This is a genomic window from Mangrovibacterium diazotrophicum (assembly GCF_003610535.1).
GTDB classification, from domain to species: domain Bacteria; phylum Bacteroidota; class Bacteroidia; order Bacteroidales; family Prolixibacteraceae; genus Mangrovibacterium; species Mangrovibacterium diazotrophicum.
Genome location: NZ_RAPN01000001.1, coordinates 865,073 through 922,743 on the forward strand (window position 1 = coordinate 865,073; position 57,671 = coordinate 922,743).

Consider the following 57,671-nt stretch of genomic DNA (forward strand, 5'->3'; position numbering starts at 1 on the left):
AACCCGACAATCGCCATAAAACCAAAGACACTATTGGTAATGAACAGTCCAAATGCTACACCAATAAGCTGCAACGGAATGACTAGGATGACGATAATGCTCTGACGGATATTATTGAACAGCATAACAATGATCAAAACGATCAGCAACATGGCAAGCGGGAAGTAGGTTCCGGTTGCTTCGTTGGCTTCCTGCGAAGGTTTGTATTCGCCAGCCCACATCATTTTGTAGCCTGCCGGCAATTTAACTGCTTCAATGTCATTCTTCACATACGAAAGCAATGTTGCCCCCGACATGAACGGATCAACCGGGTTGCATTGCACCGTAATCGCCCGCTCCTGGTTATACTTTTGGATGACGCTGTTTTGCCAGGAAACATCGATTTTATCAACCACTTCTTTCAAAGGGACAGATGTGCGTCCGGCTCTGGACCAAACACCGGTATTACTGATGCTCTCCAAACTGTTTTGTGCCTGGTTGTCTACTTTGAGTACCAACGGAAGTTTGTCTTCGTTTTCGCGATACTCACCAATCACCAAGCCCGAGCTGGTTAACCGTTGAATGGCTGCACCCAAATCGCTACGCGTAATACCCACCCGGTTGGCTTTCAATTCCGAGAACTGCGGATCCCAGGTGAGCACCTGGTTACGCCAGTCATCCTTAATATCGCTGCACTCGGGATGTTCGTGCATGATTGCTTTGGCCTTTTCGGACAACTCCCGCAACACGTCCGGGTCGGGCCCGATGAAACGAGCTTCAACTTTGTATGGAATTGGTGGCCCGGCAATGTACCCCTTAATTTGTGCACTTGCGTCGGGGCAATGTTCCGACAAGTAGCTGCGCAAACGCGGCTTGATGGCCTCGGCCTCATCGGCATCGTGCGTTTCAATTAACAACTGCCCGAAGCTGCTGTGTGGTTTTACAACCTGAACCGGCAACATATAGCGCGGGGGCGTTTCACCCAAGCTGGTTGTGACATTGACAATCTCCGGAAACTCTTCTTTCAAATCCGCCACAACTTGTTCCAGGTCGCTGCCAACTTTATTAATCGTGGTTCCTTCCGGCAGCCAATAGTCGACCAGCGTGTATGATTTTTCCAGGGGAGCAAAGAAGGCTTTCTTCACACTACCAAACAAGACAACTCCGAAGAACAAAGCAGCCACCATCACACCCAACGAGATCCACTTGTACCGGATAACACTGGTCAAAAATCCCTGGAATAGCCTATAAAATTTATTGTCGTACGGATCTTTGATGGTCTTGGGTGTTTTCAGGAATTGCTCGTTGGTGATAGCTGTCTGAGTCATGGCAAAAACCCAACTCAAGCTCAACGAAATTGCCAACACCAGGAACAAGTCGTGGTTAATTTCACCGGCGGAATTCGGTGCCAAAAAGACCGGAAGAAAAGCAAGGATCGCGATCAGGGTTGCCCCCAAAAGCGGCATAGCTGTTAGTTTTGAAACACTGATAATGGCTTTTTTGCGATTCAGCCCGCGCTGAATATCCACCAGGGCACCATCGGTTACCACGATTGCATTGTCCACCAGCATCCCCATGGCAATAATGATTGCCGCAAGCGAGCTTCGGTGCATACTAATATGCATGCCGTTCATGATTATAATCGTTCCCAGTATCGAGAAAATAAGCCCGCTACCGATGAGTAAGCCGGAACGCAATCCCATAAACAGCAGCAGCACTACCACAACAATGACCACCGACTCGATGAGGTTTACAACAAACTGGTTGTTGGCATTGTCCACCTCTTTGGCTTCGCTGTAAATCGGTGTAATTTCAATACCAACAGGAAGATTGGGCATGAGCTCTTCCAACCGTTGTTTCAGGTTCTCCGACAAATCCAGCACATTCCCTCCTGTAGCAGTGGAAATTCCCAAACCAATCGCTTCATTATTATTGAATAACATGCGGTTTCGCTCCGGTTGCAGGTACGATTTTTTAATCTCGGCAATATCACTGAGGTAAATCTGCTCGTCTCCGATCTGAATCAGGGTTTTTCCGATTTCATCGATGTTTTGATAAGCTAAGTTTCCCGTTACACGAATGTTGTTTTCACCCAATTCCAGGTTTCCGGACGGTGCAATTCCTGCCTGGTTATTTAAGGCCTGGATAATCACGCCCGGATTGACACCCAGCTCCGATATTTTCGCATCGTTGATCACAATATCCACGCACTCGTTCTGACTGCCGAACAGAGTCACCTTGCCCACCAAACTCACAGTCTGCATGTTCCGCTTGATATACTCGGCATAATCATTCAACTCTTCATTGGTAAAACCGTCGCCGGTAATGGCATAGAACATGCCGTACACATCGCCAAAGTCGTCGATAACCTGCGGCGGGTAAGCTCCAGCAGGTAATTCGGAGTAAGCATCGTTTATTTTCTTGCGTAAAATATCCCAGGTTTGGGGCATCTCGTCCGAGCGCATACTCTCTTCCAGATTGATTTCCACGATGGACAAGCCGGCCCAGGAACTCGAAAACACTTCTTTTACATTGCTCATTTCCTGCACGGCGCGCTCGATCACTTCCGAAACTTCCTGCTCAACTTCGTGTGGTGTTGCCCCTGGGTAGGAAGTAACCACCAATGCTGTTTTAATGGTGAAAACGGCATCTTCAAGCTTGCCCATTTTAAAATAGGAGGAGATTCCTCCCAGCAGCACCAACAACAAAATAAAATAGACGACTACTTTATTTTTAAATGCGTATTCTGTTAATGACTTCATGCTACAACTTGTTTCCTACATTTGACTTTGAAAAAGCTTGTAGTTTTTTGACTTTTTGCCCCTCAAACAGATAGTTCGCTCCGGCTGTCACAATGCTCTCATTGCCCGCCAAGCCTTTTTTAATTTCGATAACTCCGTTGTCCTTCAACTCCCCGGTAGTTACTTCTTTGGACGAAACGGTGTTGCTCGCCTCATCATAAACCCAGACCCGAGTTTGATTATCTTTGGTGAAAACAGCCGACACCGACACGTATATATCATTGGCCGGTTCAGCGCTTCGGCTGCCAATTTCGAGGTAAGTCGCCATCCCCGCATGCAGGCCGATGTCTTTTTTTGCATTGATCACGACAGTGATTGGCAAGGCTTGTTTCGAAACACTGGTTTTGTTACCAATTTCCTTCAAACGTCCCGGGATTCGGTACTCTTTACCGCCTTTGGTGACCACACAATAAAATTCGGTTTCCGGGTTGATCAACGCTGCATCTTTCAACGAAATCCACGCATTTACTTCATACTTCGACATATCCAGCAAGGAGATAATCGGAGCTCCGGGAACAACTTCTTCGAAATTGTTGGCAAACACACCGTTGATGTAGCCCGAAAACGGCGCTTTCAATTCGGTATCTTCCAAAGCATTCTTTGCCGATTCGTAGTTATTCTTCGCCAGTTTATAGCTCGTCTCGGTCTGATCGAAAACACTTTTCGAAACACTTCCCTGTTCAGCCAGACTTTTGTAGCGTTCAAACTCAGCTTTCGCCAGCTTATAGCGTGACTCCGTCGCGTCAAAAGCAATTTTAAAGTCACGGGGATCGATTTGGGCAATCACCTCTCCCGCCTGCACATAGCTTCCGATGACATCGTTCAGTTTAATCAGAGGCCCTCCTACCCGAAACGATAGTTTCGTTTCCTGAAACTCGTTTACACTTGCGGGCAAAACCAGTTTTTCACCATCAACCGCCTTCGATTCAATCTTCTCTACTTTAACAGGTCTAACCGGAGCTACGCTCTTTTCTGTATTCTGACATGCCATTGTAATTACTACAAGCCCCGAATACAGAGCAAGCCTGAATGCAATTCGTTTCATTTGCTATCTATTATTTTTTACGATTAAAATTCAGCACATTGGAAAGCTAGAGCCAGTCTACTGATGGCACACAAACGGGTAATTCATCCGCGAATGACAGAGACGGAGCCAACTTTCGGATGCAAAATTAGCCTTCGACCACATAGTTTATGAGGAAAAATATTGGTAAAAAAGGTAACTATTTCGGTTTTTGCACCTCAATTAAGGCTACATTTGATGAAATGAATTTACGGTACGAGAGGATTTACACATGAAGATATTTGCCAACATCAGAGAATACTTTCAGAATATTGATGATAATGCTGACTCATTTTCGGAGTACTTTTACATCACGCGCTTTTCCGACTTCGTGAAAAACCGGGATAGCCGGGAGATTCAGCGGGAATTTTCGCAGCCACACAAACGAGGCTTTTTTGAAATTGCGTTGATTACGCAAAATTCGGATGTGATGAATATTGGCGAATATACCTTTGGCAATGTGAAATACAGCCTGTTCACGGTTTCTCCCTTCCAGGTGGTGTCTTTCAACAACAGCAATTCGTTGCCTGCCGGTGATCTCCCCAAGAAAGATATCGACGGAATTTTGATTCTGTTTAAACCCTCCTTTTTTACGACGATCAGGCAGGCTTATGAGATTCAGCAGGAGTTTCCCTTCTTCAAGATTCACACTTCACCCATGTACAACCTGTCTCAGGAAAATTTTGCAGATGTGATGCAGTTGGCCGACCAAATGTATGCGGAGGTTAAAAATCCGGCATTGAACAGCACCGAGGTGGTTCGTTCGTTTTTGCTGATTCTGTTGTATAAAATTAAACGCCTGTCGCGCGATAATACCATCGTGGCCACCTCGGATCGTTTTATGGCCATCACAGCAAAATTCGAGCACCTGATCTCTATTAACAATGGCGATTTTCTATCGGTGAAAGAATACGCCTCGCAAATGAATATTAGCCCGGTGTATTTGTCGGAATGCGTTAAAAAGGCTACAGGGAAAACAGCTCAAAGCATCATTATCGACCACCGGGTTTTGTTTGCCCAATCCCTCCTCCATCAAAGTGAAAAACCCATTTCGGAGATTGCCCTGGAAATGGGTTTTATTGATTTGTCGAATTTTACGAAGTTCTTCAAACGCAATACCGGACTTACGCCCAAGCAATTCAGGAGCGAAAAAACGGGAAAAACGACTTAAAAGGAAAGTTAAAAACCAGCATAGAGAAAATTTGGCTGCTAAGCAAAACGCGGGTGTTTAACATCGAAGCAATCGCAACTTTTCTCCAACGCTCTTTATGAGTTTTCGTTCATGTCCTATGATACCTGGATCCAAAGAATACAAAGAGCTATTTTAATGGGATTCTGTTCCTCTATTGGAAGGGAGTATCGTTCCCTAAAGCTAAATTATATTTCTAAAAGCTTCTATTTTTATTCCCGAACAGACACAAACGAAGCCGGATATTTGCACTCGTACACTTTCTTGCCGTTAACATCCCGAATCCAGGTGTCGAAGGCGCGCTGTCCTTCTTTCAAAACGATCATTCGCCCACCAGGGATAGGTTGTTTTCGTTTTTCACGGGGCTTTGTTACCCTACCGTATGCTAAAGCAATATTATACTGGACTCCAATGTAATCGTTATAATGATCGTGACCGACGAAAGTTCCCATCACATCGCCACTCTCAACCATAGCAGCAAACATACCGGTATTGATTTCCGGCCCGCACTCGGATTCAATACGCCTACCGACAGCCTTAGCATCTTTGTTTGTCCAGGCCGCATAATACTCGGGCAGCGGAATATGAAAAAAAGCCAACGCCGGAAAAGGTTTTCCATTGTTCTGTGCTGTAAATTGGGCACTTTGAGCCCGATACCATTCAACCTGGTTATGCGAAAACCAGCCCCAGCCGCCAACCAACGGCTCAAGCGTGCTGTAGGCTTGCGAATCCATGAAGTACAACAGGGCTTCTTTTTCGTTATCCGAGCTGTAAACGGGCAACACAAAGTTGCTTCCGCCATCTGTGTCGGCCCGATCTGCGTTTAAGCAGTTCTTCAGCCCCTGCACGTAAGTTGCTACTTGTTGCCGGTTCCAATCGGCCTGTGAATCGTGATTTCCCAAAACCAAAGCCCATGGAAGATTTTCCTCTTCAAACAGTTTTTCAAATGCATCGTATGTCCTTGCCGGATTGCCGTCGGTGGCAATATCGCCTGTTAACACAACCAGATCCGGCTTTTCTAACTCGACAATTTTCCGGATATACTCAAACACTTCCACCCGTTTATTTTTTTCAATGTTGGTGTGTGTATCCGTAAACTGAAGGATTTTCAACTCTCGGTTATTGTTAAACTTCAGTGTCTGTTTTTCCTGTCCGTTTACACTTACCACAATAAAAAATGCAAACAAAACTACCCCTACCAATCTCTTCATAGTCTAATCTTTTTTATTTGAATTTTAGATTTACAATATTTTTTGCGGCTAAAGCGTTAAGCCGCCCTAAAAATTATTCTTTCAGTTTCTCACCAAAATAACCTGCTAAATCAACCTCATAGATCCTACCGTCATTGTCAGAAGCCAGGACAATCCATGGAGCTCCTTTGGGCAATGCCCTTTTTGAGCCTGTTACATTATTAATTTGATTTTTACCCAGCCAATCGGTGGTGTCCGGTACCATTACTGGCGTTACCTGACTAATAATCTCGGTTTTTGTTGTGTCGACGATTCCGAAATCAATCACCCCAAGATAGCGGCTTTTCGAGTTATAAATCGTGTAGCCGTTTAAAATTAACGAAGGATTATCTTCGACGGTCAAAATAATTGGTCGACTGGGTTGCTCTACATTTCCCAGGTTACAATAGGGATAATTACTCCATTTCCCTTCGGGAGTACGAACTCGCAAAACAAATTGAGGTTTGCCAACCACATCAACGCTGTTTTTCGTTGTCATCCAAAGCGTGCCGTCAGCAGACAGTGCTGTATTCAGATGGTCGTCGGCTGTTTTATTGCCCTGCTCGATAATTGTTTCCTTCTCCCATTTATGTGCGGGCTCACCGGTTAAATGGCTTCGAAACTTCACAGCTTCCCGAAGCTGATCCGACCAAATTACAGCGACTCCTCCGGGTACCTCTGTAATGGTGCAGATATCATCTTTCCCAATCCCGCGAGCCAACACAAGTGGTTTACTCCACTTCCGGCCTCCATCCTCAGAATTCCAAACACAGACCTCACTCCCGGCAATTGCTGAAACCCACCATTTTCCTCTCAGATCTTTGACTATCGTCGCTGTTTCAATGGTGCTGCCTGCATCGCTGGGGAACAAGCTTGCTAATTTTTGCGCCTTCCACGTTTGCCCTTCCCGTTCCAACCGGAATATACCCAAGTAACTTGTGTCAACACCAACAGCGGTAACCTGGTTCCCGTCCAGATAAACATCAGCACGCCCCGGAACGCCTTCCAAGGTCTCATTTACATTCGTATTTTCAATCCAGCCACTGCTGGTGCGCTCCCACAATGAAGGGCCGTTTGATTTCGGAATAATTGCCCACCAGCATTGATCCAGATACCAGAGTTTCGACTGAGGTTTATCCGCAGTAGGATTGGCGTAATCGACCTGAAATACCGGATAACTTGTTTTATCCAAGTCCTTGATAACTGCTTCCTGACCAAACAACATCTGTCCAGCCAAAAGCAAGCCCACCATAACGCAAAATATTCTCATCTCGATTTTATTTTGAAACAGATGAAGTTGCCCAAAAACTGAGCAACTCCGTCATCACTATGTTACTGAAAAATAATTACCTGATTGTTTAATTATACTCCCTTCACTGGAGCTATTTAGACAGGATTAAATCACCTTGAACCTAAGATTCAGCTACAACAACTTGAGGTTTTCCACTCCTGTATTCTTTTCCTTGAGAACAGCAAGTATAGATTTAAACTCTTACGCCCGGATTACAAAACAGATAAATATGAATGACATTGAAAAAGTGGCATTCTGAAACCCATTTTTGCTCAATTGGCTATTAATTCAAAAGTGTGGGTATAAAAATCCCTTTGGAGAAATATAGTAGTCAATATTTAATGCAAAATGCACAAGATTCAGCAAGCATCATGACAGTCAGTACTTTTACTTTGTATCTATCATCAACTAAGCTCCCCCTGACAAATTATCCCGATCCGGTAAAAAGTAAACCATATGAATGTAAAAGAAATCTCTTTCATCCGACGGCAAAAAGCTTTTCAAACCAAGAACTCACTGTTTTCATTCGGTCAGTTCGGCCTTTTCATACTAATGCTTTTAAATGCTGTAAATGGGCTTTCGGCCTCGAAACCACAACAGAAAGACTCGATTCAGTCTGATTTTATTTTTCCGCTTCAGGGCAAACATGTTCACAGCAGTTGCCTGACCGAACTACCGAACGGCGACTTGCTGGCCTGCTGGTTCGAAGGATCCGGCGAGCGACATGCCAACGATGTCGTCATTAACGGCGCCCGGCTGAAAAAAGGAGAAACTGCCTGGAGCAAACCTTTCCTTTTGGCCGATACGCCGGGAAATCCGGATTGTAACCCAATTTTGTTTGTAGACCATCAAAATCGTCTGCACTTGATTTGGCTGGTAGTTGTCGCCAACAGATGGGAAACATCCATTTTGAAAACCAGAATCTCAACGGATTATTTGAAAGACGGAGCACCCAATTGGAGCTGGCAGGATATCATTCTTTTACAACCTGGAAATGAGTTTGCAACAACCGTCGAAGCCAAGTTCAAGGAACTGAAAAGCCCTGAACTGGCCTGGGCTGAATATGCGCCACAGTATGAAAAGATGATTGTCGAGGCAGCTCAAGATCCGATAAAACGCCAACTCGGATGGATGGGACGAATAAAACCGCTGTTGCTGGACAATGATCGAATATTGCTGCCACTGTATTCGGATGGTTTTAACCTTTCGCTGGTTGCCATTTCTGATGATAGCGGTGACAATTGGAAAGCCAGTTTACCGATTGTTGGTCGGGGCAACATTCAACCCACGCTCTTGCAAAAGCAAAATGGTGAAATCGTTGCGTACATGCGGGACAACGGCGATGCGCCGGGCCAAATTTTCACAGCTACCTCCAACGATAACGGAAACAGCTGGACAGCAGCTTCAAAAACCGATATCCCCAATCCCGGATCGAGCGTTGATGCATTGGCATTGACCGACGGCAGCTGGCTGATGATTTGCAATGATCTCGAACAAGGACGCAATCGGCTCAGTCTTTACCGATCGGCTAACGAGGGCGAAAATTGGACCAAGGTTTACACCCTGGAAAATCTGCAGGACAAAAAAGGGGGATTCTCCTACCCGTCCATCATTCAAACGAAAGACGGCTCAGTCCAAATCAGTTACTCCTACTCCGTCGAAGGTTCTAACACAATCAAACATGTTTGTATTCCTCCGAATTTGTTAACCAACAATAAAAAATAGATCATCGAATGAAAACTTCATTTTCTCTTCTCTCTCTTCTAATTCTCTTCGTTGCGGTTTCGTGCAAACCAGGCAATAAGGTCGACCAAATTGTAAAAGAAGTACGCGATGCCCATTCAAACACGGTGATTGTTGCAGCTCACCGTGCAGCACACAACGGCCACCCGGAGAATTCGCTATCGGCCGCGCAGCATGCAATCGATCTTGGTCTCGACATCATCGAAGTTGATTTAAAAGTGTCGAGCGACGGCGTACCTTTTTTGATGCACGACCGAACAATCGATCGAACCACAACAGGGACTGGCGATCCGGAAAGTTTTACCTGGGCCGAGTTGCAGCAATTTCATCTGAAGATGCGCGATGGAACGGTAACAGACGAAAAAATTCCTGCTTTTGAAGACATCCTGAACCTGGTTCACGGGAAAGTCATGGTTGACATTGACATTAAAACCAGCCGACTGAAACCAATTGCAGATGTGGTAGCCAAAACCGACTGTCAGAAGCAAGTCATTTATTTCGACGACGATTACGAATCACTGAAGCAAGTATTGAGTTACGATCCCAACGCCATGGTTATGCCACGAGCTTATTCTTACGAAATGGCCGATTCGGCACTCCAGATTTTTAAACCGGTGGCCATTCACATTGACAGCAAATTCTATTCGCCCGAACTCACAAAACTGATCCGCGATCACGACGCCCGAGTCTGGATCAACGCCCTGGGAGATGGCGATGCGCTGATTGTTGACGGCAAAACCGATGTAGCCATCAAAGAACTGACGAAATATCAAGCCAATATGATCCAAACAGACCAACCTAAAAAAGTGCTCGAATACCTTAAATCAAACGGACTACACCAGTAAATAAATCATAGAGTTCTGATAGTGTAAGTGCGCCTTTGAAAGGCGTTTTGTTAGTAATTTAACCACAAGCCGTTTAGCAATTTGCTGGACGGCTTTTTCATTTTGCCCAATCGTATTGCACTAAAAACGCGTTGTGTATTTCAGATGAAAACGCAACTGCATTGATGCGAAGAACAGATCATTCTTCCACTAAAAAACCCAGCCAGAGTATACATTCTTGATTCGAAGCAGGGTTACCAGGACGAAAAAAAAACCCAGCTAACAAGTAGCTGGGCTGTCTTCAAAAAATACCGCTGTTTAATCTCTATTTCCGAGATTTTGTTATTGAAAAAGAATCTATTGCTTTACCCTCTAGATTAACGGATTCGTAAGTCAGATTGTCTCCGTCTATTTTGATATATTGATATAGTCCATTCGTAAATTCACGTTTTTCAGCATAAGGCTCGACCGTAGCTTTTTCAGGATCAGTCTGTCCCATAATTGCCAGCGAAATGATATAAGCAGTCCCGTCATTGTACGACTTGACCACCTTACCGCCATTCATTGGTTTTGATCGCATGTAGTAGTGAATATGTCCACTAAAGACCATATCAACGTGATACTTATCAAACAATGGCACCCAGGCTTGTTGCATGTCCAGATAAGGTTCTTCCCAGTTGTAAGGAGGAAAATGGAACATCGCGAACTTCCATTTGGCATCGCTGTTCTTCAGCTGATCTTCGATCCATTTTGTATTCAGATCGGTGGAGTAAACACCGTCAATCATTAAAAACAGAGCATTGTTGTACGTGAAAGCGTAAGTTTGTTCGCTTGGCACGCTATCGGGGCCATTTTTCGGATAAGAAAACATATTCCGGTACATCTCAGCACCCAACCCATAACGTTCGTCGTGGTTTCCCGGAACCGACATGAGCGGAATGCGCTTGATTACATTTCCTGTAAATTGCCACAAATCATCCCACTGATTCCGGTCTGTTCCGTCGCTAACCAGGTCACCAGCAAACGAGATAAATTTGGCGTCCGGGTGTGCTTCAAAGGCTTTATTCGCAACTTCACCTGCTACAGGGGAATGATGCGTGTCGCCCGTCCAGATAAACGAAAGCTTTTCCGATTGATCTGCTGTTTCGAAGGTGTCAGCCTTGGCCCAATCCGTTTCCGGAGCAATCAAGTATTGGTATTTCTGACCAGGTGTTAGCGCTGTCAAGTGTGCTGTAAAACGATAGATAAAACGATCGTTTACCAGGTTGCGATCTTCCATTTCAAACTTCTCAGCACCAACTTCTTGTTCTTCTGTCGCTCCCAATTCACGATACTTCACTGAGCCATTTTCAACGGTTGTGTTTGTTCGCCATTGAATATCGATTGTTGTTGCAGGATCATCGCTCCAGGTCAGCATCAACTGATCCGGTTTGTTAGACGATGGGAAAGCTGTTTCGCGAAAAGCACCTACAATGTTCGACTCGGAACTCCGCCCCCTGATTGTCGTCAGCAAACCCGCGCCGAGCAGACTTTCGGGTACATTCTCTGTAACCAGCTCAGTCCAGTCGTTGTAAGTTGTTACACTGTCCTGCAATACCGTCACAGGCTGATCTGCCGGAACAACATGGCTAATTTGAAGATCATCTTCTTCATTTTGAGGTTTTACGGCAACAAAATAAGGCAGTCGAAAATTGTCGAACCCATTTATCCCAAGCTGCACCGTTCCTGCCTCAAAATTCTTCTGCCAGATTTCATAAGACGATATTTCATTATTCAGCGTGAGATCTGTCTTTTGAAAACCCGATGTTGACAACCAAAACGGAACGACCTCCTGCTTGGTACTTCGGATTACAGAAACCGTTACGGGCACATTGACATCAAAAATCCAGTAGCGTGATGCAAGCACATTCAGCTCTTCTTCAGAAAACAGGGCCATAGCATCGTCCTCTGTCAGGTTTTCGAGCTCCTTCGTCGACTTGGTTTCATAAAGTCTGGAAATTGCGTCATCAATCACCTGCTTAACCGTGTGCTCATTCGCCTGTTTTTGAGGGGCACATGCAGACAGAACCGCGACGCTGATACATATTTGTAAAACCGATTTAAATTTCAACATGATAAAAAGTTATTTTTAAAAGAAGGCTGCCACTAGGACTCCTGATAACGAGAAAAGGGCAGCCTGGTTAGACCCAAAAGTTCAGTTTTATTTTTTCGTAGTTGTTGTCTCCTTAATAATTCCAAGGTAGCGTCCCATCCAGTACGGCAGCAACCAAATATCTCCGGCGCTAAACTCAGCCCTTCCCCGACCGCCGTCGTCCAGCATAAACCGGTTTCGGTTATGGCGTCCAATCGGCAATTCATCCGGCGGCAAAACCGATTCAATTGTTTGTCCCCGGAAATTTTCCGGAATAAAATCAATGTCTTTGCGATCGCTGTTTTTTACACTCCAATCGATCAGATCCAAGGGGTATTTTTCAAGAAACCACAAGGCTTCCTCGTAATCGTAATCGGCTCCGCCGACCAAACCGGTCATCATATTCCACAACGCATCCTTCTCCGGACGTTCAGCTTCCCAATGATCAACAATTGCTTCTTTAAAGCTGGCTTTCAAGGTATCATTTAAGGCATAGCGATAAAGTCCCCAATAGCCACAGAAGTACATTTCATCATCGGAATGGTTCCATCCCTCCGATAACATTTTGGCCCAATCACTGGCATCTTCTGACGCATAACCGATTTCTTTCATCGGTCGCATCAGGTTTTCGTAATAACCATGGTTTTGCATCAGGTTGAATGCAGCCTCTTTATACTTTTCCTTCCTGGTGAAGTGATAAGCAGTTTGCAGCATCCCAATAATATTGGATGAGTTGATCTTGCGGTCGCCCACGTTGATCGGGAAATTATTGACATACTCCGGGTTCCAGCGTCCCCAGAGAGTTGGCTCCCCGTTCCAGTCAACCAAATAATAATCGTTTTTCAGCACGTGGCTCATTAACGTATCGATCAATGCAATGGCTTGATTTTTAACTTCAGGCACATCAACCAACTCCGCAATAACACCATAGACAAAAAAGTGCCCGATCGCTTCGTCGCTACTGGTTGTTGACTTCCAGTCCCACTCCGGATCGTCTGCGCGACGCCAAGGCTCGCTGTCGTATTTGTATCCCCGCCGTTCGAACGAACGCGAAGGAAATCCCGGTACCGGGTTAATCGTGAACAAGCGATCCATCGCATCCAGCGACTCCCGAACATTTTGCAAAGCATCATCCGAATGCGTGACGGAGTAGCGCAGCGCTTCCGCCGCCAGGTACATGGAAGTCCACAATCCGTCGTTATCCGAATCAACCAGGTTTCCGCTGGTCACATCACCGTCTGTCATCCGACCAAGTGTGGCATTGAATCCATTGCGAATATGGCGTTCACGCACCTGCTTTTCAAAAAAATCGGCTTTTTCGGCCAAAGTCATTTCTTCGCGACACAACTTTGTCAATCCCCCGGACGTCAGAATTAAGATCGAATTTTCAGGGCCTTTCGAAATCGATAAAACCTGATCGGATGGTAACCAACGCTTTGAGGCGTAATATTTGAATCCACAATCTTCTTCCAGGCGAAAAGCCCCGCCTGCAGCCCCGAACCAAATGGTCCCATCAATTTCTGCAATAGTGGTAATATGGGTCGAGGGCAGGTTTTGTTGAATTAGCCCTTCTTGTTTATTTGTCGCCGTATTTAATTTGAAATACCCATTTTGTGTTCCAACCAAAAGCATTGTTTCTACCGGAGCAATGCAGGTCATTTCGTCAGCTTTGAAAACCGGTTTAATTTTCGGACTGGTCACCGATAAGCTGAAGATTTGCTTGTCGCTCAGCAAATAGAATGTTTCGTTTGCTTCAGAAAAAACGATCTGCTTCACCGGCTCTTTCGAAGTTCCCGACCAGCTAATTTTACTATCAGCCAACAGACGAAGCTCCTTGCCGTCCGAAACAAGAAAGGTAAAATCCGAACCAGGGCAAAGTAATTTTGCCGTTGGAAGTTCGTGTTTGACAAACAATCTTCCGGCCCATGCATTACTGAACACCGCCTGATCATCCAGGTAAATCAATTGATTGTCGTAGGTTGAAAGCGCCGAAATCTTCTTATCCGATGTCGGTTTATAATGATTGTCCGGTACCAATGAGCCGGGAAACAACAACTGGCCAGCTTTGGGCATCATCAGTCCTTCTGAAGAAAATAATTGGATGTATCCATTCCGGTCGGCAACCGCATTTGTTAGAAGAATCGTTGAATCCTCCAGGTTATACTTAATGCTGTATTCCTGCGTGAAGGGAACATCATTAAAGCTCTGCTTAGCTCCGGCAAAAACTTTTAACCCCGTACACATCAATAAAACAAACAAACAGATTCTTCGGGCCATCAACATATATTTCATAGACTTATATACTTTAAGATTGTCAGTATTTCAATTATTTACATTCGTTCTTCCAGCCTTATCCAACACTATTCCGCCAACGGAAAAGCACATTTCGTTATATCAATTTTGTATAAGTAAAAGAGGACGAGACAAACGTTCGCTCGTCCTCTTTCTGTATCCAAATCAATATTTTACCAGGGTTCGTCAGTACCCTGCAGTAACCACATTTTAGACCAAGCACTATCGTTGTCGTCAGAAGAACTGTAACTTGTTGTTTCCAGATTTTCAATGGCAGCCAAATAATTTGTGGCATTGTTTTCCTTTTCGTCGCTTCCGTAGTAGAATCGAAGTGGAATAGCATCGCGCAATGGAGATGGCCCGGTCTGAAGATCCGGAAGGCCTGTTCTTCTCCAGTCGAACCAAGCTTCTGATGCATTCGTAAAGCTGGCAATCCACTTTTGTTCCATAATTTGATCGAGTGTACCGTCGAAAGCAACACCATCATTCGCGATGTAGCTTGAAAAATCATCGTCCACGCCCCATTCTTCCAACGAGGCTTCGACACCGGCATCGTAGCTGTCTTCTGCAACACCTCCCCAACCATAATAAGCTGCTTCGGCTTTCAGGAAACAAACTTCGGAATACGGGAAAATTCGAGCCAGCAAATATTCATTCTCTGCATCTTTAAACAGATCACTCAGGTAGGAAACGTGAACATTCCCCCCACCCTGCGTTGGATTCGGATTTAAGTTGTAATCGTATGGTTCATATGACGAAACGCTAGGTGGCAAACCAACATAAACGCTATTTGTATCCACAAGCGTATAACCGTCTTCAACCGCTTGTTTAAAAGTCGATTCGTCAAAAATCATCATGCTATTGGCGGCCAAATATTCCGGAGTAATGTACCGTACATCATCAACCACGGTATCCTCAGTAGGTGCATACAATGAAGATACTACAATCGGAATTTCCACCGGATTAAACCAAGTTCCCAAACGGGGGTCATTCAGTTCATTCAAACGATACAACAAAGTAGTACAAGGCTTGTAACGTTTGAAATTGCTGGATGAAGAATCATACTCTGTATTTGACGGCCAGGAATCATCGTCGCTCGAGCCGATGTAGCTCATCATACAACCTTCATCAACACTGCTGATCAAAGATTCGGCTAACATTTTTTTGACACCTGCTTCAGCATAGTCCGGTAATTTGGCGGACAATCGCATGTAGAAACGCAAAGCCAGAGAATTGGCAAGCTTCATCCATTTGGTTGCATCACCACCGTAAAAAACGTCCGCTTCGGCACTAACATTCGAGTATTCTGTAGATTCTTTCGACAACAAACTGGCGGCAGTGGCCAACTCATCGATAATACCTTTGTAGATGGTTTCCTGAGAATCAAATGGAGGCAATATATCATCGGTACCACCATCTTCTGCATTTAACGCATAAGTGTAAGGCGCGTCACCCCAGAAATCGGTAATTCGTCCAAAAATCATGGCGCGCATCACCAAACAAACTCCCTGGTGAAACTCCATACCTTCCTCAACGGCCCTTTCGTAAGCCAGCTTATTTGTTCGCAGCATCGAATAGTAGCCGCTCCATTCTTCTTCTTCCCAATCGTAGTTGTTAAATGCTGAAGACCAGGAATCTTTCTCCAGGTGCTGCATCACACCGGCCACATTCCCAAATCCATTGTCAACAACCGATTGACCATATTCCGTTAAAACGGTACTGATTAGCAGATTGGGATCAACTGTCGACGGCTCGACTCCATTCGGATTTTCGTTTAATTCTGTCAAATCCTGGCAAGACTGAAAAACCAGAACCGACATCACAAACATGAGATAATATGTTATTCTAATTAATTTCATAACTCAACCGTTTAATAATAAATCAATTAAAAATTTAAATTAAGCTTGAGACCTACCGGAATTACCCATGGATTCACGTTGTATCGTTCGATACCTTGCTTAAACTGAATACCGCTGGCCTGCGTGCTGCTTTCCGGCTGGAAGGCGTTCTCCGGGTCAATATTGATTTTTGCTTTTGTCCACAAAATCAAGTTGCGGCTGAATACAGAAATCGAAGCGTTTTGAATACCAATAGAACTGTAGATTTTTTCAGGAATCTTGTAGGTTATCGAAACATCTCTCAATTTAATGAAGTCGGCGTCGAAAGTCGCAGTACGGGTGTAACTCCAGCCGTAGAAATCCTGGTAACGAACATATTTGGTATCGCCACCACCCAGGTTCTCCACATAGTTGCCGTTGTCATCTTCGTATACCCCTGGCATAAACACACCGTCGTTTAGGGTGATACCACCTTCGGTGTGTTCAAAACCACCGGTATCCGCGGTTGGACCACCAACAACCACATAGAACATACCGTCGGGAGACAGGTACTCATCTGCGTGCTCTTTCAAATAAGCCGGAATATCATCGAGGTTATTTAATTTCAACGTACGATCTAACCATCGTTGTGAGTGCAAATCCGATTCACCGTAGCGCAGTGTTTGCGAAACAAACTGACCTCCGATTCGCCAGTCAAAGTTGGCACTTAAGGTGAAGCGTTTGTACGACAAGCTTGTTTGCAAGCCAACCATCAAATCGGGGTTGAAGTTACCGATAACCGGTGCTACACGATTTCCGTCGTCATCGTACACTTTGCTGTTACTTTGATCGTAGCCATCGCTGTCCAGAATAGGGTATCCATAGTACTCCGAATCCGGATCTTCAACGCGAACCATTTTGCGGTCAATAATTTGTCCGATTTCGTCGCCAACCCACGTGTAAGCTCCACCTTTAGCGTCACCCCACAATTTAATGTAGGTCATCCCGTCAGCCAATTCTTTCAAAATTGTTCTGTTCCGGGTGAATGAGAAATTAAGATCCCATTTCCAATTGGAGTTGGCAATTGGGGTAAGTCCCAATGTTGCCTCCCATCCTTTTGCCGAAATTAACCCGGCATTAATTTGTTTGGAGCTGGCTCCGGAAGAAGCCGGAAGGTCAATACTCAGCACCTGGTTTTTATTGTCAGAATGATACCAGGTACCGCTTAAGCGCAAACGACTATCATAAAAATTGAGGTCAGCACCAAACTCGTAAGATGTTTGGATCTCCGGCTTCAAATCAGGACTTAGCAACTCGCCTGAAGCCGAAAGACGGGTAACATTTCCCCAGGCTCCCTCGTTACCCAGAACCGGGTATAATTTGTATGGATCGGTGTCGTTACCAACCTGGGCCCATCCTCCGCGTAATTTCAACAGCGAAACGTCTGATGGCAGTGCCAGCATATTATTCAGCAATAAACTGAGTGATGCTGAAGGGTAGAAGAACGAACGGTTGTCTTCAGGAAGTGTACTCGACCAGTCATTTCTGGCAGTCAAATCCAGGTAAACCATATCCTTGTAGCCAAAACTTGCCAAGGCATAAACACTGTAGATTGCTTTTTCCCACCAGGAAGAACCATAATCCAGGTTATCCGGCGAAATGTTTGTCAACGAATAAATTCCGGGAGTAATCAAACCACTACCACCCGACTTAGTTGTCATGTAATTGTTCGAACCTTTTTGGTACATCGCGTTTCCACCGGCTGAAACCGAAAAGTCAACTTCATCCAGTCTCTTTTTGTATGTCACCAAAAAGTCGGTATTGCGCTCAAACCGTTCCAAGTTGATGATACCGTAAGCACCATTCGCTTCTTCGGTATAACTGTACGCAATTTTAGTTTCGCGTTTTTCTTTGAACTCATCATGTGCATAGCGTGCTTTCACCGACAGATCTGGTGTAATTTGCCAGCTTGCATCAATATTCCCGAAAATACGGTCGCGATTGAACGAGTTATTCACCTCGTTTGCCAGGAAATAAGGGTTGTTAAACTCGCGGCTATCGTAATCGCCCCAGGTATAAGGAGAACTTTGCTGAATACCTTCTTTTCCTTCCTCCCAGTAGTCTTTCATATCCAGCACATTGATGTGGGAGTTGATATTATACAAAGCCTGCAACGGGTTCGCGCCTCTGTTTCCTGCCGGCCGGTTGTCTGAACCATTCTTCGAATAATTGATCACGCTGCTGATTGTAAAATTATCCGTGAGATTCAGACTGATATTTGAACTGATCGAGTTTTTATGCAGATCGCTGTTGGGAATGTAGCCCTTGTTCTGCATGTTCGTAAATGAAACACGATAGTTTATTTTATCCGTCTGGTTGGCCACCGATACACTGTTAGTCGAGGTGATACCAGTCTCGAAGAAGTTCTCCGCATTATTGTAAGACTTCAATTCTTTCGATACCGGGATACCACTTTCAAGTTCCTCCGGTGTATAAGGCCATTGAATGGCCGTATAGCCTTTATTCAGCTCCGGGCCAACCCACCCCGATGCATCTTCTGCAATTACCATCGATCCGTAAGAGTTGGACGGATAGTTGGTTGGTGTATATGGCCGCGATCCGTTGGCAAAAAGCGACTGGGTATCCACATATTTATAGGGAATATCCAAAACGGTACTTGAACTGATACTCACGCCGAGTCCTTTCGCCTTTTTCCCTTTTTTGGTCGTGATGAGTACTACCCCGTTACCTGCCCGCGATCCGTACAGCGCAGCAGCACTAGGTCCTTTCAGGATCGACATACTTTCAATGTCGTTGCTGTTTAAATCTGAAATAGCGTTTCCGTAGTCCACATTATTATCTGACCCAATTGAGGAAACGTTATTCAAGGTGTTATTTACCGGAACGCCATCAATAACAAACAGTGGCTGGTTGTCACTTGTCAACGATGTAGCACCGCGAATCACCATACTAACTGAAGAACCTGCAGCACCGGTTGAGTTAATTGTCACCCCCGGTACTTTTCCAGACAAGGCATTCAAAACGTTCTCCTGCGTCGCATTCTCCAGGTTTTCGCCGCTAACTTCCGAAACAGAGTAGCCCAGTGATTTGGATGCTCTGGAAATTCCAAGTGCGGTTACAACAACCTCGTCAACCCCGATACTTGAGGTCTGCAGAATCACATCGACGGACAAACGTCCTTGAAGAGGTTCTTCTTTGGCATCCATGCCCACAAAAGAGAAAAGCAAAACAACATCAGATTGAGGAACTTCAATGTTATATCTCCCTTCAAAATCAGTAATAACACCAATACTTGTCCCCTTGATAACAACAGAAGCTCCGGGTAATAGCTCCCCATCGCTACTCTTCACAGTACCGGTCACCCGGCTCTGAGCATAGCTGGAGATGCTTATAAAAGCAAATAATCCAACAATAAGAGTTTGTAATAATCCTTTCTTCATACAATAAGGTATTTGGTTAATAAAATTTTGACTACTGCATAAGTTTACCGGTACAAAGATTTACACTCAGCAAATCAAAAACTAGAGAAATATTATTCAGAATACATGATATATTGACCAAAAAAGAGACTAAATCATTCAAAAAGATCAACAAAACGTTAATATTATATTACAATGATGTTAACACAAGTGAAATAATATTGTGATCGTATCTCTGACGGGCGAAATAGACATTCCCTTCAAATTGAAAGAAAAAATCGCCCGGAACAGAAATACAAAAGAGAGCAGACAAGGCCTGGAACAATGTCAATTGTCCCTGCCAGTAAAAAACATGAAATCAGAAAATAAGAGGCCGAATGAAACTGGCCGCATTATTCAATTACGACAGATAGATTCTTTAATAGTTAAGCCGTTTAAAAAAGAAATACAGAGACTTACAATGCCTCATTACAGAGCTACTAGCCAACAACAGCAACTTGCTGTTCGTGACTTTTTACTTTTATCGTCTTGTTATTCACCAAAGGTTTAGCCCAGAAACCAATGCTGAAAATAAAGCCCAAGGTGACGTACAGAAATGTCATTCCACCGCGCAATCCAATTGCATCGCCAATTAGACCGATAATCAGCGGCACCACAGCGCCTCCGATAATACCAGAACACAAGATCCCTGAAAAAGCACCATGATTTTGGGCGACAGAATTAAGCGCCAATGAAAAAATGACGGAATACATAACTGAAGCGAAAAAACCAACTAATGGAAAAGCAACCAAGGCCACTCCCGGTGACCCCCAGAGTCCAAAAGTCAGTGCAATAATTGCAGCGCCGGTAAATAGTTTCAACACCAGTCGGCTATCCATAAATTTCAACAATATTAACCCCAGAATACAACCAACAGTTAACAACCCCCAAAACCAGGAAATTGTGTCCGCTCCTTCTATCCGGGGGTCGAGTCGATGATAAACAGCCAGGAATTTAGAAACCCAATTGGCCACGCCCTGCTCGGTTCCCACATAAGCGAACAAGCCGATAAAATAGAGGATAACTGTCTTGTTCTTGAATAACTCCAAATGAGTCGACCATGCGCCGACTTTCTCGTCTGTAGTGAGCTCAACCTCAGGAAGTTTTACCGATACAATAAAGAGCGCCATAAGTAGCGAAACCACTCCAAAAATCCAATATAAAGAAACCCAAGGAAGGTCTACAGGAACAACCCCATGCAAAAAAGTCAGAAACGAATTCGGCTGACTCAATGAACTATAATCTTCCAAGTTGACAACCAGGTAAGAAAACAAATGAGGACTTAAAAATGAAGCCAAACCAAAGACCAGCTGTCCTAACACAGAATTAAAGGCAAAATTCTCTTCGCCACCAGCAACTCTCAGCAACGGATTGATGGCAACCTGCAACATGGCCATGCCCGAACCAATCAGAAAGAGCGAGAAAAGCGCAACGTGAAAAGAAGGAAACAAAGCAAATAAGCCGCCTCCGAGAAAGGAGACAGCAAATGCAAAAACCATCACCGATTTCTCGTGATACTTTTCGATCGCCATTCCGGCCGGAATCGAAAAAACACCATAGGCAATAAAAAATGCAAAGGGCAACAACGAAGCCATCGCCAAACTGACATCAAAATCATTGATAATATCAGGTATCAACGGCCCCATAATGTTGGTCAGAAAAGATATCACGAAGAATACAAACAAAATCAGGACAACAATCCAATAATTTCTTTTCATCAGCTTACCTTTTTAAGTTTTACATTTTTCGAATGAAACACCAACGAAGCAGCGCCAAGGCTACCAGCTTGATTTCCCAAAACGGCTCCGACCACTTCGGTATTGACAGCGCAATCTTTCATCGCATACCGAAAGGTTGACTTTGAAATCAGATCGATATAAAACTGACCGGCTTCGGAAATACCTCCGCCAATAACGATTTTCTGTGGTGCAAATATGTTGACAAAAGCAGCTATGCCATGACCGAGATAATTCGTGTGCTCCTCCAGACATTGCACAGCAATTTCTTCTCTTTCCAGGTATTTCTGAACGACATACTGACCATCGACTTCTTCGGCAGGACGACCAGAACACGAGCAATATCTTTGGATCAATGCAGTAGTCGAAGCATAAACCTCCAGGCAGCCCCGGCCGCCACAATTACACTCAGCGCCTTCATGGACAACAGCGATATGCCCCAGCTCACCTCCACGATTTTTAAACCCGCCATAAAGATCTCCATTGACGACAATTGCGCCGCCAATCCCGGTTCCAACCGTGATAAAAACAACATCAGTACATCCTTTGGCTGCACCGAAGCTCACCTCAGCCAACCCCACAACATTCGCGTCGTTATCAACAAAAACCGGCAGATCGAAGGCTTCTGAAAAAATAGTCTGCAACGGCACATTCTCCCAGCCATCCAGGTTATCAGCACCTCCCATCACAACGCCATCGCAAACAATACCCGGCGAACCGATACCAATGCCAGACACGCAAACCCCCAATCGTTCAGCCTCGTTTAAAACCAGTCGAATCGAATCATGCAAGGTTTTCAAAATATCATCTCGCTTGCAAGCAGAGCCGATCTTCAGCTTATTGCTGTACAAAACATCCCCATCATCCGCCACCAAGGCAAACTTTACGAAAGTTCCACCCAAATCAACTCCGACAGCGTAACGCCGATCGATCAATTTTTCCATTCGTTCTATTCATTTATGATTACAGAATCGACATTCCAACCTTTAGCTTTTATTTTGGGTTCCTTGCCATCAGAATCAGCCAGGAAATACTTCGCCGAGTAAGTTCGCTCCTCTCCCGGAAGCAGAGAAATATAATTGTCATCCCAGTAAACCGGAAGTACGGGAGCACCAGAGTCCGCTCCAACAATGTCGAAATAGACAAAGAAAGCCAGCTTATCCGAGGGGTTTTTCACCGTTAGCTTTACCTGCGCAAACTGATCGTCTGCCTTGTAATCCGAATGATATTGCAGTTTAACTTTCGGCAGGTCATTCAACGATCTGAAATCAGCATATTGACTGGTCGGCGTGTAGTATGGCCAGTCCAATTTTTTGGCTGCTTCGTAATCCAAAACATCCTCTTTTTCCGACAACCAATAAAAACTATTATCAAGCTCTTTTCCATCGGAATCATAAACATTCAACGCCAGAAACCATACCGGATTCTCACCCTCAATCTTTGGTAGTTTGTAAATAAACTTTGATGTATTTGTTTGAATATCTCCCTGCCACCGGTCTGCAAAAATTTCTCTGGATTGAAGATCGAATCCTCGAATTTTCACGGTCAATTCCGTTGCATCTTTCAAGTCTTCGTTTGCCAGGTACACATCATTGAAACCATAGCGATAAATCGCATGCAACGGTGTACACGCCTTGCGTGTTCCGTAAAACGAACCATTGGGCTGGAGATAAGTATCATACAATTGCCAGTACAACTCCGGCCAGGCCGAATTCAGCATCCATTGAATGACTCCTGTACTTTTCGGCTTGTGCGCAATAAAAGCCTCGAACATCGGGCGCATAACCTCATAATTACTCACTTGCGATTTAAACGCAAATTCTTCTACGCTTTCAGACTCACCATACCGGGCATCCAAGGCTTTCCGATACCGATCCAATGTTTTAAATTGATTGCGTCCAGTATGAAACTCCCAGTAATCTTTATCAATGGGCCAAAGTTTATCCTTTGGAAACATTCGCTCGAGGGAAGAGAGCGGAGGTACACTCGGCCCGGGACAAGTTTCAGTATTGAAACCGTAAGCACCACCTAATTGCGTATCGGTATACCAATACACCGGCGGAGTGTAGGCGTAGGGACCCAACATTTTCATCCCCGTTGGTCCACTGATATCACTGACCAGAGGAACCTCTGCAACGATTTTATTTTCTTCTGTCCCGGCACCTCCGGCAGAAGTCACGTAGGGCCGTGACAAATCATATTTCTGAAACAGATCGACATATTTATTTTCCAGCCGGGGATCGGGCAATTTATCACTACCCAACATCCATACATAAATACTGGGATGATTACGCAACCAGAGCAGTTGATCTTTCCACGATTGAGCGAGAAGATCAATATCCTCTTCTGTTGTTGCGCCGCCGTATTTCTCATCGGTTGGCTTGTGCAGGTATTCCTCCCATTCCCACTGGCAACTCCAGCCTACCATCACCAAAATTCCGTATTCGTCACACAAGTTGTACAAGGTTTCATCTTTACCCCAAAAGCCTTCACAACGAATACTATTCAAATTCATGTGCTTAATATACCGAAGCTGGGCTTCAACCGATTTAGGCGTATCCTGAAGTAAAAGATCGTCGACCCAGCCTCCACCTTTTATCAACACAAACTTCCCGTTAATCTCGAACGTCCTGTTTTTATCTTCATTCAAATAACTCTTGATTTCGCGGATTCCGTAATTCTTTTGAACACAATCCAGAACTTTGTTATCTGCAATAAATTCAACTTTCAAGTCGTAAAGATTGGGATCGCCCATCCCATTGGGCCACCAAAGCTTCACATTATTAACCGACAGGGATTTAAACTCTTTCGGATCGAAGTGACAGGAAAGCGTCTCGTTGGGCTTCAGTGCAATTTCCTTTTCAACCACTCCCAACTCGTAATTCACACGCAATGTTCCCTCCATCACCTGATCCGTCTGATTCACGACATCTGCATCGATAAATAAATCTGCCGAAGCCAGAGAAACCGAGTCAACTTTTGAATAAACGAAAGGGCTGCGAATTTTTACACCATCATTAATTTCGAGCGAAACAGGGCGAAATATGCCCATATTTTTATCAGGAGGAAGCGGATTCCAATCGACAAAACCGATGGAATATTCCCCGTCTATGTGTTGATACAATTTTAAAGCAACGGTATTGATCCCTTCCTTTACATACTGACTAATATTAAATGTGAACATGCGAAAAGCTCCAGCAAAATCGTCCTTACTCGCCACCATCTTTCCGTTCACCCACAGGTCGGCTCGGTAATTTATCCCATCGAATCGCAACGAAACAACCTTTTCCAATGCACCTTTATCCAACGTAAAAGTTCTCCTAAACCACCAGGGCTTTGAAAACTGGCTTGCATCTACCTTTTGCATATTGATTCCGAAATAAGGATCCTGAACCATGCCATTCGTCACCAAACTCCCAAGAACAGTTCCCGGTACTTCTGCATCCAACCAAGATTCAACATCGAAGGCAGCGACAGAAATTTCCTGATCTCCGATTCCGTTTAGCTTCTCACTTGATTGCATTTTCCAATCTCCCTCCAGCTTCAGATCCTGATAAGCCGAATTAGAATCACCGGCCCCACAACCACTAAAGAGAAGGGGAACAAAAAAAACAATTAAAAATCTAAAAGATATTTTAAGATCCATTTTCATATCTATTTTCTATTATCGAAGTCTTTAAAACGACAGTAGTCAAGTATCGACATAACAAAGCAAGACTAATAATCACAAAAAAACTTCTGCTATTTTATTCGCTTTGCATGAAATATTGACCTCAAGGAATAGGTCGTATTCTTTCAGTCCCAATAATCTGACAATTCTACAACGGAAGCAGGGCAAAATCGGCAACATGACAAACCACCACCCCTCCCTTCTTGACGGACTTGAAAAAAACAACGAAAGTGAATAGATACATTCCGGCAGAAGGAATTAAAGAATATAAATAACTATTAATCAGCAGAAATAATAAAACATTGCCCTTTATCGCACCAAGTTGAAGACGAAAGGAAGTCTGATAACAGATCGTTCATAAAGCAGAAATGTGGCTTAAGAAAAACCAGTTTATCGTCAATGATTCCTACGCCAAGCTATAGGATCCATCAAAATTCCACCAAAACACACGCAGAACATTAATAATCTATTACTTTATCGTAAACACAGATTAAACAAGAAAATATTACAGCTTGTCAAAAAACACACCAAAAACACTGATTACAAACCTATTAAATCAACTAAAACTACCTAACGAAGCGAATTAAGAAACGACGACGAACGTGCATTTAAAATAATTTGCCCCAAACACATCAAATATTAACCAACCAGATATTAATAATTACATATTTTCACATCGAAAGACAAAATTTCGTCACCATGGAATTCATCTACGAGAAAATATTCGTTCCGAATAAGCATTCGTTCATCACCCGAAGAATGAAATTGGAATTAAATACCGAAATCATCCATTCACACTCCAATTTCGAGCTCAACCTGATTACCTCCGGATCGGGGCGAAGAATAGTCGGCAATCACATTTCAACATTTACACCCGGCGACCTCGTTCTTTTGGGCCCCAACCTTTCGCATTGTTGGGAAGTCTTAGACACGGAGAATGGTCAAGATCCGGAATGCATTGTCACTCATTTGAATGAAGACATCATTAACTCTGATTTTTTCAATATTCCGGAATTGGAAGATGTGATCAAGCTATTGCGAATCGCAGATAGTGGCATCCTGTTTCGCGGGCCAAAACTAGAGAAGGCGATTACCCTTATTCATAAAATGATTGGTCTTAAAGGACTGGAGCGATACATTCAATTATTGAAAATTTTCAACCTCCTGTTGGAAATTGAAGACCGGGAATTTTTAACCCTGCCCTCTACCCTTCCCAATGCATACGACAAGGACCGGGACCAAATCAACAAAATCTACACCTACGTTTTTCAGAATATCCAAAGTGGGATAAACCTGAAAGACGCGGCTAAATTGGTGTACATGGAACCCAGTTCGTTTTGTCGTTATTTTAAGAAGAAGACCAACCAGACTTTTATGGACTATGTCAAAAACGTTCGCATTGGGATTGCTGCTAAACTACTGACAGAAACAGACAAGCCAATTACTCACATCTGCTACGAATGCGGCTACAATAACCTGGCAAATTTCAATTACTATTTCAAAATGCTCATGAGCAAAACTCCATCCGAGTATCGTAAGGACTTCAAATAGTTCATAAAGCCTCCGCTACCATACGAATGACCGAAATCTGACAACATGCGATTTCAGTTTTCCTCAAGCTAGATTCCTAAAAACCAAGGAAGCAGCCCCAATGCAGCCGGCGTTATTCCCCAAGGCTGCTCCTACGACATCGGTATTAACCCGACAATCGGGCATTGCATACCGCATTGCCGAATTTTTGATTTGTTCAATGTAATATTGACCTGCCTCTGGAATTCCACCACCGATAACCACGCGCTGCGGCGCAAAAGTATTGATAAATCCGGCAATTGCATGCCCCAGCATATCGGTGTGTTCATCCATCGACTGAATGGCCTTTTGATCAGCTTGTTTCATTCGCTCAACCAAATAAACACCGTCTACTTCACACGCATCGACTCCTACCATTTCAGCATACTGCCGAAACAAAGCTGTTGTGGATGCGTGAGCTTCCAAACATCCACGACTTCCGCAAACACAGGGGTTTCCATTGTGCATAATAGGAACGTGCCCCATTTCAGTTCCCCGATTTTTATATCCGCCATACAAATTTCCGTTGACAACAATAGCGCCCCCAATACCGGCTCCGATTGTAATGAATATTGCATCGGAACATCCTTGAGCAGCACCATAAACCACCTCGCCAAGTCCCAGAACATTAGCGTCGTTGTCGACAAAAACAGGCAAATCAAACTTTTTTGAGAATATTTTAGCCAGGTTGATATTTTGCCATCCATCCAAATTTTCAGCGCCACCGGTCACAATTCCATCACACACAATTCCGGGGGTTCCAATTCCAATGCCAACAACTTTCACCGCTCTTTCCCGGGATTTATTGACCGCTATTTGTATTGCTTTACCAAGCATTTGAATGATATCATCGCGCGATGCTTCGCCTTCAACATCCAATTTCCCTTGCAGAAGGACTTCTCCTTTGTCCGAAACCAATGCATACTTCACATAAGTTCCTTCCAATTCAACTCCAACTGCAAATTTTATCATACTCATATTTAATTACATCTTTACTATTTTGAAAAATCGGAAATCCTGACAACAACTTCTGCAACAAAACATAAACGGGTAGATCATAAAGATCAATTGGCACAATTCAAAAATAGTTATTCGTGCCTTAATAATCCTAAAAAATTAAGGGTTAAAAAGCATTGACAATTATGCTATCACAGAAATTAAAAACCTCAACGAACAAAAAGGACAGCTCGAATTTCACAAGACAAATACATCCTGTTAATTTACAAAAAATGAACTTCCAAACCGACTAATCAACCCAGCTGTGACGAGGATAGTCAAGAACAAAGAAAAGACTTTGAGAAAAAATAAACTTCAGCTATTTTGTTCCATTTGCACAATCTTTTGCCCCAATACGAAAAATCCGGCGAGAAAGATCAGTTACAAGAAGAACTAGTGGATCGGATCCCTCAAGTCCCAATGAGGGGTCACTGAAAAACGAAAAAGGATAAGGAAAATGAGGATAACGTTATTGTAATCCAACCGATTATTCTTGAAATATTGGATAAAGGATTTAACATCTAAAAAAATCAGTGACCAAAACATCAATCAGCACATCGAATGAATACGTCAATTAATCGGGGTTGAAGAGATAGGAAAGACAATACTAAAATATATCAAGATTAGTCAAGTAGAAGATGTGAGGTTTTCGGCTATACACAAGTTCTTCAGATTACATTTCAAAAACCGAATTATGAAGACCGCCCCCAGCCTACCAATACTCAAACTGGGTGACGAATAAAAAAAGGCAACTTGTTAAATCAAACTACCTCAATCCAAAATACCGGCCTTGCTAGTCCCAAAGCCTGTTACATATTTCCCCTCTGTAGTTACTCCTATTGTTCTTAACAGAGTCAATTAAAAACTGGCTTACAAACTCGACTGGCCAGTTTCAATTTTATCATTTATTCAGCAACAGCATTTACAGATACTCGTTCTGCCAATGTCAAACCAACCGAGCCTCATCTCAAACAAAATTAAATAGTCAAATAAACTCCCGACAAACAGATTTTGAAAGTATATTCTCAAAATATAGCTATACTTGAAAATATTAATTACCGGAGTGAGATTGTGCTATTCGTAAATCAAGCTACTCCGGTGAATCTTTAATTCAGAATAATGAAAAAATACAATTTATCTTTTCCCCCTGGAAGATCAAAACTGGTACATTTTTATTCCCTGATCGCACTTAGCATTTTAACTTTCTTTTCTGCCTGCCAGAGCAAAAAAGAAACCTATACGCGTGGTATTGGAGTTTACCCGGGAAATCCGGAAGAAGATGCTTCGCCGGAACTGGTTGCCGCCCCTGACAATTACCGCAACCTGGCCAAAAACAGGGCTGCTTACCACTCTTCCAGTTACGACTACAATCTCACGGCTCAGCTAATCACTGATGGCATTATTGACACAGAGGAGCCAAACTGGATTTCGATCTCCACAAACACGGGTGTTTTGCCAAAAAACGAACGGGAATACCTGCTGGACCACAATGTTGTTACAACCATAAATCTGGAAGGTAATGAAGCCTGGTTACAGTTTGAAATAGCCGGAGGTTCTGTTATTCCTGAAATATCAGAAATTGACTTAATCGGCATGTTGGCATCCGATAAATCGAAATCGGGCAAATGGCAATTTGTTTGTTCCGCATCTGACGATGGTGAAAACTGGACCGTTCTTGATGAAAAGCAAGGGTCTAGCATGTCGGGCCAGGCAATGTGCAATGCTGACGAAGCCAAATTGAGTATTTCGAATCTCGAAAGAATGCTGGAAGGTCAGAAGAAAATAATCACCTCATTCAATTTTGCACCTGCTTCGCACCGCTATTACAGGTTGAAATTATCGGCCCCGAGTGCCGAAAAATGGACAATTACCGACCTTGACTTTTTTAATAATCAGAAAAAAGTTGAAATGGCGCCTTCGCATTATTTTAAAAGCGCCTGGATGAGCTCTGGGCAAAAGGATGAGTGGGTATACCTTGATTTGGGGGCAGTTTGCTCCATCGACAAGTTCAATTTATACTGGATAAAAAAGGCTGCAAAAGGACAAATCCAGGTTTCAGATAATCTTTCAAACGGTTGGACTGATGTCACATCATTTGACTCCGACGAGCTATCCAATGAAATTAAACTTGACAGTCCTGTTGATGGCAGGTACGTACGGGTTAATATGGAGACCGCTCCTGGCGAAAAGATTATCTTAAGCGAACTGGAAGTATTTGGAAAAGGAGGCTTAATTCCGACTCCCAAAGCAGCACCAACATCGACTTCGAACTCAAACCTGAGCTTAACGAGAGGTGAATGGAAGTTACAACGAGCCTCAGAAGTTGAAGGCACAGGCGCTGCGATCTCGCAAAAAGACTTTGACGATTCAAGCTGGATTCCTGCAACCGTGCCGGGTACCGTTTTAACGAGTTATGTAAACATCGGAGCCCTGCCCGATCCCAATTATAGTGATAACCAACTCATGATTTCGGAATCGTTTTTCTATTCTGATTTTTGGTACCGCAACGAATTTGAGGTTCCTGCAAATTTTAAAAACGATAAACTGTTTTTGAATTTTGATGGCATAAACTGGAAGGCCGATGTATTTGTGAATGGTAAAAATGCCGGAAAAATTGAAGGTGCATTTATCCATGGCAAATTTGATGTTACCGATTTAATTACGCCCGGACAAAAGAATTCATTGGCCGTTTTGATTCACAAAAATGATAACCCCGGTGTGATTAAAGAGCAAACTCAAAAGACCCCGGATAAAAATGGTGGTATTTTGGGCGCTGATAACCCAACATTCCATGCGTCAATTGGATGGGACTGGATTCCAACCATCCGTGGCCGGAACATTGGAATCTGGAACGATGTATTCTTATCAACCGTTGGGCCGGTTAGCATCGAAGATCCATTTGTTTCAACTGATTTAGCACTACCCGATACCTCAGCTGCAGATATTAATGTGGAAGTGTCGCTTCGAAATAATTCATCCGAAAACATCGAAGGCGTGTTGAAAGGCAATTATGGAGATATTGCTTTCGAAAAGAATATCTCGCTCAAAGCTAACGAAGTTAAGTCGGTCGAATTAAATCCTTCGAATTGTCCTTCCCTGCATTTTGAAAATCCAAAACTTTGGTGGCCCAAAGGATACGGAAGTCCGAACCTATACGATGTTAACCTGAAATTTGAGGTAGGTGGAACTGTCACTGATTCCAAAGAATTCAAATCAGGTGTACGCGAAATGAGCTACACCGAAGAAAACGGAATATTGAGTTTATTCATCAATGGCAGACGTTTTATTGGCCGTGGTGGCAACTGGGGATTCTCTGAATCGAACCTGAACTACCGCAGCAGAGAATATGATATTGCTGTGGCCTATCACGCCGATATGAATTTTACGTTGATTCGCAACTGGGTAGGGCAAATCGGTGATGATGAATTGTACGAAGCATGTGACAAATATGGCGTCATGATTTGGCAGGATTTTTGGCTGGCCAACCCTTGGGACGGACCGGATCCGGATAACGATGGCATGTTTATGGAAAATGCCACAGATATGGTGAAACGAATTCGAAACCACCCTTCCATCGCCATTTATTGTGGCCGGAATGAAGGTAATCCGCCCATGTCACTGGACACTGCCTTAAACAACCTGGTTTCTAACCAACATCCGGGGCTACATTACATTTCACATTCGTCGCGTGGAGTTGTAAGTGGCGAGGGTCCCTACCGCGCCCTTCCTGTAAAAACATATTATACCATTAACGGGCTGGATAAATTCCATAGCGAAAGAGGAATGCCCAACGTGATGACTTATGAAAGCTTAAAGCAAACGTTACCGGATTCCGCTCTGTGGCCGCAAAACAGGTTGTGGGGCGTTCACGACTATTGTTTGGAAGGAGCACAAGGAGCAGCTTCGTTTAACCAGATAATTGAGAAAGCGTTTGGAAAAGCAAACGACGCACAAGAATTTACGGAACTCGCCCAGTGGATCAACTATGAAGGCTACCGGGGTATGTTTGAAGCAAGGAGCCAATACCGGAAAGGCCTGCTATTGTGGATGAGCCACTCGGCCTGGCCTTCGATGGTATGGCAAACCTACGATTACTACTTCGAGCCAACCGCAGCCTACTTTGGCGTTAAAAAGGCTTGTGAACCGATACATATTCAATGGAATCCGGTTACAGACGAAATTGAGGTCGTAAATAATTATGGACGGGATAGAACCGGGCTTGCCGTTAAAGCTGAACTCATCAATATGGATGGGGCTATTGTTTGGGAATCTGACTCCACAATCGATAGCGATGAAGACTCAACCGAAAAATGCTTTAAACTGGAATTTCCAGCAAACTTGTCTGAAGTTCATTTTATAAAACTCACATTAACTGACGGCGACAAGGTAATTTCGGATAATTTTTACTGGCGTAGTTTGGAAGAAGGAAATTACCAGGCGCTAAATAACTTGCCTAAAGTGAATTTAGAAAACAGTACTACCGTATCGAAATCGAACGAAGCCTGGTCGCTTACAACCATCTTGAAAAACACATCAGATACGCCGGCGCTCATGGTTCGGTTAAACGTGGTTGGTACAAAATCCGGAGAACGGATCCTTCCGACATTCTATAGTGATAATTATGTCTCGCTAATGCCTGGAGAAGAAAAAGAGATTACAGTGAATTTGAAAAATGAAGACACCAACGGAGAGGAACCGAAGGTTGAAATTACAGGATTTAATATTGCTCAAAAATAGATCTTAATAAATTACGGATGTAATAACATCCATCGGATCGGATTCGAATCGAACCATCCTAGCTTACAAAAAATGCCTATAAGTCATTGGACTATAGGCATTTTTTTTGTGCTTACAGATGGTTGATCATGACAGTCTCTCTATGTGCATAAAACGGTAAAACTAAACCATCTCAAAATACCGAAATGAGACACCTATGAGACTAACTTCCCCTACCTGCTATTCTTTGAAAAAAAGTAACTAATATGGGTAAACAACCTTATCGTTTTCTCAGACTTTATCATTAATTCGTTCCAGGAAAACCTAAGAATCAAAAAGAGGTAGAACACGAGCAAACTTATAGCGAACAATCTTCCCTCGCAGCTTCCTTATAGCAATTGCCATTTGATTTTTCCCCGTTTTAACAGATATTCCCAACCGATCAGCACATTCGCTGTATTTCAATCCTTCAAACCAACATAGAATGTAAACCGTCCGACACCTTAATTTTTTTGAATAAAGACCAGTCAACTGATTGTTTCGTTTAATTGTCAGTTAAATAGCAGCTATTGCAGATATCCGCATCTTATTATAAACAATAAAATAATTGCATTAATACACTTTTTCAAGCCCTTTTTTATATAGATTTGCCTCCAGTTGGTGGATTCCTCCAGTCACAGGAGGAGCCTTAATATGGGAATCCGGTGCTTCTTTTATAGAAAATTCCGGAGCTGTACCCGCAGCTGTAAGTCCATTAAATGTTTTTCGGGAATACTCTTGCCACTGTTCGGATTTGCCGAATGGGAAGGCCTCGAAAACGGACGAGCCAGAAGACCTGCCACAATTAATATTACAATGCTTTCGGGAATAAAAGCAAATGGACAACCAGGTTTGGAATTCATTTACTTACTTTTTTGTATAAGCTGAGAAGTACATTTCTAGCTATTTCCCAAGCATTGCTTTTGACTAGTTTTTAAAATTTAAATAGTAAAAAATGCAAAAGCAAGCTGTTGTTATTCTTGGTCATGGTAGTAAATCCATTCAGGCGGTTGAAGATTTCAACTTCATTGTTGCCTTGTTGAAAGAAAAAATGGATGGTCAGAACGTATTTGGCGCTCATATGGAGTTGGCTTCTCCATCTTTGGAAGAAGTTGTTGCCGAAATCGCTAAATCCGATGTCGTCCGGGTGGTGGTTATCCCCTACTTCCTGTTCAATGGCAATCACATCAAAGAAGACATTCCTGAAATTCTGGCTCAGCTGAAAGTGAAACACCCGCAATTAGATTTTCACTTTGGCAAGCCCATCGGCCGAGAACCTTTGATGGCCGAAATCATGTACCGAAAAGTACAGGAGATCGCCTGATGACTAAGAAAAGAGTCGCGTATCTCGGGCTTGGTATCTTCCTTCCGGGAGTGGCCAACAGCATGCATATTGCCGAAGGTTTTCTGCCTGCCTCATGGTGCATTGTCTGGTGGGCCGTTTACCTGGCGGTTCTCATCGCCGGCTTTTCCAGGCTCAAGCAAACAATTAGCGAGCATCCCAACGCCAAATTGCTTTTTGCAGCAGTTGCAGCCTATGTATTTATTCTGAGCTCGCTGAAGTTACCCTCGGTCGCCGGAAGCAGTTCACACTTAACCGGCATTGCGCTTGGTGCCTTGTTGTTTGGAGCGTCATGCATGTCGGTCGTTGGCCTAATCGTGTTGCTGTTTCAAGCATTGTTGCTCGCTCACGGCGGATTGACTACGCTTGGAGCAAATGGTTTTTCAATGGCCGTTTGCGGTGCTTTTTCGGCGGTGTGGGTTTTCCGCTTGCTGAAGGGAGTAAAAACTCCGCAATGGCTCGCTGTTGGTGGAGCATCATTTGTATCAAACCTGGTTATTTACAGCTGCACATCGGCGCAACTGGCCGTCGCATTTGCAGATTCAACGGCAGCATTTAATAGCAATCTGATCAAGTTTCTATCCATTTTTGCGGTAACCCAGTTGCCTTTGTCCATCATCGAATCGGTCTTTACCGTACTGGCCTTTCAATACATACAGCGAACCAATAAAGCAGAAATTCAAGAACTCAATCCGAATCTTTATGAAACGAAAAACAGTCATCTACCTGCTTAGCGGTTGTCTGCTGGTTTTGCTAATCCAATTTTTAGCAACCGATCTGTTTCCCAATTTTTCGGGAAGCGACGATCAGTCGGTTGAACTGATTCAGCAAATAGCCCCCCAGTATCAGCCATGGGCCAAGCATTTAATCGAGTTTAACCAGCCTTGGGCCGAGCCGGTGTTATTTGCTCTTCAGGCTATCATCGGGCTCAGTGTTATCGCTTATTTCGTTTGGAAGCAAAGCAAAAAGAAAGCTTAATGTGGATTACTGAGATCTATAAACACGATCACCGCTTGCAACAGCTGTCGCCTGCCGTTCGGGCTCTTTATTGGGCTCCGGCTATGGTTTTGGCCCTGGTGTCCGGTTCGGTCTATTTCGACTGGGCCATGTTTGCGCTGATCAATATTGGCTTATTGGGAATTACCCGGATTAGCTTGTCAAACTTGACTCGACTATACCGCATTCCGGTTGCCTTTATTCTGCCAGGATGTTTCGTGATTGCACTCGAAATTCCGGCTCAGCAAGCCTTCTTCACCGTCGGGCAATTGCCAATTGGCTTTTCATCAGGCGGATTACAACTGGCAAGCTTGCTGCTCAGTCGAAGTTTAGCGCTCATCAGCATTCTGTATTTCATCTTGCTGACGAACACGATTTCAGAATTGGCAGAACTAATGAGAAAGTGCCGGATTCCGGCCTTGTTCATCGATTTATTCGTGATCACATTCAAGTTTATAGAGAATCTTCGCCAGACGAGTTTCGAAATGTATCGGGCTCAAAAATGCCGTTTGGGCTACTCCGGAAACGGGAAACGGATTCCGCTTTTTGCCAGCTTAATGGCTGCTGTATTTCAGAAATCCATGCAGAATGCCAAACAGCTGGAAACGGCCTTGCAAGCGCGCTGTGCCGGAGAAAATTATTGCTTTCTACAGGAAGAACGGCAATTTGCGTTCTCTCAGTTATTCCTTCCGGTGGGACTGGCCTCCTTGGCTGGCGCCTTCCTTTTAATTTGCTGCAACTATGGCTGGTAACTTGATTGAACTAAAAGCAGCAAGCTATAGCTACCCAACAGGAAAGCAGGCAATAGCTGAAGTTGACCTGGCGCTTCCCGAGGGCAAAAAAATTGCCTTGATGGGTGCCAATGGTGCCGGAAAATCAACCTTGCTGCTTTTGTTGAATGGAATTTATAAACCCACGAATGGCGAGCTCCACTATCGGGGAAAAGAATACCGGTACAACAGAAAAGCGTTACGGGAATTGCGGCAAAAAGTGGGCATTGTTTTTCAGGAAAGCGATAACCAGTTGGTGGCTCCATCGGTTTACGAGGAAGTGGCTTTCGGCCTCAGCAATCTGTATTCGGATAAAAAGTGGATTCGTGAGCAGGTTGAAAAATATTTGGATTATTTCGAGTTGCAGGAATTGAAAAATCATTCGCCCCACCAACTGAGTTCGGGACAAAAGAAACGTGTTTGCCTGGCTTCCGTGTTATCCATGGAGCCGGAGCTGATTGTTTGCGATGAACCGGCTTCGAATCTCGATCCGCAAAATGCCCGCCTGACTTTTGAACTGTTGGAAGCTCAAAATAAACAAGGAAAAACGCTGCTCATTTCAACCCACGATGTGAACCAAGCTTATGCCTGGGCAGATCTGGTTGTTTTGCTTAAAGAAGGATCGGTTCTCAGCATGGGCAGCCCGAAAGAGGTGTTCGGCAATGCCGGTACTCTTAAAGATGCAGGCTTGGAGCAGCCACTATTGGTGAAACTGGCCCGGATGCACCAGCCGGATATAACGGCAGAAAAGCTTCCAAGAAACGAAGCCGAATTAGTAAACAGACTAACAAGAAATTTATGCACGGATTTATAATAGCTGGCACAAACAGCGGATGCGGAAAGACCACCGTCACCATTGGGTTGATGGCTTTGCTGCAATCCAAAGGAATGCTGGTTGCCCCCTTCAAAACCGGTCCCGACTACATCGATCCGGCTTTTCACCGGCGGGTTACCGGCGTGCCATCCTACAACCTCGATAGCTTTTTATTGAATGACCAAAGCCTGCAGCACCTCTTTTACAAACACTCGGCTGGTAGCGATATTGCTGTAGTTGAAGGTGTGATGGGCATGTACGATGGGCTGGGTAAAGAAGGCTCCGGCTCGACCTGGGAAATGGCGCAAAAGCTGAATTTGCCCATTGTGCTTGTGGTCAATTGCAAAGGACTTTACCAATCCGTCATTGCCATCATCAAAGGATTTGCCGAGCTTAAAAATCCATCGAAGGTGAACGGCGTGATCCTGAATCACGTGTCCTCCAAAATGCAATTTGACTTTCTTCAAAGCTTGATTGAAGAGGAAACCGGAATTGCCTGCATTGGCTACCTGCCAACCCGAGAGGAAATTGGGCTCGAAAGCCGCCACCTGGGACTAATTCAGGCCGATGAGGTGGATACGCTTCCGAAGAAAGTAGCGCTTCTCCGGCAAACGATGGAAGAAACCATCGATGTTCCGGCGCTCTTAAAAGCGACTGAAATTGAGCAGCCTTCGCCCACTCCAATCGAGCTTCCGGACCTTGATTTGTCGGATCTGCAGATTGGTGTGGCCCACGACAAAGCCTTCAGTTTTTACTACCAGGACAACCTGGAATTACTGGAAAAACTGGGAGCCACGCTGCATTATTTCAGCCCCTTAAATGATCGCAGCTTGCCCGCCGCCTGCAACTGTTTGTACCTGGGCGGTGGTTATCCGGAAGTGTTCACCGCAGAATTGCTGCAGAACACAGCGCTGATGCAGGAAATCAAGCTAAAGATAGAATCGGGCATGCCGGTTTATGCGGAATGCGGCGGACTAATGTACCTGACCGACAGCATCATTTCACTGGAAAATGAGGAAACGCCCATGTGCGGTGTGTTCAACGTTTCGGTGCAAATGACCACCCGGCTGCAACGCTTTGGTTATGCGCAAATCAGCTATGCCAACACCGTCACTCCCTGCCATGAGTTTCACCGGTCGCAACTGGTGCAAAAAGAATCACAAAAGAACTACAGGGAAACTTACCAGCTGCGAAAACCGAACCGGTCGGTTGAATGGGAATGTGGCCTGCAACGCAAGAACTGTCTGGCGGCCTATGCCCACGTTCACTTTTACTCCAAATTCGAATTTCTAAACGCCATTTGTACGCTATGGAAAAAAGCAACTACGTCAATTTAAACCCCTTGGGAATTGAAAGCGACAGCATGGAAATTATTTCCCGCGAGCTTTCGCATCTCCATATACCGGAGCAGTACGCCTCCATCGTGAAGCGCGTCATTCATACTACGGCCGATTTTGAATATGCGCACCTGTTCGAAGCGCATCCCAATGCGGTTGAACTAGCTAAAAATGCCTTGCAGCAATCCTGTCGTATTTATGCCGACACCAGCATGATTGTCGCCGGCGTGAGCAAGCCCTCCCTCAAAAAATTGGGCTGCGAACTGCACTGCTTCGTGCACGACGAGGAAGTTGTTGCCGAAGCTAAAGCGCAGGGAATTACCCGATCCATTTGCGGAATTAACAAGGCCGCGCAGGATGAGCGCTTTCGCATCTTTGTAATTGGCAATGCACCAACCGCATTGGTTCGTTTGTGCGAGCTGTATGCTGAAGGGATCGTGAAACCCGATCTCGTGATCGGTGTTCCGGTGGGCTTTGTAGGCGCAGCCGAGTCCAAGCAGATGCTGAAGGAATCAGGCATTCCCTACCTTTTGATTCGTGGGCGGAAAGGTGGCAGTACCGTGGGGGTTGCCATGTTGAATGCCCTCTTGTACGAACTGATTAAACGCAATTAGCCGAAGCCGGAGATGCCAGAACAACGAACATTGCGAAACGGATTAACCACGGGAACTTGCGCGGCAGCGGTGGCAAAGGCTGCTGCCTGGATGCTGGTGCATCAGCAAAGCCTGAACGAGGTTGGCGTGAAATTGCCCAACGAGGACGAAGTTTGGCTTGAGATCGAGAAAGCTTCGTTTTCGCCGGAGGAAGCAATGGCAACAACGATCAAAGATGCCGGCGATGATCCGGACATCACGCATGGAGCGGAGATCGTGGCGCGGGTTTGGCCGGGCACTCACCAAGGCGTCAAAATTATTGGAGGAAAGGGAGTCGGCCGGGTAACCAAACCGGGACTGGCGATTACTCCCGGCGAAGCAGCCATTAACCCAGTGCCTTTAAAAATGATCCGCGAGTCGTTAGCCGAAGTACTACCTCCCGACCTGGCTGTTACCGTAGAAATCAGCATTCCCAAAGGAGAAGAACTGGCCCGAAAAACCTTCAACCCAAGTTTGGGAATTGTTGGGGGCTTATCGGTTTTGGGCACAACCGGAATTGTACGGCCCATGTCCGAAGAGGCCTTGAAAGACTCGCTCGTTCTGAAGCTGGATCAACTCAAAGTATTGGGCTGGAACAAAGCTATTTTCAGTCCGGGAAATTACAGCACGGCCTTTTCAAGTGCGAACCTGCCCGTGAACGAAGCGCAGGTTGTGGTTACCAGCAACTACATCGGTTTTATGCTCGAACAGGCCGTAGCACGCGATTTTAAACAACTGGTACTCATTGGCCACCTCGGCAAGTTGGTGAAGTTGGCCGGCGGCATTTTCCAAACACACAGCAAGGTCGCCGATGCCCGCAACGAGATTTTAGCAGCGCACTATTTTCAGTTCAACCAAAGCCCCGAAGCCTTTTCAAAGATCATGCAAGCCAACACCACCGAGGAGGCACTCGATTTTATTGACGATTCGGAATTCTGGAGCGTATTCTCGGAACAGATTAAAGCCCGGGCAGAGCAACGCGTATTCGGTGAGCTCTCGGTCGAAGTCATTTTACTGTCGCAAAAGCAAGGCCTGCTGGGCTGCACTTCAAAAGCGATGAACCAATTAAAACAGTGGAAAAATGAGTAACACGAAGGAACTGTGCATTTGCGGAATTGGCCCGGGGCATCCGGATTACATCCTGCCTGCTGTTCACTTGGAAGTGAAAGAAGCAGACTTGCTAGTGGGTGCGAGCCGGCAACTGGAAACCTTTCAAAGCTATGCCAAAAACCATTTGCTGTTCACGGGAAAACTGGAGCAGCTCAAACAGGATTTGGACAATCGCGATGAAGAGAAAATCGTTGTGCTGGTTTCAGGAGACACCGGTTTCCACTCGCTCCGTCGGTTTCTGCAACAAGCCATTACCGACCGGTCTATTCGCTGCATCCCCGGCATCAGTTCCTTTCAGTATTTATATGCCAAGCTTGGTCTGGGCTACGAGAATGCCTTTAAAGCATCCCTGCACGGAACAACAACGCAGTTTGTGAGCAAGCTCGACGAATACGAATCGGTATTCTTGCTAACCGATCGGCAGAATAACTGGAAAACAATTGCCGGGATGTTGGCAGAAAGCGGGCACAGCCAGGCCACCATGCATATTGGCAACCGCCTCTCCTATCCCGACGAGCAAATTATAACGGCAACCGCTGAGCAACTGCTCCAACTCGATTGCTCCTTCTCGCTGTGTGCCGTCATTATTGAAGGAGCAACAACAAAACAAATCCAACACGCATGAAAGATTCAGCATTTATACGGGGCTCCGTACCCATGACCAAGGAAGAAGTGAGGACGCTGGTTTTAAGCAAGCTGGAACTGCAGCCCAATGATCGCCTGATGGATATTGGTGCCGGCACCGGTTCTGTTTCCATTGAAGCAGCGCTACGCCTTAGCGCAGGGCAAGTGATTGCGTTGGAACGAAAGCCGGAAGCCGTAGAGTTGATCAAACTGAATGCTGAAAAACACGACGTTTGCAACATCGAAATCATTGAATCTGAAGCTCCGCATGGCATGGAAAAGCTGGACACCATCAACAAATATTTTATTGGTGGCAGCGGTGGCCAACTGGAACAAATTCTCGATTTAATTGATACAAACGCACCGGCAGACTGCATCGTCGTTTTAACAGCCATAGTGATCGATACGATGCTGCGGGCATACAACTATTTTAAAAATAAAGGATGGTTTTTTGAGCTGAGCCAGGTGGCTATTAGTAAAGTCGATACGCAATCGGCGGTGGCCATGTTGAAAGCTCAAAATCCGATCTTCCTGTTTACCGCGACAAAAACAAAATCAAAATGAACACAACCAACGGAACTCTTTACGGAATTGGCTTAGGGCCGGGCGATCCGGATTTGTTGACCTTGAAAGCCGTGAAAGTATTGCAGAATGCCGACCTGATTTGTGTGCCCAACTCGAAAGGACAGTCCAGTACGGCGCTGGAAATCGTCAGGCCACACCTGTCACCCAAAGCCAGCACCCTGGCCATGGGCTTTTCCATGTCTCCGGATGTGGAAACACGCCGGGCAGCGCGCCGCGAGAATGCGGAACTGATTCAGGAGCACCTGCGAAAAGGGCAAAATGTAGCTTTTCTCACGCTGGGCGACCCCATGCTTTACAGTACCTACAGCTACATTCTGGATTATTTACCAACCGAATTTCAGGTTGAAACCGTGCCGGGCATCTACTCGTTTTCAGCCATCAGCAGCTTGCTTTCGACGCCACTGGTGAAGGGCGATGATAAATTAGCCGTGATTTGCTCTTTTGACGAGGCCGCAAAAACAATCATGCAGTCGGCCGAAGCGGTGGTTTGCATGAAAGTTTCAGCTTACCACCAGGAGCTTTTCAACTACTTGTCCGGGCAAACCGACTACCAATTCACGCTAATGACCGATGCCGGGAAACCCAGCCAGAAATGTTATACCGACATCTCGATTTTACAGGAAAAGGTCCCCTATTTTTCAACGGCCATTCTACTTAAAAACGCAAACGAAGAACAATGTCTGAAGTAATTTTCATAGGTGCAGGACCGGGCGATCCGGAACTCATCACCATCAAAGGACAAAAGGCGGTGCGCCATGCCGATGTAATTATCTACGCCGGCTCGCTGGTTCCCGAGGCTGTGATTGAAGATCGCAGAGCCGATGCCAAAGTGTACAACAGCGCCACGATGGACCTGAAAAGCATCATCGATACCATGCGCGAAGCAACCGAAAAAGGCCAAACGGTTGCCCGGGTTCATACCGGCGATCCATCGATCTACGGGAGTATTCGCGAGCAAATTGAAGAACTCGACAAGCTGGGCATTCCGCATCGGGTGATTCCCGGCGTTAGCTCGTTTGTGGCTTCGGCTGCAGCCCTGCAACGCGAATTTACGGTTCCCGGGATTTCGCAAACCGTTATTTGCACCCGCATGGAAGGTCGCACGCCGGTGCCCGATCTCGAGAAAATTGAGTTACTGGCGAGCCACCGTGCTTCGATGTCGATTTTTCTGTCGGTCGGCATGATTTCGAAATTGGTGGAAAAACTAACCAAGCACTATCCGCTGCACACGCCTGTTGCCGTCATTCAGCGTGCCAGTTGGCCCGACCAGAAGATTGTAAAAGGGATGCTGGCCGATATTGCACAAAAGGTAAAGGACGAAAACATCACCAAAACGGCCATGATTTTGGTGGGCGATTTCCTGGGCGATGAGTTTGAGAACTCACTACTCTATGCCTCGCATTTCACGCACGAGTACCGTAAAGGGAATAACGAACATCCTTCGAATTAAAGTTCGGCTATGAAGCAGTCTGTCGCCATCATCTCCATCAGTTTACAGGGCAATCAACTGGCTCGGGAGATCAAACAGCATTTTCCGGAGGCCGATTGTTTTACCCTGGCCAAATGGAAAGCCACGGGGTTTCGTCCGATTGAAGGAAAGCTCAGCCAGTTCTGCCAACATCTGTTTCAGAACTATGACAGCCTGATCTTCATTATGGCTACCGGAATTGTGGTGCGCAGCATTGCCCCCTGGATTCAGGACAAGACTAGCGACCCCGCAGTGGTGGTGCTCGACGACGCCGGCAAACACGCCATTAGCCTGCTAAGCGGGCACCTGGGTGGAGCCAATGCATTAACCAACCGACTCGCCAACTTAATTGGCGCCCACCCGGTGATCACCACCGCCTCGGATGTCAACCAATTGCCATCAGTCGATTTGTTGGCGCAACAGGCCGGACTGGTCATTGCTTCCATGGAAGATGCAAAAATGGTGACCGCTTGCCTGGTGAACCGCCAAGCCGTTGAACTTTGTGATCGGGGCAACTGGTTGGGTGCGCTTGAACTTCCACCTTTTGAAGGTGAACCGGCAGCTCGGATCATCGTCTCCAACCGAATGACGATTCCGGCTGATTTACCTGCAGTGCAACTCATTCCCCGGAATATTTACCTGGGAATTGGCTGTAAAAAGGACAGTTCTCCCGAGGTACTTTGGACGTTCATCGAACAACAATTGGAGCAATTGCAAGTGGACAAACGCAGTGTGGCCGCGGTTTGCTCCATTGAGCTAAAAAGCTCGGAACCGGCCATTCTGGAAGCGGCAAAGAAACTGAACTGCGAAACCAAATTTTACGAGGCCGAGGTGCTGCAAACAGTCGAGCATTTGTTTGAAGGCTCCGACTTTGTGAAACAAATTACCGGCGTTCGCTCGGTGAGCAGCCCGGCGGCCTACCTGGCTGGTGAAAAAGAAGGTGAATTCCTGCTTCAAAAAGCCCGGCAAACAGGCATGACATTATCTGTATTTGAAACAAAACAATACCAATGCAAGGAAAAATAACACTAGTGGGCACCGGCCCCGGCGATAAGGACTACATTTGTCCGCGAGCCCTGCAGGCGCTTGAACAGAGCGATATTATTGCAGGCTATAAAACGTACATCGAGTTGATTAAAACGCTTTTCCCCGAGAAACAATTTGCATCGTCGGGCATGAAAAAAGAGGTGGATCGGTGCGTGGAAGTGCTGGAACTGGCCGAAGTAGGAAATGTGGTGAGCCTGATTAGCAGTGGCGACGCCGGGATTTACGGCATGGCCGGAATAATGCTCGAGATTGTCGCCGAACGCCAATCCGAAGTACCGGTCGACATCATTCCGGGGATCAGTGCGGCTACCTCGGCAGCATCCCTGCTCGGAGCGCCGCTGATGAATGATTTCGTCACCCTCAGCCTAAGCGACCTGCTAACCCCCTGGGAACTGATCCTAAAGCGAATCCGGGCGGCCGGAGAAGGCGACTTCGCTGTTGCTCTGTACAACCCGCGCAGCAAAACGCGCATCAAGCAGCTGGATACCGCTGTTGATATTCTGCTGCAATACCAGAAGCCGGAAACACCGGTGGGCATCGTGAAACAAGCCATGCGAGAAGGCCAACAGGTGGTTCTGACCACGCTGGGCGAACTTAAAAATGCCGATGTAGACATGCTGACCACCGTGATTATCGGGAACTCGCAAACGCAGGTCATCAACGGCAAAATGGTGACCATTCGGGGATATCGCTTATGATTTGGATTATCGGGGGAACAAGTGATGCCAACAAGCTTGCAGAGCGCTTTCGGCGCGAAGGCCATCGGGTGCTGATTAGTACCACCACTGCCTACGGCTCGCAACTGGCGGCGCTGCAAAATTGTGAGGTCGTTGAGCAACAACTGAACGAAAGCGACATGGAGCAGCTACTGACCGACAAAGCCATTTCGGTGGTGGTTGATGCCAGTCACCCTTTTGCCGAACTTGTTTCAACACAGGCCATGGCGGTTTGTGCGCGTATGAAACGCCCTTACCTGCGTTTTGAACGGGGACAAGTTCAAATACCCGGCGCCCGTTATTATCCCGACTACGACCAGCTGATTGAAGCGCTAAAACAAACCAGTGGCAACATTCTGCTCACCATTGGGTCCAAAAATGTCCATCGCTTTTGCCCCGAGCTTCTCGACCGGATTGTTGCCCGGGTTTTGCCGGTCAGCAAAAGTCTGGATGAGTGCCAGGCCGCTGGACTACTGGTTCACCAGCTTATTGCCATGAAGGGGCGCATGCGTGTGGAAACCAACCGGGCTTTGATGAAGGAATACCTGATTACCCAACTTGTCACCAAAGAATCGGGCGAAGCCGGCGGACTGCTCGAGAAATGCCAGGCAGCACAAGAACTGGGCATCGCGGTGCACATTGTGTCCCGCCCCCGTCTTCGTTATCCGCTTGTTTTTTCCGATATTGACGCGCTTGTGCAACAACTGAACGAAACTCTGAAAGCATTACGAACATGATAAACGGACACGGTAACAACCTACAAGGAATACAACACCTGCTGAAAGCTGATTTCAGCACCAATGTGTTCGATAATCCGCAAACCGACGGCTTGTTGGACTACCTGCAGACGCAGATCCCGGTCATTCGCAACTACCCGGATCCCGAGTGCCGGATTTTACGCGAAAAGCTGGCCACTACATTCAAAATAAGCCCGGAACATGTGCTGGTTACCAATGGCTCAACGGAGTCGTTTTACCTGCTGGCCCATGCCTTTCAGCAACAATGCTCGGCTATTCGCACGCCGGCTTTTGCCGAGTACGAAGATGCCTGCACGCTTCACAAACATCAGATCGTGTTTGTGGATGAGCTGCAGGAACTCAACAGCAGCACAACGGCTGATTTAGTGTGGATCGGCAATCCCAATAATCCCGACGGTCGTTATCGCAGTCCGCAAGAGTTGATTGCTTTCCTCAGGCAAAATCCTAAGCGCCTGTTGGTGGTTGACGAGGCTTACATCGACCTTTGCGAAGGGGCCGAAACTGTGGCTCCCCTGGTTAGTCAGTATCCAAATTTGGTGGTCATCAAATCCTTCACCAAGCTGTTTGCCATTCCGGGCATTCGGATTGGGTACCTGCTGGCAGATCCTTCGATCATTCATCGGCTTCAGGCCTGCCATATGCCCTGGGCGGTGAATGCCCTGGCTTTGAAGGCCGGCGAGTATATTCTGGATTTGCCCGAAAAGCCAACCGCTGCGTTTCGCCAACGGTTAAACGAATCCAAACGCCTGCAAACGGAACTGGCGCAGCTTCCGGGATTAAAGGTATTCCCCTCGCCCACCAATTATTTTCTGTGCCAATTGCAGCAGGCAACGGCAGCCGAACTGAAAACAGTGTTGCTGGAAAAGCACGGCTTCCTGATCCGCGATGCCTCGAATTTTCGCGGACTCGGGCCCGGTCATTTTCGCATTGCTGCCCAAAACAAAACTATTAACAACGAATTTATCTCTGCTCTCAGAGCCAGCATTAATGTCCTACAACCATGTCTTTCTTCCCCATCTCATTAAACCTGGCCGGTAAACAAATCGGCCTGATTGGCGGCGGCCGGGTGGCTGCTCAAAAATTGAAAAGCCTGGTGCGCTACAGTTCCAACATTCGCGTGGTAGCTCCCGAAATAGTACCGGAAATTGAATCAAACCCGGCAGTTCAGTGTCGGTACGAAGCCTATCAGCCCCAACACATCGACGGGCTATTCCTGGTGTTTGCCTGCACCGATTCGCCCGAAGTGAATGCCCAAATTCAGGCGGATTGTGAGTCTCGGGGCATTTTGTGCAACCGCACCGATGATGCCGACGTGTCCGATTTTCATTCGTCAGCCTTAGTTGAAACCGACGACTTTGTGGTGGCCCTGAACTCGAAGCGCAAGGAGGGGAAGAAAACGGTGCTGATGGCTCAGGAGATCGAACATTTTGTGCGCGAGCGCGAGCAACTGCTGCAACAAAAAGAGCAGTTGGCAGGCAAAGTCTTTTTGGTTGGCTTTGGCCCCGGAAACCCCAGCTTGCTGAGCCGACGTGGCGAGCAATTGCTGTTTCAGGCCGACATTATTTTTTACGACGAACTGCTCGATCACAAATTCCTGGCGCGCTACCGGGGCGAAAAACACTACGTGGGCAAACGCCGGGGCAACCACAGCAAGGAACAGGACGAAATTAACGAGGTGTTGTACCAGGCGGCTCAAAGCGGCCAACTAGTTGTCCGCCTCAAGGGTGGCGACCCGCTTATTTTTGGGCGGGGCAGCGAAGAGCGCTTCTACCTCGAAGAACGAGGCCTAGCGGTGGAGTTTGTCCCCGGCATCAGCTCGGCCATTGCGGCGGCTTCGCTGGGCAATATACCGCTCACCCATCGCGGCATTGCCTCGTCGGTGAGCTTTGGCACGGCGCACGGCAAAAGCAGTTACAAAATTCCCAATTCCGACACGGCCGTGTATTACATGGGCGCCTCGCACATGCACGAAATTGCTACCAACTACCTGGAGCAGGGCTACCCCGACGATTACCCGGTTGGACTGGTGTACAAAGCCAGCTTCCCCGATCAGGAAGTGACCCGCACCACCATTGGGCAACTCAGTCGCGGCGAAGTGGCCGCCAAAAGCCCTGTGATTGGTATTTTCGGGCACACCGTCAATTACCGCGATTACCTGAAAGCAAACAACTAAATAAACACAACAAAGGCTGCCTGAAAAAGACAGCCTCTTTACTTATTCACTGTTCAGTAAATACAACCACTTAATCCTATTTTACTTTTCAATCCAGCCAATACATGGGGCAATTACTATTTCATTAGGTGGTTTTATCCTGACAGTTAGCCAACAGTCTCTGCATTTCAAAATTTTCTCCCGCGCCAACTGCCTCAAAAAACTTCAACATCCAAAATAGACGGCTAAACGCAATCGACTATAAAGTCAGAAGTCTAAAAAAATAATTTTCACTAGTTACCGTCGGGATATTGGCTCGAATTAAAACGAATTCATGTTTATTCCAAATTATTAATCTTCACCTGGATATCTGCCGGAGGAGCAAAGTACATCCACGAGGAAACCAGCACATCAGCTCCGGCTTTCGCATAAGCTGCGATATTGCTGGCATTGATACCACCCGCAGCAATCATGCAGATACCCGGATTCTCCTCCCTACAGACGACAAGTGTTCGTTCAAAATCCACCGGAGACAACTTATCCAACTGCACCGCATCAGCACCGGCAACCGCCGCCGCAAGCGCCTCCTGCTGCGAATGTGCTTCCACCACCACCATCCTTTCTTTTTGCTGCAGACGGATTCGCTGGATAAGTGCTGGTAACTGGCCATATCCCCCGGTAAAAAGGAGATGTTCGCGAAATAGCAGGATACTGTCAGACAAGCCGGTGCGGTGAGGCACTCCCCCACCTGCCATTAAAGCCTTGAGGGCGATTTTTTTCAGGTAAGGCGGATGCTTTCGCGTACCGGCAACGGAAACAGAAGGGTTCTCTGACCTGGCCAGTTTCGCCAGCAAATGTGTGCGCTCGGCAATACCTGAGGCAAACTCAATCATAGCCCCTCCCGTACGCCAAATCAGGTGTAACGACTGGGCATCGCCCTCGGCTTCCAGAATCTTGTCACCAATCTCCAGCATGGTGCCAGAAGCAACTGCAAACAGAACCTTCAAGCCTACTTTTTGATACATCCGAACGGCTTCTTCGGTGCAGCAAACTACCATCCGATTACGGGCAAAAATCTCGATTCTTCCTTGCTGCCCGTGCAGGCCAAGTAACAAACTGGTCATATCCCCTGCCGGAACATCGTCTTCAATCAGGCGATCAATGTCATGGTCGGTAAAATAAATCATTGTTTTCTATGTTTAGTGTTCATGTTTTGAGGCTCCTTGAAACAACAGCCGAATACCAATCGAAAATTGCCGTCCGAAATCGGGATAGATTGGCGATACCGTTGCATAACGTTCATCGAAAATATTCCGAACAGCGCCTCTCAGTTCCACAAAATCACCGGGTACGCGGTAATTGATGTTCAGGTCCCAATTGAAATAATTGCCAATGGAAACCTCTTCTTTCAAGAAGCGATCGGTTTTATAGTCGGAAACATATTTGCCAAACAAGTTGGCATTGAATTTCCGCGCGACATACGACAGCCCCAGGTTGGCAATAAATGGTGGCTGCTTAGCATACTTTCGGTACTGGGATTCCTCTGACTGGTAGATCAGTTTATACGACAGGTTAGTCATCAAAGACCAATGATCCCGCCACTCCGGACTGTGATAAGTCAGCTCCGCCCCATAGGTATGCAAAGAGATGTTTTTCTGGTAATAGCGAATTTGTCCGTCATCGTCGTAATAGGCGCGATTGGTAAAATCGGAGGTATTTTGTTGCCGAAGCAGGAACAGCGTGAAAACGGTGTTTCCCCAACCGTCCGAAAAATGCTCCAGTCCCAAATCTACTCCGGTCCGATGTTCCTTTTCCAGGGAAGTTGTTGAGCCATCGTCAAGTAGCTGCAAAGCTGTTTGATCGAGCGGCAGCACTCCGGCATTTACCATCAGGTTGACATTCAAATCTGGAGAGTAGTGCCAGGAGATTCCGCTGCTCAAATTAGGCAACACCGGCTGCCACTCATTTTGAACAGCCCTGCTTTCGTCACCAAATCCCTGGTTTGGCACATAATATTTGTAATACTCGCGAATGAGCTTCACGCCCAAGTGTACATCGGCATGTTTAAAATGGTGCTGGTCGAGCAAAGCGGCAGCATACACGTCTTTTTTTGCTTTACCGTGGGTATAATTGGCCGAACTGGCATACATACCCGCAATCCGAAGCGTGTTTTTCGGGAATAGCTGCAACGCCTGAAATACACCAATACTCAGGATTGAATCGGGCTCACTCAGCATCTGAGCCCGGATGATTGAATCACCGACAACTGCTTCATTCGTTTCCGAATCAACACCGTATTGGTAAGCATCAGGATACAAATCCATACGATTCAGAATGTAGGCAAACTGCAATTCAGTGCTGGCTTTTTCTGAAGCGTTCCATTTCAAACGAGCTGTCAAAACGTTGTAGCGCATGGGGTCGTATTCCCAAATTTCAGATAGTTGTTTTTCCGGTAAAACCAGGCCCTGGTAATCAACAGCCTGGGTTACAAAGCGGGTTCCGTAAGTGTAAAAGTTCTCCACATCCAGCTCCAATTTATCCTTCAAGCGGTAGTTCAGTTTCCCGTAAAAATTCCACAAATTCTCGTGACTGTGCCTCCCTGCCAGTCCGTCGGTCCGATCATTGTACAAGGAGAAAACGTAGTTCAACTGACCGACTTTTCCGCCGTGCATGACACCTGCCCGCCAACTGTTAAATGAACCATATTGAATCTCCCCGCTTGTTGTAAAACGATCGAACGTTTTCGTTTTTATGTTGACGACTCCGTTAATTCCACTGTAACCAAGTAACAGCGAATTACCGGAGCGAATCACCTCGACTGACTCGATCATATTGGCCGGTAACATGGAGGGCGCTTCCACCCATTGGGCCATCGGACCTGCACCATTGGTCAGCAGCGAAACACCATTGATGGCATAGTCGGCCGCCACGTTCTGTCCGCGGATCATGTAATAATATTTTTTGCGTCTCCCCTGTTCCGAGGGCATCCCGTTAACCGAATATTTCAACGCTTCCCACACATTATCGGCATCCATCTGCTCAATCTCTTTGGCCGAAATCCGGGTAATCGAGCTTTGCCAGGCTTCCGGCTCTACCGTCACTTCTTTGACCGGGGAAAGCTTTGCACGCGATACAACTGACACCTCGCCAATACCAACATTCTTCGGAACCATTAAAACATGTAAGTCTGTTTGGCCGTGCTCGACTGTTCTCAGAACGGTATGGTAGCTGGTATGGACAATTTCGAGGTGAATAGGTCCTTCATCCGGCAAACTCAACTGAAAATTTCCTTTGGCATCTGCCGAAACCTGCCAATTCAATTCCGGAAGTAAGATTCGGGCAAAAGGGACCACCTCGTTTGTTATGGAATCCCTTAATTCACCACGAAGTTCGAACGACTGTCCAAAACCCGGATTACTAAATAAACAGGCAAAAAGCAGCGGAAAAACCTTCGTCAAACTCACTCGCCACATCTCTTTCTTCTTCGTTTCCTGTTGCCGCCTCATTCTCAGTTTCCTTTCAATAGGTGTGTCAACTGCTGTTTACTTAGTTCGACATGATAAAAAAGTTGGAAGTACTCCAAGAGCGCCTGATCAACATCGAAATCCAGCTGTTCCGGATAAAGCACCCGGGCCGTCCACAAAACACCTGCAATGCAGTTAGAACTGGGCGGACGGTCGAACCAGCCAAACGGAAGGGCGGGAATTTGGTAGAGCTGACTTTGATTTACAGCACTTATCCCACTCCAAAGCGGATTAGTCCGGATGTGAGTCATTGTATTCGAGTCAGTAGATTTCTTACCGCCCATTGTCATGCCGGCAGGCATACCGGACCATACCAAAATAACATCAGGATTCCAGTTCATGACCTGTTCCATCGATACCGGTGTCATTCCATGCATACCGCCCAGCTGAATGTCGGCCACATTCGTCGCTCCCAAATAATCGATCACCTGACTATGAAAGGAATTGGATGGTTCCGTATTCAGGCCTTTCATGCCTTCGGCATAGTAAACCCGTGGTTTTTTATCCTCGGGTATTTTGCTGAATTTACGATTCAACGAAACTATGTAGTCATCTAAAAACTGTAAAATGGGCGAAGCCTTTTCCTCGCGGTGCAGCAGTTCACCCAAAAACTGAAATGTCCGTGGATAATCGTTGAGCCGGAAATTGATCATCAGTACCGGTATTTTCAGGCGTTCCTGTAATTCATCGGGATCATCGCTGCCCGTCATATTCCCCAGGATAATGACGTCAGGCTTTTGCTTCAGTATTTCCTCATCCGAGTTCCGCGAATAAACCTTGCCGCTCATGTAAGCAGGCGAAATATATTGCTTAGCAAGCTCTCCCACCGGGAAGGTATAGTTGCACAACAAATCCGGATCAAGAGCAAACACAATCAGCGAAGCAAAACGATCGGTAAAAACGCTCTCCACATTTTCCGGAACTTCAACAGCACGTCCCTGCATATCCGTTACTATACGACTGCCAGCAGCCTGCACCTGTAGTGCAGAACAAAACAGCAATAGTGCCCAAAGCAGTTGACTTAATCTATTCATGATATCTTTCATTTCTGATTTCTTGTTTAATTTGATTTTAAAATGGAGCGATTCGCTTCGACTACTATTCGGGCATGGACCAGACATACAGATCGTGCAGGCGCACACTCCGATCGCTCTGTTCCCCGTCGTTCACACCGGTTCCCAGCTCGCTAATAGCCGGTGTAAACTTCAATTGTACATTTTCAGCATTGAGCTCAACAATGAATATCTCGCCCTCCAGGCAATCGATAGGCTGATAGTCGCCAACGCGCACAAACGAATCGTCACCATCGGCTTTCTTCCAAAGCGATATGCCGCCAACATATTCAGTATCGCCGCCGTAGGAAACGCTGAACGCGACCTTGCTGATGGAAGGTAATTCAGACAAGATGAACTGAGCATCGGAATTATGGCCACCACACTCGTAAAAGATTTCGCTTTGCAGTGCCACATAACCCAGGCTCACTTCGGAATCGGCTGTAGAACTGCCAGCTTTATTGCCGCAAACGGGATTCACCGCATAATCCATCAAGGTGTAACTAACACTAAAACCGTTGTATTCATAGACAACCGGTACTCCGGGCTGGTACATAATTACGGAAGTAATCATCAGGTCGGTCTCACAATTGTTAAACTGCTGGTTGATGTAGCCATCTCGATCCCAATTCTGAAAATTCTCGTGAAAAGCCAGCGTACCATCGACCGGATAATTGTCTAGGTTAAGCGACACCTCTGAGTCCTCACTATCCGCCTCGGCGACTTCATCTCTGAAGCGGTAGTTGCTTTCTTTCTCGCAAGCGGGAAAGAAAGCGAACATACCAGCCAGAGCGATTATGAAACGTAAAAAGATTTTACTATTCATGTTAAACGGATTTCGATGTGACCTTATTCGCTCCAAATGCGAACGCCATACAATTTTGGGGTAGTTGAATAAGCGCCGTCTCCCTGGTAAGTGGTGAATTTAAACGACACATTCTCCTGGTTGACATAGAAACGGAAGTACTTACCGATACCTGCATAGCGTGTCACCGTTATATCCTGAAATAACTCGTAATCGCCACCTTCAACCGACTTCCATACCAGGTAACGACCACTCATCCCTGTTACAGCCATCCAGAATTCGAGCAGAGAAACTGAAGGAAGAGATGAAATGGTTACGGAGGCATCAATCTCAGTATTAGCATAGCTATCTTTATTGATCGGCAGTTCGATATAGCCGGTGGTCAGCTGGTAAACCAGCGTTGTATCACCATGGTGGTTGTAGCAATCCGGATTTACCGCTCCATCGTGTATGGTATAGGTAACCGGCACCCCTGAGATGTAGGTAATCGTCGTGTCGTACTCGACAGTTCCGGTAGAGGCCAGCGGTACATATTGGGTTCCGGTTTTGTTGTTTTCAACACCCGGTACCGGTAGCTCATAGCCTTGCAGCGCCCAGCTTCCGAAGAACTCGTTTACATACAACTGCGCATCATCCGAAACGCCCGATGTCCAAATCTTCAGGTCATGCATCCTGATGGCTCCATTATCGGCATCTTCCGATACAAACTTCAGTGATACGTTGCTTTCGTCAATTGCAACCGAATAAAATTCACCTGTCTCAATACTCTCAGGCATGTAGATACCCACCAGTTCGTAGCTGCCGCCATCGACCGATTTGTACAAAGACAGGCCGGTTCCTGCTTCATCCAGGACAGTAAGTGAAAACTGGACAACCGATGCGGTTTTGATGTCCTGCAGTTCTACCGTAGGTGTAACCTCCCCGCTGCGGGTAGCTATGGCTGGGAATAGCACAAATCCACCGGTAATAGCATCGCCGTCTTCTGTTGTTCCCGAACCATCGAAACAAGTTGTGCTTACCGCAACATCGGTATAATCAATCAACACAGTATCATTATTCACCCCATTGTAATAAATCTCCTCCCAGCTGATCGCTTCTGTTACTGCAAGCATATCAGCAGCGTCACAGCCATCGGACTCTTCAGAAAAGCCAACCTGCAAGGTCGACTTCGAGGGCCACTCGCCAGACGACTGGAAATCTTTATCTACTTTCAACGCGGCGCCAACAGGCACCTCTGCATGGGTTAGATCCTTCTCTTCTTCGGTGTTGTTGTTATCATCCTGACAAGCCACAAGACTCACAGTTAAAGCAATAAGCGACAAAAAGGTAATCCGTAAATTTTTGTTTTTCATGTTGTTTTCTTTTTGGTTTTTTATTTGTTTTTGTACCGGCGAATCCATCTAATCCGTCACAACGCCACACAGACCCGGCGAACCAGGCCATCTTTGGTGCGGGCCTCAACCAATTCGATATCGGTACTGTATATTTCTGAGATCATTTGAGAATTTAATACCTGGATCGGGTTCCCCGCTTTTCGGACTTTACCGTTTCGCAGCAGCACAACCTGATCGGCATAATTCAATGCCTGCTCCGGATTATGGGTATTTATAATGACCCCGTAACCTTCGTCCCTAAGACAGGACGCCATTTTCATCACGGTTAGTTGATTCCCCAAATCCAAATTCGACGTTGGTTCATCCATTGTGATGTATTGGGGCTGTTGCGCAAGAGCGCGGGCAATGAGTACTAATTGTTGCTCTCCGCCACTCAAACTTGCGAACTGCCGGTGACGCAGACGTTCAATCTGCAGCTGTTGCAGTGCCTTTAGTGCAATGATTTTATTTTTTTTTCCTGGAACATGCCAAAAGCTTTCCGTGGCCGAATACTGCCCCATCAATACCACTTCGAAAACGGTGAAGGGAAATGGCGTACCATGCGCTTGAGGCACATAGCTCATTAATCTTGACAACGATTTGGGTGAATAGCTTTTTAAGGGTTTACCTTCCAGATAAATATCGCCTTTCAACGGAGGGAGCATTCCCAACAATGTTTTAAAAAGTGTTGTTTTCCCTGTTCCGTTTTTCCCCAACAAACAAGTCATTTTTCCTGCCTCTATCTGGAGGTTCACATCCTCCAGAACTAGCTTTTGCCCATAGCCGCACGACAAATTGGTTAGTTGAATCATAATCGTCTATTTTTTGCTGGTTTTTAAAAGAATAAAAATGAAGAAGGGAGCTCCGATAAGCGAAGTGGTAATTCCCAACGGAATTTCCATGCTCGTTACCGTCCTCGAAAAATCGTCGACCAACATCAGGAAGGCTCCACCCGAAAAGAAAGATGCCGGCAACAGGTAGCTGTTTTTCGGACCAATAAGCATCCGTGAAATATGGGGAACCAACAACCCGATCCAACCGATAATACCACTCAGGCACACTGCAGCGGCAGTCATCAATGTTGCCACCACAATTACCAGAAAACGCAGATATTCCACATGAACTCCCATCGAACGAGCTTCGTCATCGCCAAATGAAAGCAGATCGAGTTTCCAGCCCGAAATTGTTAGTATAAAACCTCCGCACAATGCGACCACCGCCAGAAATTTTAGTTCGCTCAGCTCAATTCCGGCCAGTCCACCCATCAGCCAATACACAATAGAGGGCAATGTGTCATAGGGATCAGCAATGTATTTCAACAAGGAAACCAAGGCTGTAAAAATGGCCCCCACAACCATCCCTGACAGGATTAATGTTAGGTACTTATTATGACCGCGTCCGGTAGAAAGACTGATGAGGTAGACAATAACGATTGCCCCTACTCCGCTCAAGAATGAAAAAGTTTGCACCCAAAAAGAACTCAATGCCATTAAAATGGCCAATGCTGCGCCAAAGCCTGCTGCCGACGAAACACCGAGAATCGAAGGCGAAACCATGGGATTCCGAAACAGCCCCTGGTAAGCAGCGCCGGTTAACGAGAGAGTTCCGCCAATTAAAAAGGCTGCCAGAATCCGGGGCAGGCGAATATGGAGGATAATGGTGGCTGCCTGGGGCGAAACAACAGCATCGGGATCGAAAAACGAGCGAAGAAGCTGCGCAAAATCGTTCCAGGCCAGCGGAAAGCGACCGAGAAACAAGGAAGTCACCGCCACTGCCAGGCAAAACAGCGGTAAAAGAATAAAAGTGTATAGTTTTCTGCTTTTTGAGCTCATTATAAATCTTGATTACTTTCGAATGTTCCGTTATCTTTTATTAGAATATCGATAGACATAGGTATCTCATGCCGAGCACTAAAAATTGTCGGCGAATCGCTAAAATTCGTTTTAAACAGAGTAGCGCACTCTCTGTGCAACTACCCTGTAAAATCAACTAACTAACTTTCTAATCTATGCCAATAATTACTGATGAAGCTTTTATGATCGCAGAGGCTTCCTGTCCCACCTTTAGTTCCAGTATTTCGACCGAAGCTTTGGTAATAACAGAAGTAACAAAGCAGGCATTTCCCAAATCAATGGTCACCTGCGTATTTACTGCCCCATCTTTAATTTCACTGATTTTTCCTGTCAGCACATTGCGGGCGCTGATTTTCACTTCGCCAACGCCAATCATCACGTTCGATGCTTTGACAAAGGCCGTTACTTCAGAACCAACTGTTACGCCCAGACTTTTTACGGCATCGTTGGTGATAATCGCGGCTATTTTCGAACTCCCAAAGTCAATGTCAACTTCAGAATTAACCACTCCTTCTGCAATAGCAGAGACTTTTCCTTTCAATTGATTTCTTGTACTAATTTTCATGTTTATCGTTTTTATATAATAAAGACTCTGATTAAGAATTTACATCATCTCTGTCAGTTCGGTGTCCTTCAGGTCGTATTGATAGAAGAGGCGATAGAATAACTTAATATCTGCTTTGGCCTGTTCTGGCGAATAGTCGTAAAACAGTTCGCTCAACCAGATCAGCCCGCAAATCCGATTCACTGTAGGCGGATGGTCGAACCAACCATACGGTTCGCCGGGCACCACATAAACTTTTTTTGTTTGAACCGCCTTGATGGATTTCCAGGCGGGGTTGCTAAGGATACGCTCGGCCGGATTGCTGTCGCCCTTAAAAGCAGTAGCAAAAATGTAGTCCGGATTCCAGGCGATAATCTGCTCGAGATTCACCTGCGCATGCCCACCTGATGGCAACGGGATTTTCGCGGCAATCGGAACCGCCAGGTAGTCGAGTACTTCGGTATGTCGCGAGCCACTTGGGTCAGTCATCAAACCATCGGCACCTAATGTATAGTAGACGGAAACATCCGAAAGCGACTTCCTGCCCTTCAACTCATTCACTTGTTGATACACCCGCTGCAGGTAGCTGATGAGCGGCTCGCAGGCAGCGTCAGCCTGAAGCAGTTCGGCTAAAAAGCGGTAGGTTTCGTCCAGCTTATCCAGGCTGAGGTCAACAACTACCACCGGAATTCCCGCTTTGCTCTGCAGCTTGTCAAATTTCTCCAGGGGATCTTCCGGCAAAAACGCGCCGGCAATAATCAGATCAGGCTGAAAGCTCAATACATTCTCCAGATTTTTAATATCTACGGTCGGCAACTGCTTGTACTCCTCCGACAAATAAGGCAGGAACCTGGTTCCGGAAATCATTCCCTTGGCCAGCAATTTCGATCCGGCACATGGGAAAACTAAAATCGATGTTTTAGCATCATAAGGAACCAATCGCTTCGGACTTGCCGGGACATCAACTTTGCGTCCGGCCATATCAGTTAGCTTCGTTGGGAAAACAAACAGCGGCAGAACCAATAGTACAAGCAGGATCACTATTTTCAGTTTTCTGAAGCAAATTTTAGAGGTCATTGTTTTCATGATTTCTTTTCGTTGAAATGGTTTCTGGTGTATATTCAGAATAAGCAACTTCGCTGAGATATTCCTTTAAATATGGTAGAGGAGCATTCTTGACCGTGTCCCAGCCAATCCAACGGATCTTCTTATCTCCTGCCAGTACCGACGACTGAGCCGCGTGTAGCGATCCTGATCTCTCCAGGATATTTCCAATCTTAGGTGAGTAAAAATGCTGGGCCAACTTTTCAGCATCAGAACCGGCACCTTGTTTTAACAGAAAGAAATAAGCTACAACCGGATTGCCGTCGATTGGGTTAATCTGCTGAACTTCATCACGCACATCACTGCGTATAAAACACTTGGCAAAGTTGTGCATCAGGTTAATAGGAGCTGTCTCTGGCAGCGCTGTTGCCAAATTTTTTACCATCCCTGAAAAATGTTGTTTGCTTTTAACGTTCGCTGCGAATTGACGGATTCCATCTTCGCCATGCTGGTGGTACAAATAGAACATCATCACAAAGCCAAAATGATCGCGTACATTCT

The 57,671-nt window shown here is 45.8% G+C and carries 45 protein-coding genes and 1 riboswitch (2 of these 46 running past the window's edge); of the genes, 22 read left to right on the top strand and 23 right to left on the bottom strand.

Translation table 11 applies throughout. The features are described from left to right. Both BC643_RS03450 and BC643_RS03455 read right to left on the bottom strand, forming a co-directional pair. Window positions 1–2,741, bottom strand: partial view of an efflux RND transporter permease subunit gene (locus tag BC643_RS03450; RefSeq protein WP_120271770.1) — the 5' portion only. 316 nt of this gene lie to the left of the window's left edge; 2,741 of the gene's 3,057 nt are visible here — the first part of the coding sequence; the start codon lies at window positions 2,739–2,741; its stop codon lies off the left edge, out of view. Window position 2,742: 1 nt separating this feature from the next. After that, on the bottom strand, window positions 2,743–3,825 hold the full coding sequence (locus tag BC643_RS03455; protein WP_120271771.1) for an efflux RND transporter periplasmic adaptor subunit: 1,083 nt from the start codon (window positions 3,823–3,825) through the stop codon (window positions 2,743–2,745). A gap of 250 nt (window positions 3,826–4,075) precedes the next feature. On the opposite strand from BC643_RS03455, the gene BC643_RS03460 reads away from it, so the two are divergent. Then, window positions 4,076–5,014: an AraC family transcriptional regulator gene (locus BC643_RS03460; RefSeq protein WP_120271772.1), complete on the top strand. Its 939-nt coding sequence runs from the start codon at window positions 4,076–4,078 to the stop codon at window positions 5,012–5,014. A 230-nt stretch (window positions 5,015–5,244) separates the two neighbouring features. Here the strand turns inward: BC643_RS03460 and BC643_RS03465 are convergent, their stop codons facing one another. Further along, the gene (locus tag BC643_RS03465) at window positions 5,245–6,243 is read right to left on the bottom strand and encodes a metallophosphoesterase family protein (protein ID WP_120271773.1); all 999 of its coding nucleotides are present in this window, start codon (window positions 6,241–6,243) and stop codon (window positions 5,245–5,247) included. A gap of 73 nt (window positions 6,244–6,316) precedes the next feature. Continuing rightward, window positions 6,317–7,531, bottom strand: a complete 1,215-nt coding sequence (locus BC643_RS03470; RefSeq protein WP_147377125.1) for a hypothetical protein — start codon at window positions 7,529–7,531, stop codon at window positions 6,317–6,319. A 477-nt stretch (window positions 7,532–8,008) separates the two neighbouring features. Between BC643_RS03470 and BC643_RS03475 the strand changes: the two genes are divergently transcribed. Continuing rightward, window positions 8,009–9,277, top strand: coding sequence for a sialidase family protein (locus tag BC643_RS03475; RefSeq protein ID WP_120271775.1), 1,269 nt, complete (start codon window positions 8,009–8,011; stop codon window positions 9,275–9,277). 8 nt (window positions 9,278–9,285) lie between these two features. Next, entirely contained in the window at window positions 9,286–10,140 is an 855-nt protein-coding gene (locus BC643_RS03480) for a glycerophosphodiester phosphodiesterase family protein (RefSeq protein ID WP_120271776.1), read from the top strand. Window positions 10,141–10,444: 304 nt separating this feature from the next. On the opposite strand, the gene BC643_RS03485 is transcribed toward BC643_RS03480, so the two are convergent. The 7 genes from BC643_RS03485 to BC643_RS03515 form a co-directional block, all read right to left on the bottom strand. Then, the gene (locus BC643_RS03485; RefSeq protein WP_120271777.1) at window positions 10,445–12,232 is read right to left on the bottom strand and encodes a purple acid phosphatase family protein; all 1,788 of its coding nucleotides are present in this window, start codon (window positions 12,230–12,232) and stop codon (window positions 10,445–10,447) included. 87 nt (window positions 12,233–12,319) lie between these two features. Continuing rightward, window positions 12,320–14,542, bottom strand: a complete 2,223-nt coding sequence (locus tag BC643_RS03490; protein ID WP_120271778.1) for a hypothetical protein — start codon at window positions 14,540–14,542, stop codon at window positions 12,320–12,322. A gap of 173 nt (window positions 14,543–14,715) precedes the next feature. Beyond that, complete coding sequence (locus BC643_RS03495) at window positions 14,716–16,401, bottom strand: SusD/RagB family nutrient-binding outer membrane lipoprotein (RefSeq protein ID WP_120271779.1); 1,686 nt, start codon at window positions 16,399–16,401, stop codon at window positions 14,716–14,718. Window positions 16,402–16,427: 26 nt separating this feature from the next. After that, the gene (locus tag BC643_RS03500) at window positions 16,428–19,820 is read right to left on the bottom strand and encodes a SusC/RagA family TonB-linked outer membrane protein (RefSeq protein ID WP_120271780.1); all 3,393 of its coding nucleotides are present in this window, start codon (window positions 19,818–19,820) and stop codon (window positions 16,428–16,430) included. Between the two features lie 458 nt (window positions 19,821–20,278). Beyond that, complete coding sequence (locus BC643_RS03505) at window positions 20,279–21,556, bottom strand: MFS transporter (RefSeq protein ID WP_120271781.1); 1,278 nt, start codon at window positions 21,554–21,556, stop codon at window positions 20,279–20,281. Further along, window positions 21,556–22,518 carry an ROK family protein gene (locus BC643_RS03510; RefSeq protein ID WP_120271782.1) on the bottom strand — a complete coding sequence of 321 codons (963 nt, stop codon included), beginning with the start codon at window positions 22,516–22,518 and terminating at the stop codon, window positions 21,556–21,558. Before BC643_RS03510 ends, BC643_RS03505 begins: the two co-directional genes overlap by 1 nt. Window positions 22,519–22,523: 5 nt before the next feature. Next, complete coding sequence (locus tag BC643_RS03515) at window positions 22,524–25,226, bottom strand: glycoside hydrolase family 2 protein (RefSeq protein WP_120271783.1); 2,703 nt, start codon at window positions 25,224–25,226, stop codon at window positions 22,524–22,526. Between the two features lie 717 nt (window positions 25,227–25,943). Here BC643_RS03515 and BC643_RS03520 point away from each other — a divergent pair. After that, a complete protein-coding gene (locus tag BC643_RS03520; protein ID WP_120271784.1) occupies window positions 25,944–26,795 on the top strand; it encodes an AraC family transcriptional regulator in 852 nt (283 codons plus the stop codon). A gap of 63 nt (window positions 26,796–26,858) precedes the next feature. Here BC643_RS03520 and BC643_RS03525 read toward each other — a convergent pair whose 3' ends face one another. After that, the gene (locus BC643_RS03525) at window positions 26,859–27,791 is read right to left on the bottom strand and encodes an ROK family protein (RefSeq protein ID WP_211337972.1); all 933 of its coding nucleotides are present in this window, start codon (window positions 27,789–27,791) and stop codon (window positions 26,859–26,861) included. Window positions 27,792–28,928: 1,137 nt separating this feature from the next. On the opposite strand from BC643_RS03525, the gene BC643_RS03530 reads away from it, so the two are divergent. After that, a complete protein-coding gene (locus BC643_RS03530) occupies window positions 28,929–32,546 on the top strand; it encodes a glycosyl hydrolase 2 galactose-binding domain-containing protein (RefSeq protein ID WP_120271785.1) in 3,618 nt (1,205 codons plus the stop codon). A 303-nt stretch (window positions 32,547–32,849) separates the two neighbouring features. Here BC643_RS03530 and BC643_RS23720 read toward each other — a convergent pair whose 3' ends face one another. After that, window positions 32,850–33,056 carry a sigma factor-like helix-turn-helix DNA-binding protein gene (locus BC643_RS23720; protein WP_394340501.1) on the bottom strand — a complete coding sequence of 69 codons (207 nt, stop codon included), beginning with the start codon at window positions 33,054–33,056 and terminating at the stop codon, window positions 32,850–32,852. A 110-nt stretch (window positions 33,057–33,166) separates the two neighbouring features. Next, a riboswitch (cobalamin riboswitch) is annotated at window positions 33,167–33,382 on the top strand. 137 nt (window positions 33,383–33,519) lie between these two features. Here BC643_RS23720 and BC643_RS03540 point away from each other — a divergent pair. From BC643_RS03540 to cobA, 17 genes are read left to right on the top strand one after another with little or no spacing between them, the layout of a single operon-like run. Continuing rightward, window positions 33,520–33,888: a sirohydrochlorin chelatase gene (locus BC643_RS03540; RefSeq protein WP_120271787.1), complete on the top strand. Its 369-nt coding sequence runs from the start codon at window positions 33,520–33,522 to the stop codon at window positions 33,886–33,888. Further along, on the top strand, window positions 33,888–34,640 hold the full coding sequence (locus BC643_RS03545; RefSeq protein ID WP_120271788.1) for an energy-coupling factor ABC transporter permease: 753 nt from the start codon (window positions 33,888–33,890) through the stop codon (window positions 34,638–34,640). Before BC643_RS03540 ends, BC643_RS03545 begins: the two co-directional genes overlap by 1 nt. After that, window positions 34,609–34,884 (top strand): energy-coupling factor ABC transporter substrate-binding protein, encoded by a 276-nt coding sequence (locus tag BC643_RS03550; RefSeq protein ID WP_120271789.1) that lies wholly within the window; start codon window positions 34,609–34,611, stop codon window positions 34,882–34,884. Before BC643_RS03545 ends, BC643_RS03550 begins: the two co-directional genes overlap by 32 nt. After that, window positions 34,884–35,654, top strand: a complete 771-nt coding sequence (locus BC643_RS03555; RefSeq protein ID WP_120271790.1) for an energy-coupling factor transporter transmembrane component T family protein — start codon at window positions 34,884–34,886, stop codon at window positions 35,652–35,654. Before BC643_RS03550 ends, BC643_RS03555 begins: the two co-directional genes overlap by 1 nt. Next, on the top strand, window positions 35,644–36,486 hold the full coding sequence (locus BC643_RS03560) for an energy-coupling factor ABC transporter ATP-binding protein (RefSeq protein WP_120271791.1): 843 nt from the start codon (window positions 35,644–35,646) through the stop codon (window positions 36,484–36,486). Before BC643_RS03555 ends, BC643_RS03560 begins: the two co-directional genes overlap by 11 nt. Continuing rightward, the gene (locus BC643_RS03565; protein WP_120271792.1) at window positions 36,471–37,823 is read left to right on the top strand and encodes a cobyrinate a,c-diamide synthase; all 1,353 of its coding nucleotides are present in this window, start codon (window positions 36,471–36,473) and stop codon (window positions 37,821–37,823) included. The genes BC643_RS03560 and BC643_RS03565 overlap by 16 nt, the downstream gene beginning before the upstream one ends. Next, the gene (locus tag BC643_RS03570; protein WP_120271793.1) at window positions 37,796–38,437 is read left to right on the top strand and encodes a precorrin-8X methylmutase; all 642 of its coding nucleotides are present in this window, start codon (window positions 37,796–37,798) and stop codon (window positions 38,435–38,437) included. The genes BC643_RS03565 and BC643_RS03570 overlap by 28 nt, the downstream gene beginning before the upstream one ends. Before the next feature lie 12 nt (window positions 38,438–38,449). Next, window positions 38,450–39,544, top strand: a complete 1,095-nt coding sequence (gene cbiD / locus BC643_RS03575) for a cobalt-precorrin-5B (C(1))-methyltransferase CbiD (protein WP_120271794.1) — start codon at window positions 38,450–38,452, stop codon at window positions 39,542–39,544. Then, window positions 39,537–40,190, top strand: coding sequence for a precorrin-6y C5,15-methyltransferase (decarboxylating) subunit CbiE (gene cbiE, locus BC643_RS03580; protein ID WP_120271795.1), 654 nt, complete (start codon window positions 39,537–39,539; stop codon window positions 40,188–40,190). Before cbiD ends, cbiE begins: the two co-directional genes overlap by 8 nt. Then, on the top strand, window positions 40,187–40,753 hold the full coding sequence (gene cbiT, locus BC643_RS03585; RefSeq protein WP_120271796.1) for a precorrin-6Y C5,15-methyltransferase (decarboxylating) subunit CbiT: 567 nt from the start codon (window positions 40,187–40,189) through the stop codon (window positions 40,751–40,753). Before cbiE ends, cbiT begins: the two co-directional genes overlap by 4 nt. After that, on the top strand, window positions 40,750–41,463 hold the full coding sequence (cobI, locus tag BC643_RS03590; RefSeq protein ID WP_120274131.1) for a precorrin-2 C(20)-methyltransferase: 714 nt from the start codon (window positions 40,750–40,752) through the stop codon (window positions 41,461–41,463). The genes cbiT and cobI overlap by 4 nt, the downstream gene beginning before the upstream one ends. Then, complete coding sequence (gene cobM, locus BC643_RS03595; RefSeq protein WP_120271797.1) at window positions 41,451–42,224, top strand: precorrin-4 C(11)-methyltransferase; 774 nt, start codon at window positions 41,451–41,453, stop codon at window positions 42,222–42,224. The genes cobI and cobM overlap by 13 nt, the downstream gene beginning before the upstream one ends. A 9-nt stretch (window positions 42,225–42,233) precedes the next feature. Continuing rightward, a complete protein-coding gene (gene cbiG / locus BC643_RS03600; RefSeq protein WP_120271798.1) occupies window positions 42,234–43,268 on the top strand; it encodes a cobalt-precorrin 5A hydrolase in 1,035 nt (344 codons plus the stop codon). Continuing rightward, complete coding sequence (gene cobJ, locus BC643_RS03605; RefSeq protein WP_120271799.1) at window positions 43,253–43,987, top strand: precorrin-3B C(17)-methyltransferase; 735 nt, start codon at window positions 43,253–43,255, stop codon at window positions 43,985–43,987. Before cbiG ends, cobJ begins: the two co-directional genes overlap by 16 nt. After that, window positions 43,984–44,742, top strand: a complete 759-nt coding sequence (cobK, locus tag BC643_RS03610; RefSeq protein WP_120271800.1) for a precorrin-6A reductase — start codon at window positions 43,984–43,986, stop codon at window positions 44,740–44,742. The genes cobJ and cobK overlap by 4 nt, the downstream gene beginning before the upstream one ends. Then, the gene (locus BC643_RS03615) at window positions 44,739–45,788 is read left to right on the top strand and encodes a threonine-phosphate decarboxylase (RefSeq protein ID WP_120271801.1); all 1,050 of its coding nucleotides are present in this window, start codon (window positions 44,739–44,741) and stop codon (window positions 45,786–45,788) included. Before cobK ends, BC643_RS03615 begins: the two co-directional genes overlap by 4 nt. Then, the gene (cobA, locus tag BC643_RS03620; RefSeq protein WP_120271802.1) at window positions 45,764–46,936 is read left to right on the top strand and encodes a uroporphyrinogen-III C-methyltransferase; all 1,173 of its coding nucleotides are present in this window, start codon (window positions 45,764–45,766) and stop codon (window positions 46,934–46,936) included. The genes BC643_RS03615 and cobA overlap by 25 nt, the downstream gene beginning before the upstream one ends. A 317-nt stretch (window positions 46,937–47,253) precedes the next feature. Here the strand turns inward: cobA and modD are convergent, their stop codons facing one another. The 10 genes from modD to BC643_RS03670 form a co-directional block, all read right to left on the bottom strand. Next, window positions 47,254–48,102 (bottom strand): ModD protein, encoded by an 849-nt coding sequence (gene modD / locus BC643_RS03625; RefSeq protein WP_120271803.1) that lies wholly within the window; start codon window positions 48,100–48,102, stop codon window positions 47,254–47,256. 12 nt (window positions 48,103–48,114) lie between these two features. Next, complete coding sequence (locus tag BC643_RS03630) at window positions 48,115–50,421, bottom strand: TonB-dependent receptor (RefSeq protein ID WP_120271804.1); 2,307 nt, start codon at window positions 50,419–50,421, stop codon at window positions 48,115–48,117. Between the two features lie 2 nt (window positions 50,422–50,423). Further along, the gene (locus BC643_RS03635) at window positions 50,424–51,473 is read right to left on the bottom strand and encodes an ABC transporter substrate-binding protein (RefSeq protein ID WP_170154443.1); all 1,050 of its coding nucleotides are present in this window, start codon (window positions 51,471–51,473) and stop codon (window positions 50,424–50,426) included. A gap of 64 nt (window positions 51,474–51,537) precedes the next feature. Then, window positions 51,538–52,317 (bottom strand): hypothetical protein, encoded by a 780-nt coding sequence (locus BC643_RS03640; protein WP_147377126.1) that lies wholly within the window; start codon window positions 52,315–52,317, stop codon window positions 51,538–51,540. 23 nt (window positions 52,318–52,340) lie between these two features. Beyond that, window positions 52,341–53,648, bottom strand: coding sequence for a hypothetical protein (locus BC643_RS03645; protein ID WP_147377127.1), 1,308 nt, complete (start codon window positions 53,646–53,648; stop codon window positions 52,341–52,343). Window positions 53,649–53,704: 56 nt separating this feature from the next. Then, window positions 53,705–54,481 (bottom strand): ABC transporter ATP-binding protein, encoded by a 777-nt coding sequence (locus BC643_RS03650; RefSeq protein ID WP_120271808.1) that lies wholly within the window; start codon window positions 54,479–54,481, stop codon window positions 53,705–53,707. 6 nt (window positions 54,482–54,487) lie between these two features. Continuing rightward, a complete protein-coding gene (locus BC643_RS03655; RefSeq protein WP_120271809.1) occupies window positions 54,488–55,501 on the bottom strand; it encodes a FecCD family ABC transporter permease in 1,014 nt (337 codons plus the stop codon). Window positions 55,502–55,670: 169 nt separating this feature from the next. Continuing rightward, window positions 55,671–56,087 (bottom strand): TOBE domain-containing protein, encoded by a 417-nt coding sequence (locus tag BC643_RS23575; protein WP_120271810.1) that lies wholly within the window; start codon window positions 56,085–56,087, stop codon window positions 55,671–55,673. 39 nt (window positions 56,088–56,126) lie between these two features. Continuing rightward, complete coding sequence (locus BC643_RS03665; RefSeq protein ID WP_120271811.1) at window positions 56,127–57,152, bottom strand: ABC transporter substrate-binding protein; 1,026 nt, start codon at window positions 57,150–57,152, stop codon at window positions 56,127–56,129. Continuing rightward, window positions 57,133–57,671, bottom strand: partial view of an ABC transporter substrate-binding protein gene (locus BC643_RS03670; RefSeq protein WP_120271812.1) — the 3' portion only. It continues 688 nt past the right edge of the window; the window shows 539 of its 1,227 coding nt (coding positions 689–1,227); the start codon falls outside the window, past its right edge; the stop codon is at window positions 57,133–57,135. The genes BC643_RS03665 and BC643_RS03670 overlap by 20 nt, the downstream gene beginning before the upstream one ends.

Bases quoted from the DNA above. Each gene is read 5' to 3' on its own strand.
- BC643_RS03515 (WP_120271783.1), bottom strand. From the start codon at position 25,226: ATGAAAATGGATCTTAAAATATCTTTTAGATTTTTAATTGTTTTTTTT.
- cbiG (WP_120271798.1), top strand. From the start codon at position 42,234: ATGAAGCAGTCTGTCGCCATCATCTCCATCAGTTTACAGGGCAATCAA.
- BC643_RS03505 (WP_120271781.1), bottom strand. From the start codon at position 21,556: ATGAAAAGAAATTATTGGATTGTTGTCCTGATTTTGTTTGTATTCTTC.
- BC643_RS03460 (WP_120271772.1), top strand. From the start codon at position 4,076: ATGAAGATATTTGCCAACATCAGAGAATACTTTCAGAATATTGATGAT.
- BC643_RS03665 (WP_120271811.1), bottom strand. From the start codon at position 57,152: ATGAAAACAATGACCTCTAAAATTTGCTTCAGAAAACTGAAAATAGTG.
- BC643_RS03465 (WP_120271773.1), bottom strand. From the start codon at position 6,243: ATGAAGAGATTGGTAGGGGTAGTTTTGTTTGCATTTTTTATTGTGGTA.
- BC643_RS03570 (WP_120271793.1), top strand. From the start codon at position 37,796: ATGGAAAAAAGCAACTACGTCAATTTAAACCCCTTGGGAATTGAAAGC.
- BC643_RS03645 (WP_147377127.1), bottom strand. From the start codon at position 53,648: ATGAAAAACAAAAATTTACGGATTACCTTTTTGTCGCTTATTGCTTTA.
- BC643_RS03555 (WP_120271790.1), top strand. From the start codon at position 34,884: ATGTGGATTACTGAGATCTATAAACACGATCACCGCTTGCAACAGCTG.
- BC643_RS03480 (WP_120271776.1), top strand. From the start codon at position 9,286: ATGAAAACTTCATTTTCTCTTCTCTCTCTTCTAATTCTCTTCGTTGCG.
- cobA (WP_120271802.1), top strand. From the start codon at position 45,764: ATGTCTTTCTTCCCCATCTCATTAAACCTGGCCGGTAAACAAATCGGC.
- BC643_RS03565 (WP_120271792.1), top strand. From the start codon at position 36,471: ATGCACGGATTTATAATAGCTGGCACAAACAGCGGATGCGGAAAGACC.
- BC643_RS03615 (WP_120271801.1), top strand. From the start codon at position 44,739: ATGATAAACGGACACGGTAACAACCTACAAGGAATACAACACCTGCTG.
- cobK (WP_120271800.1), top strand. From the start codon at position 43,984: ATGATTTGGATTATCGGGGGAACAAGTGATGCCAACAAGCTTGCAGAG.
- BC643_RS03525 (WP_211337972.1), bottom strand. From the start codon at position 27,791: ATGAGTATGATAAAATTTGCAGTTGGAGTTGAATTGGAAGGAACTTAT.
- BC643_RS23575 (WP_120271810.1), bottom strand. From the start codon at position 56,087: ATGAAAATTAGTACAAGAAATCAATTGAAAGGAAAAGTCTCTGCTATT.
- BC643_RS03545 (WP_120271788.1), top strand. From the start codon at position 33,888: ATGACTAAGAAAAGAGTCGCGTATCTCGGGCTTGGTATCTTCCTTCCG.
- cobM (WP_120271797.1), top strand. From the start codon at position 41,451: ATGTCTGAAGTAATTTTCATAGGTGCAGGACCGGGCGATCCGGAACTC.
- BC643_RS03540 (WP_120271787.1), top strand. From the start codon at position 33,520: ATGCAAAAGCAAGCTGTTGTTATTCTTGGTCATGGTAGTAAATCCATT.
- BC643_RS03550 (WP_120271789.1), top strand. From the start codon at position 34,609: ATGAAACGAAAAACAGTCATCTACCTGCTTAGCGGTTGTCTGCTGGTT.
- cbiT (WP_120271796.1), top strand. From the start codon at position 40,187: ATGAAAGATTCAGCATTTATACGGGGCTCCGTACCCATGACCAAGGAA.
- cobI (WP_120274131.1), top strand. From the start codon at position 40,750: ATGAACACAACCAACGGAACTCTTTACGGAATTGGCTTAGGGCCGGGC.
- BC643_RS03490 (WP_120271778.1), bottom strand. From the start codon at position 14,542: ATGAAATATATGTTGATGGCCCGAAGAATCTGTTTGTTTGTTTTATTG.
- BC643_RS03455 (WP_120271771.1), bottom strand. From the start codon at position 3,825: ATGAAACGAATTGCATTCAGGCTTGCTCTGTATTCGGGGCTTGTAGTA.
- cobJ (WP_120271799.1), top strand. From the start codon at position 43,253: ATGCAAGGAAAAATAACACTAGTGGGCACCGGCCCCGGCGATAAGGAC.
- BC643_RS03520 (WP_120271784.1), top strand. From the start codon at position 25,944: ATGGAATTCATCTACGAGAAAATATTCGTTCCGAATAAGCATTCGTTC.
- BC643_RS03640 (WP_147377126.1), bottom strand. From the start codon at position 52,317: ATGAATAGTAAAATCTTTTTACGTTTCATAATCGCTCTGGCTGGTATG.
- BC643_RS03475 (WP_120271775.1), top strand. From the start codon at position 8,009: ATGAATGTAAAAGAAATCTCTTTCATCCGACGGCAAAAAGCTTTTCAA.
- BC643_RS03655 (WP_120271809.1), bottom strand. From the start codon at position 55,501: ATGAGCTCAAAAAGCAGAAAACTATACACTTTTATTCTTTTACCGCTG.
- BC643_RS03530 (WP_120271785.1), top strand. From the start codon at position 28,929: ATGAAAAAATACAATTTATCTTTTCCCCCTGGAAGATCAAAACTGGTA.
- BC643_RS03650 (WP_120271808.1), bottom strand. From the start codon at position 54,481: ATGATTCAACTAACCAATTTGTCGTGCGGCTATGGGCAAAAGCTAGTT.
- BC643_RS03495 (WP_120271779.1), bottom strand. From the start codon at position 16,401: ATGAAATTAATTAGAATAACATATTATCTCATGTTTGTGATGTCGGTT.
- BC643_RS03560 (WP_120271791.1), top strand. From the start codon at position 35,644: ATGGCTGGTAACTTGATTGAACTAAAAGCAGCAAGCTATAGCTACCCA.
- BC643_RS03635 (WP_170154443.1), bottom strand. From the start codon at position 51,473: ATGAATAGATTAAGTCAACTGCTTTGGGCACTATTGCTGTTTTGTTCT.
- cbiD (WP_120271794.1), top strand. From the start codon at position 38,450: ATGCCAGAACAACGAACATTGCGAAACGGATTAACCACGGGAACTTGC.
- BC643_RS03470 (WP_147377125.1), bottom strand. From the start codon at position 7,531: ATGAGAATATTTTGCGTTATGGTGGGCTTGCTTTTGGCTGGACAGATG.
- BC643_RS03485 (WP_120271777.1), bottom strand. From the start codon at position 12,232: ATGTTGAAATTTAAATCGGTTTTACAAATATGTATCAGCGTCGCGGTT.
- BC643_RS03500 (WP_120271780.1), bottom strand. From the start codon at position 19,820: ATGAAGAAAGGATTATTACAAACTCTTATTGTTGGATTATTTGCTTTT.
- BC643_RS03510 (WP_120271782.1), bottom strand. From the start codon at position 22,518: ATGGAAAAATTGATCGATCGGCGTTACGCTGTCGGAGTTGATTTGGGT.
- modD (WP_120271803.1), bottom strand. From the start codon at position 48,102: ATGATTTATTTTACCGACCATGACATTGATCGCCTGATTGAAGACGAT.
- BC643_RS03630 (WP_120271804.1), bottom strand. From the start codon at position 50,421: ATGAGGCGGCAACAGGAAACGAAGAAGAAAGAGATGTGGCGAGTGAGT.
- cbiE (WP_120271795.1), top strand. From the start codon at position 39,537: ATGAGTAACACGAAGGAACTGTGCATTTGCGGAATTGGCCCGGGGCAT.